Below are 57,671 nucleotides of genomic sequence, written 5' to 3'. Positions count from 1 at the left end.
TCAGGATGCGCACGGTGGCTACCATATTGGGGCGTAGCTGTAGCTGCGACTTGCTATCGAGGCGTAGCTCCGTGGTGAAGGTGCGACTGGTCGGGTCGATAGAGCTGCTGACCACGCGCACGGTAGCCGGAAACTCCTGGTTGCCCAGATCGGGAATGGCAACCACGGCCTTGTCGCCGGCCTTGATGCTGCCCGAGTAGCTTTCCGATACGTCAGCCAGAATTTTGCCCCCCGTACCGCTCACCAGGCGCACTACCGGCGTGCCAGGTGCTACTACTTCGCCCAGCTTCGGCATTACTTCGTCGGCGGTGCCGGCGAAGGGCGCCGTTATATTATAGAGCTCACGCTGACGGCCGAGGGTGCTCAGGTTGCGCTGCAAGGCCTCGTAGTTGTTCTTGGCCTGCAGAAACTGGATTTCGGTGCCAATCTGCTGATCCCACAAGCGCTTCTGCTTTTCGTATACCACGCGGGCCAGGTCCAGGCGCGTGCGCAGCTCGGCAATACTTGCTTCCAATACGCCTGCGTCGATGGTAGCGAGCACCTGGCCTTTACGGACCCGGTCGCCGCGCTGCACGCGCAGGCTGGTAAGCGAGCCACCCGAGCGGGCCGACACAGTAGCATTCTGATCAAAATCGACGCGGCCCTGCACCTCCAGGTAGCTCTTGAAGTCGGCGGGCTTCACGTTCAGTACCGATACCGGTACAGTTTGAGCAGTGGCGGCAGTAGCGGCGCTATCAGTAGGACCGGCTTTGGCTTCCAAAGCCGCAATCTTAGCCTGATTTTCGGCCTGTTCTTTTTTCAGCGCGGCCAACTCAGCCTGCGGATCTTTCTGCCCGCAGGCAGCTAGCAGCATTAGGGCAAGAATAGCGGGAGTGATGCTGTATTTCATGAGGAGAAGCGGTTCACTAACTGAAGGGATGAAAAAGGGGCGGCTGGGGGGCATTTTTTGTGCACTAGTGGAGCAAAAATCCCCCCAGCCGCCGCTATATTTATTTGTTGGCCTGATACAGCGTACCGGCGGCTTTATCGAAATCGACTTTGGCTACCAGCGCGTCGTAGAGCGAAGTGTAATAGTTGGTTTGCGCCTGGCGCAAATCGGTTTCAGCCGTAATTACCTCCAGGTTAGAGCCTACGCCCTCCTGAAACTTGATCTTGGATACCCGCGCTACTTCCGTAGCCAACTCGAGGTTGGCTTTTTGGTTAGCCAGCACGTCAAGCGTGTTTTGCAGGCTGGTCTCGCTCTGGCGGCGCTCTAGGTCGATGCCTTGCTGCAGGGTGGTGAAGCCCTTCTGCACCTGCTCTAGAGCCAGCTTGCCCTGCTGAATAGAGGCACGCTTGCGGAAGCCATCGAATACCGGAATCTGCAATGACAAGCCATAGTTGCCGAAGCCAAACCAGTTCTGATTGAGAAGTTGCCGCCCGCTGGGCGAGGCAATGCGGGCATCAGGGCCACGGAAATCGAGTAGCCCACCCAGGCGTGGGTCAGAGCCGATAAAGCCGTAGGAGCCCGTGAGGCTAAGCGAGGGCAGATAGCCCGCCCGGCGGTTGCGTACGTCGAGGGCAGCTAGGTCGCGCTGGGTTTCCAGCACCTGATACTCTACGCGGCGGCTATAATCGAACTCGTTGCCGGCGCTTTGCAGGCGGTTGCGCTCGGCATCCACCACGGCCGCGTCGAGGCGGTCGGTGAGGTTGACGGCCTGACGCTGGTCGAGGCCCATCTGAAACTTAAGCAGGGCTACGCTCAGATCAATCAGGCGGGTAGCGTTTTGCTGCTCAATGCGCAGGTTATTGAGCTGTACCTGCAAGCGCTGTACGTCCAGCTTTTCCACAAAGCCTTCCTTAAAGGTCTGCTCTGTTTGGTACAGCAGCGTATCGAGACGCTGCACGTTGCGGGCGAGCAGCTGTAGCCGCTCACTAGCCACTAGCGTGCTGTAGTATGCTTTTGATACTTGCTCCACTACATCAATCTCCGTTTGCTGGGTTTGACGCACCGCTAGCTTCTCGTATACTTTGGCCGCTTTCAGCCCCAGAAATACGGAAGCGTTGAACAGTGGCTGCGAGACCTGCACGGCGGCATTACCCTGGTAGCGCAAGCCAAATGCCAGCGGCTGCGGCCCGGCCGATTCTACTTCGGTGTAGGTGGGCGCCAGTACCACACTCTGCCCGCCCTCCACGTTGCGCAGCTGATCGGGCGTGAGGGTGGTACCATCGAGCGTGCCGGGACCGCCCGCGAAAGCACCAAAATCCACGAGCTGACGCTGGAGCTTAAAATTGTCCGTCACGCCGCCCCCGATGTTGATTTGGGGCAAACCGCTAGCCGTTACTTCCTTCACCTGGGCGGAGGCAATCTGCTCGTTGAGGCGCTGCGACTGCAGGGTCGACTTGTTCTGCAAGGCGTAGTTGATGGCCTGCTGTAAGCTCAGCGCCATGGGCGCGCTAGAAGCCGGCGACTGGCCCGTGGAGGGTGTTTGGGCAAGTAGTTGGTGCAGTCCCAGAAAGCTCAGCAGCAAGGCGAGCATTAGAAGGCGAAGCGAGTTTTTCATAATAAGCGGGAAGCAGTAAGCGAAACGTTCTTCTTATTCTTCTTCCGTCACCTGACGGTACGCATTGATCAGCTTATGGCCTTTGAGCGAGGCTACGCCCAGCATAAAATGTTCGAGACAGATAAGGTCGACTTTCTGCGGGTTGAACTTGCGGGTGGGAAATACCGTCGGGTTCAGGGCGAGGTCAATCTGATTCAGGCGCAGACGAGCTAGTACGTCCACATCCAGGTTGGCCCGATAGAGGCCTTCGGCAATGCCGCGGCGCAGATTATCCGTAATGCGGTAGAGAATAAATTCATCTTTATGCGCCAACCATAGATTCCAGGCCTGAGGATAGTATTTCTGCAGATCATAAAAGATAGAGGGGTGAATGTCGGCCATCATTTTCTGGCTCCATTCCATCATCTTGAACAGCTCGTCCAGGGCGTTTTCAGCGCTTTCGGCCATTTGGCAGCACTCCCCTTCCTCCTGGGCCAGGTGGTAGTGCAGCACGCCCAGCACAATTTGATCTTTGTTCTCGAACCACTTGTATAAAGTCTTCTTTGACATGGCCAAGTGCGTTGCGATGTCGTCCATCGATACACTCTTGATACCGTTGCGCATGAATAGCGTCTGGGCTGATTGTAAGATGCGGTCTTTGATTTCCATAATTCCGGCCCAAAGATACGCAGGAAACTTTTATTGAATCCAAAGTTTCCATTACTTTTTTATGATATTTTTTCCTTGGCTATTTATCATATGGAAAGACGCAGGTAACCCTCACTTACTTTACTAAGCGCCAACTTTTTTTCTGGGGGGCAAATTTGCCCCCAGACCTTTGTAGATAAGACTAGTTTGGCTTTAGCCTATCTCATTTAAAATAGCCACTTCACACTTGAGTCTGTTGAGTTTTCATTGTTTCCTGCTCCTGGGCAGCAGCTATAGGTTGAAGTAGCGCCCTCGTACCAAATAATGGGTCTGGATTGGCTAGTACTTGGTACCACGTGAGGGAGCTGGCATAGGTGGCCCAAGCTGCCAGCGGTACCATAGAAAGCAAAATACGACGGTCGTGGGCGCGTGCTAAACCGATACCGGTGTACGACAACCAGACACTACCCAGTGTCCAGATGTGGCTAAGAATCTGACTGCGTAGCTTGAAGATTGAGGAGCAAGCGAGTGCTTTTCGTTCTGGTACATAATAAGTAGTGGTTATTTCAACCAAATTTAATACATTATTGTATAATATGGCTAATTTTTTAATTCATTTATGTATATTATTAGGGGAGGTAACTACTACAGAAAGGATTAATCTGTAAGCGTGAGTGCTGCTTGGCTAAACTGGCAGTAGTATAATGGCAGACATTTGGCGGTTGTATTCTCACAAAACAGTTGGCTTAGTCGGCAAATGACAACGGACAGTGAACTCATGAGCATCATGCCGTAGCTCCACCTCAAGGCAGTATCTAGCTGCTGGCATTGCCTGGATGTATTACCTTGCTGGTCGTTATGCGTGTACTTTCTTTCCTACAAGAGCTGCTGGGGATGGTGGCTGAATACCAAGCTCCCGAGAATTCCAGGAGTCCCAAACCCCTTACCCTGTCGGCGTTTGCCAGCTGGTTATCCGCGCGCGTCGGAGAAGCCTCGGAGGCCGTACCAGCACTGGCCGGCCGGCGCACCCGCCACGCCCACGAAACCGACGAATCAGAAATCGGAACGCTGCTGGCCCTGCTTTACCGCTACACCAAAATGTACGGGCGCCTGGCGCTGGCCGATAGCCCGTTGGTCACGCTCGATGACTTTGCTTACTTGGCCACACTGCATACGCGCGCACCCCTGACCAAAGCGGAGCTAATTACCCAAAACGCCCACGAGCCCACGACCGGCACCCAGATCATCAGGCGGCTCCTCGACCGCGGCCTGGTAGCCGAGCAGCCCAGCGAAACGGACCGGCGCAGTAAGCTGTTGTACATGACCGAAGCTGGTCTGCAGCTCTTATTTCCGATGTATGAGCGCATGGAACAGGTTGCCCGGCTGCTAACCGGCGACCTGACCAAAGTGGAGCAGCTGCTGCTGCTACAGCTGCTGCACAAGCTAGATACATTTCACTACCCCATTTTCAGTGGCTCACGGCCGCAGTCGCTGGCGGACATAACGGGCCGCATCACCCCACCAACTCCGGAGTTGTAACACTGCGTAGCCGCGCTATGGCAACAGATGCTCTAATAGACAGCTCGTTATTAGTATCGATCAACTAGCTAGCATACCAATAACAAATAGAGCAATTCTCATTTTTTACGTTAGGTCGAAGCAGATTTGCCCCCCAGCCTTTTGGCGACGAGCTCCCTTTCGACTTTGGCGTACCTTGCTCATCGTTTCATTTCTTCGACTCTTTTTTTGCTTCCATGAAAATTCGTACCGGCTTCGGCTACGACGTACACCAACTTCGGGAGGGCCTGCCCTTTTGGCTCGGTGGCATCCAGGTGCCGCATACCCACGGCGCCCTGGGCCACTCCGACGCTGATGTGCTCATCCATGTTATCTGTGATGCGCTACTGGGCGCGGCCAACCTGCGCGACATCGGCTTCCATTTCCCCGACACTGACCCGCAGTACAAAGGCATCGACAGCAAGCGCCTGCTGGCCGAGGTAGTACGCCTGCTCCACGAGCGCGGCTACACCATCAGCAACATCGACTCGACTATTTGCCTGGAGCAGCCTAAAGTGAATCCGCACATCTCGGAGATGCAGCGCGTGCTGGCCGAGGTGATGCGCATTGAGGCTGATGACATCTCCATTAAAGCCACCACCACCGAAAAACTGGGCTTTGTGGGCCGAAAAGAGGGCGTGGCGGCTTATGCTTCGGTGCTTATTATTAAGGCTTAATCATTTACCTGGGGTAAAGTTGGCGCTTTGCCTTGCCACCAGGCAATTTTCCCACTATTCCTGCGTCATTCCCTTCCTGATTCATTCACTTTTTCCAACCCATGCAGAAAAATACGTTCTACGCCCTGCTGTTGGCGGCCTGCTGCGCTACCTCCGCCGTAGCCCAGGATGCGCCCACCAAGCGTAAAGTCAAAGTAAAGCGCAAGCAGCGGACGGAAGCCCCGACCAAAGAGGCAGCCGAACCCAGCGCCGCTACTGCCGCCACCACCGATTGGGCCGCTACCTACGGCCCCACCATCACGCAGGCTGATTTGCGTCAGCACCTTACCATTCTGGCCTCCGACGCTTACGAGGGTCGCGAAACCGGGGAGAAAGGTCAGAAAATGGCCGCTGAGTACATCAGCAAGCAGTTTAAGGACCTTGGCCTGACCGGACCCGTGCAAGGCTCCGACAATCCGTACCTGCAACACTTTACCATGGTGCGCTCCACCTGGGCCGATGGTGCTACGCTGAAAGTAGGCGGCCAGACCTATAAGTGGCTGACCGATTTCTACGGGTTTGGCACTTCGCCCTTTCAGCAGGAAACCGCTATTCAGCCCGTATTCGCCGGTTACGGCATCGAGCAGGAAGGCTACTCCGACTACGCCAGCTTGGGCGACGTGAAAGGCAAAGACCTGATCATTCTCTTGGGAGAGCCAATGAATGCGCAGAAGCAGCCCGTGCTGGGCAAAGATGGCGCTCCGAGCAAGTGGGGCACCGACTACCGCGCCAAAGCGGCCATGGCCACGCAAAAGGGTGCCCGCAGCGTCTTCTTTATTGATACGGACCCGAACGGCAACTTTCCGAAGCTGGCCGCTCGCATGGCTCCTTACATCAGTCGGCCAAGCATCACGTTTAAAGAAGCACCCACCTCGGCCAATCCGCGCGTAGCCATGTTCTTCGTGTCGCCGGCCGTGGGGGCAAAATGCTGGGTACAACCGCCGCGGCGCTTACCCAATACCAAACGTCAGTAGGTAAAGCCGGCAAGCCCGTAGCAGCTACGTTCAAGCCGGCGAAGGTCAGCATCAACGCCGCCAAGAAGCTGGAAGACTTCACGACGGAAAACGTGCTGGGCTACCTGGAAGGCACCGATAAGAAGGACGAGCTGCTGGTGGTATCGGCGCACTACGACCACATCGGTATCATCGACGGCGAGGTGAACAACGGTGCCGACGACGACGGCTCGGGCACCGTTTCGGTTATCGAAATGGCGCAGGCCTTTACCCAAGCCAAAAAGGACGGCCACGGTCCGCGCCGCAGCATTTTATTTTTGACCGTAACGGGCGAGGAAAAAGGCCTGCTTGGCTCGGAATACTACACCGATCATCCGGTGTTTCCGCTGGCCCAAACCATTGCTGATCTGAACATTGACATGGTGGGCCGCACCGATAAGGAGCACGAAGGCAAAGGCGACTACGTGTACGTTATCGGCTCCGACAAGCTCTCATCGGAGCTGCACGCCATCAACGAGGCGGCCAATAAGAAGTACACCAACATCGACATGGACTACCGCTTCAACGATCCGGAAGATCCTAACCGCTTTTACTACCGCTCCGACCATTATAACTTTGCCAAGCACAAGATTCCGGTGGCGTTCTACTTCAACGGCGTGCACGACGACTACCACGCCGCCGGCGACGAGGTGGAGAAAATCGAGTTTCCAAAGATGGAAAAGCGCGCTCAGCTGGTGTTTTATACTGCCTGGGAGCTGGCCAACCGCGACAATCGGATCGTTGTCGATTCGAGCAAGCCTTAGTTTTTTAGTTGGTGAAAAAGCCCCCCAGAGTTTCTCTGGGGGGCTTTTTCGTTCAACGAGGGCCTCACCCCCGGCCCCTCTCCAAAGGGAGAGGGGGAGCCTCACGCTCGGCTACCGAAGTAAGTGTATCTGTTTAGTAAAAGCGGTAGAAGTACCAGCCTGAGCTGGTGCTTCGCAGAACGAGTCGTCAGGCTCCCCTCTCCCCTTGGAGAGGGGGCCGGGGGTGAGGCCCTCGTTGAACGACGCAAACCGTAACTTTACTCTACCATCTTAGGTTGTTACTGCCTTACTCTTTTGCCGCCATGACTAAAGTCATTCAATTCCTTGCCGATTCGGAGTCCAAAGCCTTTGATTTAGAGCACCGGCGCAAAATTCGCTTCAACATTGGCAAGTACAACGCGGCCGTCCAGACGGGCCTTACCTGGTACTACGACCATGAGCTGGCGCGGGAGCGGGCGTCGTATCTGAAGGCGAAGGTGATTAACAACCTCGACCAGTATTTGCTGGAATTTGAGCGCAACTTTACCGAGCGCGGCGGCAAGGTTATCTGGGCCCAGAACGCGGAGGAGGCCTTGTATGAGATTGGCAAAATCATGGCCCGCCGCCACGCCCGCACGGTGGTGAAGGCCAAAAGCATGACCACCGAGGAGATTCACCTCAACAAGTTTCTGGAGAAAAACGGTATTGAGTCGGTGGAAACGGACCTGGGCGAGTACATCGTGCAGCTCAACGGCGAGCGGCCTTACCACATTGTGACACCTGCCATGCACCTGAGCAAGGCCGATATTGCTGCCATTTTCGTCAAGCACCTGGGCATCGAGCACACCGACGACGCCCAGAAGCTAGTGCTTACTGCCCGCCATTTGCTGCGCGACAAGTATACATCAGCCGAAGTAGGTATCACGGGGGGCAATTTTCTGATTGCCGATACCGGGGCCGTAGCCGTGACCGAGAACGAAGGCAACGCTCGTTTGTCGGCCACGTTTCCGCGCACGCACATTGCCATCGTCGGCATCGAGAAAGTCATTCCGACCATGCAGGACCTGAACCTGTTCTGGCCCCTACTCAGCACCAGCGGCACCGGCCAGCAGGTCACGGTGTACAATACCATTTACACGGGCCCGCGCCAGCCGCTGGAAAAAGATGGCCCCGATGAGATGTTCGTGGTCCTGCTCGACAACGGCCGCACCAACCTGCTGGCCCAGCCCGACAAGCGCGAGGCTCTGCACTGCATTCGGTGCGGCGCCTGCCTCAATGTGTGCCCGGTCTATAAGAATATCGGCGGCCACACCTACGAGGCCACCTATTCCGGCCCCATTGGCTCGGTCATTACGCCCCACCTCTCGGGCATGGCCGAGAACAAGCACCTGAGCTACGCTTCCAGCTTGTGCGGGGCCTGCACCTCGGTGTGCCCAGTGAAGATTAACATTCACAATATTCTGCTCAAAAACCGCCAGCAGAGCGTGGAGGAAGGCCATACGGAGAAAGAGGAGCGCATTGCTATTCAGCTCTGGATGCGCACCATGAAGAGCCGCCGCTTGTTGAACCTATTACCCGCCAAAGCCAAAAACTGGGTACTGATGCGCATGCTAAGCCAGGTGGGCTGGAACAAGCGCCGCGACGCGCTGGAAGTAGCGCCTAAGTCGTTTAACAAGATGTGGAAGGAGCGGCAGTAGCTGCTCTGCCTGGCTGATAGCCAACCTATTTCATGGCAGATGAGTACAAAGGCGACCCCTAAGGGAGTCGCTTTTTTTGTAGTATGCTCGACTTAACACTGCACGTACTGGCCTTCGCGGTCGGGGTTGTTTTAATTATTACCACCCTATCGGCAGCCATTCGCTCCTTTGTGCTGCCGCGCAACGAAGTGGTGAAGCTCAATGGCTACGTGTTCCGTAGCCTGCGGCTGCTTTTCGATTGGTTGACCTCACTGCGCACCACCTTTGGCGCGCGCGACCAGGTGCAGGCGCACTACGCGCCGGTGGCGCTGGTGGCGTTGCCTATCGTGTGGCTGACCGTTATTTCGGCAGGCTTCACGCTTATCTATTGGGGCCAGGGCGAAGGAGACTTACTGGAATGCTATCAGCTGAGCGGCAGCTCGTTACTTACGCTGGGCACCCACAAGACACGTGGCCCGGTAGTCACCGTTTTCACCTTTGCCGAGGCCACCATTGGCCTGTTGCTCCTAACGCTGCTTATCTCTTATTTACCAACTATCTACCAAGCCTTTTCGCGGCGCGAAATCGTGGTGGCGCGGGTGGAGCTGCGGGCTGGTACGCCGCCCTCAGCCTGCGCCCTGCTCGTGTGGCTGAACCGCACCGGCTCCCTGCACGACGATACGGAGCAATGGGAGCTGTGGGAGGAATGGTTTGTGGAAATCGAGGAAAGTCATACTTCGCTGCCCGTTCTCTCGTTTTTCCGCTCGCCGCAGCCCGGCCGCTCCTGGGTGACGACCGCCACGCTAATCCTAGACACGGCCGCGCTGATGTTCAGCGCGGTTAAGGATTCGCGTGATTCACAGGTTGAGGTAACGTTTAAGGCCGGCTGCCTGTCGATGAACCGGGTGTATCGCTTCTTTAATGAAGACCTACGAACGGAGGCCAACGACATCCTCCCCGACAACGACCCTATCGAAGAAGCCAGCCGCGCTAAGTTTGAGCAAGCCTGCGACCAGCTAGCGGAGCAAGGTCTGGTCCTGCACCCCAACCGCGCCGAGGCCTGGCAGCAGTACAGAGAGTTGCGCGGCCGCTACGCCACAGCCGTAGAATTTATGGGTAAGCTCACGATGGCTCCAGTGTTGAAGTCGCTGTAATGGAATGGAGCGGCCGGCCGGCCGGTGCGCCGCCCCCGATCCTTACTGCGAGACTTCATCGGGCAAGATGTTGATATCCTGCACCAGTACGCGCTGCTCTATTTCGCGGCCGCGTGGTGTATTGGCCAGGCCGCCGAGGGCCGTTTCCTTGTAGCGGGTTTCCATGCTTTGGCCTACTTCGCCCAGGGCCATCACGCACTGGTCGACGGGAATAACCGGATTGACGCCGGCAATGGCAATCTGGGCCGAAGAAAACGCAATGGCCGCCGCCGAGGCGTTGCGCACCACGCACGGCACCTCCACCAGGCCCGCCACCGGGTCGCAGATGAGGCCCAGCATACACTGAATAGTGATGGCGACGGCCGCGAACGTTTGCTCCACGTCGCCGCCCAGACAGTACACAATTGCGCCCGCACCCATAGCCGCCGCGCTGCCTGTTTCGGCCTGACAGCCACCCACCGCCCCCGCCAGCGAGGCATTCTGCTCAATAATGAGCGCAATACCGGCCGCTACCAGCAGCCCTTCGTGAATGGAGCGGTCTTTCAGCTTATGCAAATCCTGAAGCGTGACCAGCACGCCGGGCAGAATACCGGAGGCGCCCGCCGTGGGCGCGGCTACCACCCGACCCATACAGGAGTTTACTTCTTTTGCACCTAAGGCCCTCGTAATAAGCTGCTTAAACTCGGGTGACAACACCGTAACGGGCGAAGCGGCAATCTTTTTGGCCCCATTGTTTACCATGCCTGAGCGCGAGGTCATGTCCTCGGTGAGGCCGGTGTGCACGGCTTCGCGCATCACGTCGTAGGCCCGCTGCACACCGACCCATATTTCTTCTTCCGTGCGGCCTTTCTGCTCGATTTCGTAAGCCAGCACGGGCTGGTAAAGCGGCTCGTCGGTGCGCGCGCAGTGGGCTTCCCAGCTGGCAAAATCAGTGAATAATAAGGACATGGTGGGTGGGGGCAAAAGTGGATGGAATCTCTGTAACTCAACGCGAAACAGCCGAGAGGGGTGCAAAAATCGCGATAATTTCGGCAGCAGCTTCGGTGGCGCAGACGCAAAAAAGCAGCTACCCCAATTTAGGGTAACTGCTTTTCGTTTTAAGCACTATTGCTAATGCCGTACTACGCTTTTTGCGGCTCCTGCACGAGCTGCACGCTGGCCGAATTGATGCACAGACGTAGGCCGCTGGGCGCCGGGCCATCCGGGAATGCGTGGCCCTGGTGGGCGTCGCACACGTTGCAGAGCACTTCCACGCGGGTCATGCCGTAGCTCGTGTCCTTCTTGTATTTGATGGCGTTTTCCTGCACCGGCTGGGTAAAGCTCGGCCAGCCCGTCCCCGATTCGAACTTAGTGCGTGAGTCATAAAGCGGAGTGCCGCAGCACACGCAGGCATAAAGACCTGCCTCGTGGGCCTCGCAGTATTCGCCGCTGAAGGCGCGCTCCGTGCCGTGCTCGCGCGTTACGTGGTACTGCTCGGGGGTGAGTTGGGCCTTCCATTCAGCAGCGGTTTTTTCTACGCGGCGCTCGGGGGCGTATTTCCATTATTGGCAAGGCGAATAACGTCGTTCCAGGTTTGCATGGTCTTGGGGTTGGGTCAGGATATTTCAACCAAAACGCAAACGTTGCGGGGGAAGTTTACTCAATGATAAAGCGACTACTAGAAATATCTTTCGGTTCCTTACAGATCTTCGTGATCATCCATTTTTTCAATACTAAATTTTTGCCAGTGCTGTCGTGCGAATGCTAGAAAAGCGGGTGGCGCTGCCCGAAAATCGGCCTCATTCTGATAATAGCCGGCGGTGTTACCGCTCTCTCGCTGGGCTTTGCTCAAATTCTCAACGCAACAGGGAGGAGCCGGTTGGCGCTGGTCAGCAGGAACCGAATCATACTGTACTACCGTGGAACCCCGCAAAGCATACTTGGCCGCGCCAGCTCGCATGATTAGCTTTAGAGTAGCAGAGCTTACGTCGCTTCGACACGCTAGGGCGTACATGAGGCTGGTCTCGCTCCGGCCATCGCGGTCCAGATCGGTTATAGCCGTGCTGCCGGGTCGCAACCTTAGCGTCATGTCTAATGCACAATCAGTTACGGCATCTTGTACGCTCCATATCTCTGTGTACTTGCCTTGCTGATATAAGTATTGTTTCGCTGTGAGGCGGGCCGTGCGTTCAAAATCTGTCATTTCTTCTATTTCGCTAGAGTCACGGCGCAGAGAAGGGTTAGCTTTTGCTTCTCGTTGCTGTTTGGATAAGGACACCGTACGAAAAACGACAAGCAGATTCTCACCATTAATATCCTGCCAGCGCCATGCTTCAAGAAGCTGCCCTGGCAGACGCAGACTAGTTGGTATCTGAGCTATTACTACCGATTGCGGAGCGATTTCATTCCTAACCTGCACTGAGTCGGCAGCCGGTACTTCAGCAAAAGACGATTCAGTATCTGATGAAGAGGAGTAAGCAGTAGTTTCAGTCCTTTCACCGGAGCATCCGGTCAGTATGATAATCAACAAGCAGATTGCATATTTATGCATAGTCACTATAGCATTTTCACGAACGATGTGCACCTATTTCGGGATGTAATATACTGTGCATCAGCCATTACCACTAGCAAATGTATACACCAGCTGCGAAACTGCTATAAGTGAAATTAACATCAGTTTAGTCATCAGCAAGATAATCTATTTAGGACTTACGCACTTGAAATTAAGCATTCTGGTAATCAAGTAGTTACTGAAGAAGCAAGCGTCGCTTCAGGGACGTAAAAATGCCCCCCAGCGGCGAAAAAAGCCGTTCCTCAACCGCAACTGCGTAAGTCCTACTATTATAACTACATCATGAAAATCCTCACCGCTGCCCAAACCCGCGCCGCCGACCAGGCTACTATTCAAGCCGAAGGCATCAGCTCCGAAGCCCTCATGGAGCGCGCCGCCACTGCCTTCACCGACTGGCTCACCGACCGGCAGTCGCCCGAGGAAGCAGGTGAAGTAGTAATTCTCTGTGGCCCCGGCAATAATGGCGGCGACGGCTTGGTAGTAGCCCGCAAACTTTGCGGACGGGACTATACGGTGCATGTTGGCTTGCTGCCTGCGGATAAACGGTCAGCTGATTTTCAGAAAAACTTTCAAAAATTGCCCCCGAGGTAATTGTTACCGAGCTAGCAGCCACAAATTTGCCCCCCATCCCGGCGGGCGCCCTCGTTGTTGATGCGCTGTTTGGCACCGGCCTGACGCGTCCGCTGGAAGGTGTAGCGGCCGCCGTAGTGCGCCATCTCAATGCCGCTCAGGCCCGCGTAATAGCAGTTGATTTACCATCAGGCCTTTTCTCTGATGCGCCCCAACCAGCCGGTAGCGCCGTAGTGCATGCCCGGCACACGGTGAGCTTCGAGCTGCCAAAGCTGGCTTTCCTGCTACCCCAAAATGCCGAGTATATTGGCCGGTGGCATGTGCTGCCTATTGATCTAGACAAGAAGTTTATTGAGGAAATAGCTGCCCAGTTTCACTTCATTGATGCCGCATTGTTGGCTGGACGGCTACAGAAGCGGGCGCGTTTTGCGCATAAAGGCACCTATGGGCACGCATTGTTGCTGGCTGGCAGCAAGGGTAAGATAGGCGCTGCCGTGCTGGCCGCGCAGGCTTGCTTGCGTAGCGGTGTAGGCTTGCTTACCCTGCGCCTGCCGGCCGTAGGCTACGATGTGGTGCAAACCGCGGTGCCGGAAGCCATGTGTCTTACCGATCCGAATACCGATTTCATAGCCGAGCTGCCTGACCTTACTCCTTACTCCAGTATCGGAATTGGTCCTGGCCTGGGTAAAGAAAAAGCCTCCCAGCAGGTATTACGGCAATTGCTGGAGCAAGCGCAGGTACCGCTTGTGCTCGATGCGGATGCCCTAAATATCCTGGCCGAAAACCGGGAGCTACTCAGCATACTTCCCCCCGATTCACTCCTCACGCCTCATCCCAAGGAGTTTGAACGCCTCACTGACCCCGCCCGCGACGACTATCATCGGCTTGAGCTGCTGCGCGATTTCTGCCAAAAGCATAGCTGCTACACCATCCTGAAAGGGGCAAATACGTGCCTGGGCACTCCCGATGGCATCCTTTATTTCAATAGCACCGGCAACCCCGGCATGGCCACGGGCGGCTCCGGCGATGTACTTACGGGCATTCTCACCGCGCTACGTGCCCAGGCACTTTCCCCTCTCGATGCAGCCCTTATTGGCATCTACGCTCACGGCCGGGCCGGCGATTTGGCGGCTCAAGAAACTGGGGAAGCAGGCTTGGTAGCCGGGGATATAGTGCGGTTTATAGGGCCAGCGTTAGATGGGTTGACGACTAAAGAAACGTTTTAACTCGGCCCCTGCTCCTGAGCTGAGGACCACTCAGGACACCCAGTATACCGCCATAAACTGCACCAGCATCACCCCATCGGCCAGCAAGGCAAAGTAATAGTCAGGGCGGGTTTCGTCGGCGTACCACACTATTAAGGCCGCCAGAGCCGTCGGGATGGTAAGCACTACTAGATAGACCGGCGTAACTCCCTGGGGCACCAGAATGCCCGCTACGGCCAGGGCTAGCAGGGCCAGGATTTTAGTCGCTTTTACCCCAAAAAGGCCCGGAAACGTGCGCGTGCCGCTCAACCGGTCTTTGGTATAGTCACGAATATCAAACACGAAAGCCAGCGCCAGAATAAAGAAAAACCGCCGCGCAAACAGAATTAGCACCACTGGCGCCGTGAAGCTTTTGTGCAAATAAAGAGCTGGAATCCAGACGGTAACGGCGGCCCAGACATAGGCAATCAGGAAAACCTTGAGCAGCGGCAAATCGCGCAGGGCGCGCCAGCGGCCTCGGATACGCACAATGGGCAAGGAGTACAGTAGCGAAATAGCGGCCAGATGCGCCAAGAAGGCAGTCAGCGGTTGCCAGCCATCGAGCCAAAAAAGCCCCCCAGCCACTGCCAGCGCCCCTAAAGCCAGCAGAAACAGCTCGCGGCGGTGCTGAATCATCCAGAGCTTGCGGCCCGAGAGAATAAGCTGCTGCCGGTGCTTGTAGGGTAGTACGCTGTCGATGTTGTACAGAAAGAGCGTAGCGGCAAAAATCATCACTCCCAACCGCACAGGAATGTGGACCCGCCAGAACAGAAAGGTAGCCCACGTGAGCCCCGCCGCCGCTGCCGATACCAGCACGCTACTGTAAAGCAGAGTATCGGTCCACCGCTTGAGGCCGGCGAAGGCAGAAGCAGTGGCAGTGGCCGGCGATTTATCGATACTATCGTGCATGGCAGCGGGTAGGCAAGCGGGGGGCAAAAAGACCCAACGCCCGACCCCAAAGGTACGGTTCCCCGTTATTTACCCGTGTCGCTGTAGCTCGCGTCCACAGGCTTCGATTCAGGGGAGCCTTTCTAGTGCAGAAAAGTGGATAGGACTACAATGGAAACGATGGAAAGGAATTCGCTCTGCCGGTTTTGCAGCGACTCAAACCAAAACCGGGAGGTTTGCATATAGCCCCATACGCTTACTTGCGGCTCGCCCGTGTGCGCCTGCTCAATGTTACACACCTCAGCTCCGCCCGAAGTGTGCAGATATAATGAGCCGATAAACAGCAGGAAAAAGGCTAAGCTCAGCGAATTCTGATACAGCTTCAGCACCCAGCCGCCGCGCTTTACCGCGCTGGGCGCGTCGGGTTTATTGGGGTCGGGGTCCTGGTCTACCTCTTCTTTATTCTACAGCTTTTTCGACTCAGAAGAGCCCCGTTGGCGCAGCCAGACGGTAAGCGACACGTACAGGCCCATTTGCAATATCTCACTTTCCCAGTTCTCAAATGTGGCTTCTATAAAATGCCCCGATTGAAAATACTGACTCAGCGTGAGTGGGGCCAGAGCCGGTTGCTCCAGCTCATCGTTGTAGTCGTACCAGCTCGTAAAAAATTGTCCTGCCAGCGTAACCACAACTAAAGTGGTTACGACCAGCGAAAGACTATTCTCATAGAGCCAGCGCCATACGGGTGATGCAAGTGGGTGGGCATACACGGCCATACGACGGAGCCCCGAAAAAGATAAGCGGTCCGCCGGTGAACCACCAACGGACCGCTTTACAGTACAGAAATATCCTTTTTACAGCTCCACGCCAGCAGGGCGAGGCTTCACAGGCGGCGTAGCGCCCCCTAGTGGGAAGGTATCGTTGTAGAGCTTGATGCTATCGGCGATAATGCGGTAGGCATCTTCGCGACCCATGAAGCGCTCCACCGATACCTGCTTGTTTTCCAGCGCTTTATAATCTTCAAAGAAGCGGCGCATCTCGCGCAAGGTGTGGGGGGGCAAATCGGCGATGTCGTTGAAGTGATTTACCGAAATGTCGTTGGCGGCCACGGCAATAATCTTGTCGTCCTCCTCATTCTGGTCTATCATCTGCATTACGCCAATGACTTTAGCCTCGATGATACACATGGGCACCACGTCGACGGAACAGATAACTAAAATATCGAGCGGGTCTTTGTCGTCGCAGTAAGTCTGCGGAATGAAGCCGTAAGCGGCTGGATAATGCACAGCCGAAAATAATACGCGGTCTAGCTTGAGCAGGCCGCTGGCTTTGTCCAGCTCGTATTTGCCCTTCGAGCCCTTTGGGATTTCGATGATGCCATTCACAACATTAGGAGCGTTATCACCGCGCTCTACGTCGTGCCAGGGATTAAAATGAGTCATTAGAATGAAAAATGTAGGGGTGCGTTGTACGCACCCATCGTTGGTGAGTTGTCTGCAAAAGTTTAAAGTCAGTCATTCCGCAACACCTCCACCAGTGGCTTACCAGTACAGCCATCCGGCTCCTGAATATGAAGCCAGCTGGCCAGCGTCGGTGCAATGTCTATGATAGCCGTGGAGACTCGCGATTCGCCGTGGCGCACATGCCAGCCCCAGAATATCAACGGAATATGTGTATCGTAGTTGCCGGCTGAGCCATGGGTTGTGCCCTTCGTTGCCGGATATGCGTAGGATTCGAGCCAACCAGGCTCCAGCACCACCAGTACATCACCGCTTCGTTTGGGGAAGTAGCCATTTTCCAAAAACATCAGCATCCCACTCTCCCAGTGCGATTTCTGCAAATCATCGGCCGTGATGGCCCGCGTGACGCCCGCAAACGTCAGCATCATATCGGCTACTTCATCCTGAAACTGGCGCAGATTGAACTTGGACTTAGCAATAAGCGGACGGTTTAAATATACTTGCTGGTTGTCGTAAGCCAGCACCCAATTGCCGGCACCGTGCCGGCGTACCAGCTCGCGCTGCAGCGAATCGCGCATAACACGAGGTCCTACCGAGCCAGCCGGAATGCGGTGACTTTTTAAGAAATCGGGGTTGTGCGCCGCGCCGTGGTCAGCCGATAAGAAAACCAAGGCGTTGCCCTTGCCTACTGTTTTATCCAAGTGATCCAGCAACCGTTTGATTTCCAGATCAAGCCGTAGGTAGGTATCCTCGGCTTCAATGGAGTTGGGGCCAAACTGGTGGCCTACATAATCAGGCGAGGAAAAGCTTAGGGCCAAAAAGTCTGTCACGCCGCGCTGGCCTAGCTGCTCGGCGCGAATTGCCTCTAGGGCAAAATCCAGCGAAAATGAGTTACCAAAGGGCGTGGAGCGAATCAGGTCCAGGTTGCGTGCCGTGGCTACGGGGGGCTTTTCACCGGCGGTTTCCAGGGTCGCTTTAGTTTGAGCGGGTGCGGCGGCGCTCAACGTGGGCAAATCGTGCGGAAACACGGGCTTGGTTTCGCCCCGAAAGGCGCTTTCCCAGGGTACATCATCGGCCGTGCTCTCCGTGTACTGGGCTATCGGCAGCAGCGTAGTCCAGGGCTTATCGAGGTATTGAGCCGGCAGGTTGCGGTTATTAAACTGCTTCACCCACTCCGGCAGGGTATTTTGGTAGAAAGTACTGGTAATGAAGGCGCCATTTACGCCATCGTACCAGTAGGCGCCCGTAGCCGAGTGGCCTGCTGGCAGGATAGAGCCCCGGTCTTTCACTGATATGCCAATCACCTTCGCCTGAAAGTTAGTGGCCAGCCGCAGCTCGTCGGTGATGGTGCTCGTCAGCATGTGGCGCGGCGACATTTGGCCCGCTTCCACCGTACCTCCCACCGACTGCACAGTCTTATCCTCCGTCACATAGGTGGCCCGGCCAGCTTCGCGCACATACCAGTTGTTGCCTATAATGCCGTGCACCGAAGGTGTAGTGCCTGTATAAATACTCGCGTGGCCCGGCCCAGTATAGGTAGGGACGTAATTGTAATGGGTGTTTTCGTAACTAAACCCCTCGCCTAGCAAGCGCTTGAAGCCGCCATTACCGTATTTTTCCCAGTAACGGTAGAGATAATCGTAGCGCATCTGGTCTACGACTATGCCCACTACCAATTTGGGGCGCTCAAGGGGCTTACCTTTTTCTGAGCGAAAGCTGGCACTACCAAGATGGAGGACAGCAGCAGTATTAGGCTCTTTTTCAAATCAATAGCGTGTGTAATCGCCTGGCTCTTTGCGGTTGTAAACAGAAGCCAGCGTTTGCGGGCGCAAAGATAGCCGCCCGCGTCCGGAATCTCGGCCCTAGCAGCCTAAATAGCTTACCCGCCGTACACGAAGCAGGTTACCATTTGATTAAGACGCCCTTATAAGGCCTATTCCTGCTTCTATGCCTAACACTTCCGACTACGCCCTGATCTTTGATATGGATGGGGTACTGATTGATAACACCGCCTACCAGGCCCGCGCTTTCCAGTTGCTTTTTCGCGAACATGGCCTCACAACGAATGCCCGTCGCCTGCTGGAGAGGCTGAATGGCATGCCCGCCACTAACATTCTAAAAACCGTTTTCCGCAACCCTCCCTCCGAAAAGGAGCTGAAAAAGTACGCCGATCAGCGCGAATTTCTGTACCGGGTGCTATACTGGAACAAGCGCCGCGAAGTAGCCGGCCTCACTGCTTTTCTACAAGCAGCCCGCACGGCCGGTTTTAAGATTGCCTTAGGCACTGGCTCGCCCCCGAAACCATCGCGTACATCGTCGACCACCTAGGTATACGCCACTTATTTGATGCTATTACGGGCAAAGCAGATGTGGAGCGCGGCAAACCTCACGCCGACACTTTTACCACTGCGGCCCAGCAACTCGGTGTCCCGCCTGAGCGATGCGTTGTCTTTGAGGATGCCTTGCTGGGTGAGCAGTCAGCCTACAAAGCAGGTATGCGCTGTATTTGTCTAAGTACCAGCGTTAAGGCCGACAAGTTTCAGAATCCAATGAAGATCATTAAAGACTTCACCGAAATTGCCCCCCAGGATGTATTGGAGCTTTTAGAACAACATCCTAGTGCCCCCAAGCCTGATAAGCAGATTGCTCAACGTAAGTATGCTAAGATGGAGTAGCTGGTTGAAAGTTCAACCATCACAAAAAAGCCCCCCAGACTGAGTCTGGGGGGCTTTTTTGTGATGCGTTTCTCTTAACGACTCGCGGCCAGTGCTTCAGCACCACCCACGATTTCGAGAATCTCAGTAGTAATAGCGGCCTGACGTGTGCGGTTGTATGTCAATTTCAAGGATTTCAACAGCTCACCGGCATTTTCAGTTGCCTTATCCATAGCCGTCATGCGGGCACCGTGCTCCGAAGCGTTGCTTTCCAGCACAGCCTTGTACAGCTGCACCTTGAGTGACTGGGGAATCAGGGTTTGTACGATTTCCTCTTTTGAGGGCTCGAAGATGTAGTCAACATTGGCAACTGGCGTTGCCGTAACAGGTGCCTCAGCAGGCACCAGCGGCAGCAATTGCTCAGCACGTACGATTTGGGTTGCTACGTTTTTGAACTCGTTGTATACTATCGTTACCTCGTCAAACTGCCCGGAGCGGAAGCCTTGCATCGCTTCTTCAGCCGCAACGCGCACGGTATCAAATGATAAGGCGCCGAATACGTGGTTGTAGTTGCCTAGCATCGGCATACGGCGGCGCACAAAGTACTCGTGCGCCCGCTTACCGATGGCCAGCACTGTTACGTTGCCGGCCGCGGCCTGTGCACTGTAGCGAGTAGCCAACAATTGGTTTACGCCTTTGAAAATATTGCTATTGAAGGCGCCAGCTAAGCCACGATCTGAAGTAATAGCAATAACAAGTACCCGACGCACCTCACGCTGCACGCTGTACTCGCTAGCTACCTCATTCTCCATGGAGCTGGTCAGGTTGCTCAGAATGCTGTTGAGCCGCTGGGCATAAGGGCGCATACGCAGGATATTATCCTGCGCGCGGCGCAGCTTAGCCGCCGCCACCATTTTCATGGCTTTGGTAATTTGCTGCGTGCTCTGCACCGATATGATGCGGCTGCGGACTTCTTTTAAGCTAGCCATTAATCCTTATTTAGTATGTCCAGCAGTGGTAATGCATTTTCCACTCAAGGCATGCCAGAAGTCGTTAACTCCTTCTGCAAAACCTTCGCGATGAACAAATACACTAACAACTGATACCAACAGAACAACTCGATAAAATGAGTTGCCTGAGTTTTTGTTTTTAGGGTAATTGTTCATGAGGACAGGAAAAAGCGACGCTGAAATGCAGTTCTAAAATTATTTCGCGTAAGACGCCGACAAATCTTTGGCTACCTGACGGATAGCGTTGGTGATGCTGTCGTCGAGCTTACCAGCCTTCAGTGACTGTAGAACCTCGGGGTGACGGGTCTGCATTACCTGACGGAACTCCGTTTCGAAGGCGCGAACCTTTTCAACGGGCACGTTATCCAGCAAGCCATTGGTAGAAGCGTAGATGATAGCTACCTGATCTTCCACCTTTACGGGCGAGAACTGGGGCTGCTTCAGGATCTCCAGGTTGCGACGGCCACGCTCGATGGTGAGCTTAGTGGAAGCGTCAAGGTCGGAGCCGAACTTGGCGAAAGCTTCCAGCTCGCGGAACTGCGCCTGGTCCAGCTTCAGTGTACCAGCCACTTTCTTCATCGACTTGATCTGAGCGTTACCACCCACACGCGACACCGAGATACCCACGTTGATAGCAGGACGCACACCGGAGTTGAACAAGTTGGTTTCCAAAAATCTGTCCGTCCGTAATCGAGATTACGTTGGTTGGGATGTAGGCCGACACGTCGCCTGCCTGGGTCTCAATCAGGGGAAGTGCCGTTAGCGAACCACCGCCTTTTACCAAGTGCTTAATGCTCTCGGGCAAGTCGTTCATGTCTTGAGCGATGGAGTCAGAAGCGTTGATCTTCGCGGCCCGCTCCAGCAAGCGACTGTGCAGATAGAACACGTCGCCAGGATACGCTTCGCGGCCTGGAGGACGACGCAACAACAGTGACACCTCACGGTAAGCTACGGCCTGCTTCGATAAGTCATCGTACACGACCAGCGCCGGACGACCGGTATCGCGGAAGAACTCGCCGATAGCGGCACCCGTGAAGGGCGCAAAGAACTGCATCGGCGCGGGGTCAGAAGCCGAAGCGGCCACTACCACTGTGTAATCCATGGCGCCACCACGCTGGAGGGCATTTACTACCTGAGCAACGGTAGAAGCCTTCTGGCCTACGGCTACGTAGATGCAGAATACAGGCTCGCCACGCTCAAAGAACTCGCGCTGGTTCAGGATAGCGTCAAGCGCTACGGTTGATTTACCGGTCTGACGGTCACCGATGATCAACTCGCGCTGGCCACGACCAATAGGAATCATGGCGTCGATAGCCTTAATACCAGTCTGTAGGGGCTCAGTTACCGGCTGACGATAGATTACACCAGGAGCTTTGCGCTCCAAGGGCATCTCGTACACTTCACCAGCAATAGGGCCACGGCCGTCGATGGGCTGGCCGAGCGTATTTACCACGCGGCCAATGATACCTTCACCCACTTTGATGGAGGCAATTTTATTCGTGCGGCGCACCGTGGCTCCCTCGCGAACTTCGCTGTAGTCACCGAGCATTACGGCACCCACATTGTCTTCTTCGAGGTTAAGAACCAAGGCTTGCAGGCCGTTTTCAAATTCTAACAATTCCCCTGCCTGGGCATTGCCCAGACCGTAGATGCGGGCCACACCGTCGCCCACCTGCAGCACCGTACCGACTTCTTCTAGTTCGGCTGCGGTCTTGAAATTGGACAACTGCTCCCGCAGGATGGCGGATACTTCATCCGGACGTACTTCTGCCATGATGCGTTATAGTTGGGGTTGGTAGGGGTTCTTCGTAAACTCGCCGCGCAGCTTGCGCAAGCGGTTGCGCACCGAGTCATCAATCTGCTGGTCGCCTATGCGCAGCACAAAGCCGCCAATGAGTGATTCGTCGATTTTCTCGGTGAGCGTAATGCTCTGGAGGCCGGTTTGACGGCGTACCAGTTGGGTTATTTCCTCGCGCAGGGCTGGAGTTAGGGGTTGGGCCGTTGTGACCTGGGCCACCTGAATACCACGGAGGTGTTCATATTGACTCTGAAACTCAGTAGCTACCCACTCTAGGGCGCTTTCGCGGTTGTGTTGAGTGATGATAGTGAAGAACTTCTCCGTCACCTCCGACACCTTGCCACCGAAAATAGCGCGTAGAATAGCCAGCTTCTTATCGTGCTTCACAATGGGGTTGCGCAGTAAGAGACGGAGGTCACGATTCTGCTCCATAGTTTTGGCCAGCAGATCCATATCTTCCTTCACTTGCGGCAGATTGCCTCGCTCTTGGGCCAAGTCTAGCATGGACTTAGCGTAGCGGGAAGCGGCTCGTTGTTCAGACATTATTTTTACTTAGAAGTGAGAGGTTAGACATGAGAAGTGAGAAACCTGACAGAAGTCGCAACAACCCGGTTGGGTCGTACTTCTCGTGTCTAACCTCTCACTTCTCTATCTAGCTTCTTTAGTTAAGCTTTACGTCCTTCAAGTACGAGTCTACCAATTGCTGTTGGGAGCCAGAGTCGGCTAGCTCGCGGCGTAGAATGCGCTCGGCAATATCGATGGAGAGCTGGGCAGCCGTATTTTTCACTTCGGCCAGCGCGGCATTTTTCTCGTTCTGAATGGCTTCGCGGGCCTGCACAATCATGCGGCCGCCTTCTTCATTCGCTTTGTTCTTGGCTTGCTCGATCAGTTGATTAGCCATTTGGGAGGCTTCCTGCATGATCTTGTCGCGCTCTTGGCGGGCTTCTGTCAACAACTTTTCGTTGCCGGCTTTCAGCTGTTGCATTTCCAGCTTGGCTTGGTCAGCCATGCGTAAAGCACTTTCGATCGAATCTTCCCGCTCCTTGAGAGAAGCGAGAATAGGACGCCAGGCAAACTTGGCCAACAGAAACAGCACCAAGCCAAAAATGACCAACTGCCAGAAAATCAGGCCTAATTCGGGGGTTACTAAGGGAGGCATAAAGCGGTAGTTAGTATGGGGTAGTCAGTAAAAGGTAATTGGTAGTTAGTGCTGCTCGCTAATAAACTGGCAGCACTTCAGATGCAGTGGGTGGATTTTATATTCAGTGCCAACTACCAGCTACTAAATACTCACTACTAAAAAGCCAAGTCAGCCCGCCGCGCCGTGCGCCGAAGCGACGCGCAGCGGGCTGCCCAGGCGGGTGCCCCTATCTCTAGAGGTTGAAGGAAATCAGCAAGCAGACTACGACTGCGAACAAGCCCAGACCTTCGATCAGAGCGGCCACAATCAGCATAGCAGTTTGGATGCGACCTGCAGCTTCGGGCTGACGGCCAATGGCTTCCATGGCGCTACCACCAATGCGGCCGATACCCAGACCAACACCAAGAGCAACCAGACCGGCACCGATACCGGCACCCATTACGGCTAGACCAACCGAATTGGAAACGTCACTGACAGCCTGCAAAAACAGAGAAAGAAGCATAAAACAAAAATTAGAGGGAAGTGAAAAACGAAAAAATCAGGATGAGGAATGTAAATGAAATGGCTTAATGGCCGTGTGCTGGAGTAGCCGAGTTGTCGCCGCCAATCTGCAGGTCAGCATCGTGGTGATGCTCCTCTACGGCGCCGCCGATGTACATGGCGGTGAGCAAGGTGAAGATGTATGCCTGCAAAATGGCAACCAGCAGCTCCAGCATATTGATGAACAAGCCGAAAGCGAGTGTGACAGGACTAATCAATACGCTTTGGAAGATAAAAATTAAGCTGATGAAGCTCAGAATCACGATATGGCCGGCCGTAATGTTGGCAAAGAGACGAACCATTAACGAAAATGGCTTCACCACTACACCAATAAGCTCCACTGGAATCATGATGGGTAACAGCAATTTGGGCACGCCGGGAGTAGCGAAGATGTGAGCCCAGTAATATTTGTTGGAGCTGAACAAGGTGATAAGTAAAGTCAGGACCGCTAAAGTCAACGTCACGGCGATGTTACCGGTGAGGTTGGCGGCACCTGGCAGCAAGCCCAACAGATTGCTAAACCAGATAAAGAAGAAAACGGTGAGCAAATACGGCATGTAGCGCTCGTACTTAGGGCCGATGGCTTTCTTGCCAACTTCATCACGAATGAAGATGATAATTGGCTCAAAGAAGGATTGTACTCCCTTTGGAGCACCACCCTTATTCTTTTTGTAACGACCCGCTACTGTAAAAAAGATACCCAGCAATAGAGCAGCACTCAGCATCAGCGAGGCAACATTCTTAGTTATAGAGAAGTCGTAAACCTTTCCATTGTCTTCTACTACGAGGTGCTCGTGCTCCAGCTTCAGGCCATTATAAGTTTTGCCCTCCGCGAGCTGCGACGAGGAAAATACATTCAGTCCTTTGCCGGGCTGGAAAGCAATAATGGGCAGCGGAATAGTGAAGTGGATACCGTGCTCGTTCTCATCGCCAAGAGTAGCGAAATGCCACTCGTGGGCATCGCCAATGTGGTGCAGAATCATCTCGCCGGGACTGAAGGCTTCCGAGTCGGTAGCTTCTTCAATCGTGGGCGTTGGCTCTTGGGCAAAAACGGGAAGCGAAAGAATGCAAAAGAGAGCTATCAGTAAACGCTTCATTCAGAGTAATTTAGGTGGGAGCAGGATATTAGACTAACCCTGTTTTGAAAACGGGCGCAAGTTACTCAGGACGCTCCAGATTTCAAACCCGGCGAACAGAAAATACAGGATAAAAAAGCCCCCCAGAAACGTCCATAGCCCTGGGCGCTCTTGGGCGCCTCCTTTATATAGAAACACGAGTACCAGCCCTACTGACAATAACAGACGCACGACCATAGATCCAAAATAGGCGCCCATGAAATTATCTGGGTTGGCGCGTATGAGTCGGGAAGTGACCCAGTAGGTAATAAGTGTCAGGAGAGCAAAGAACCCGAATACGTAAATGGTGAGCGGATGAATGACCGCCTCTCCGAATTGACTGAATAAAGCATAAAAAATGCCCCCCAGAAGCAGGCAAAAAAGGAAAAACTGACGCAGGAAAATCATCGGGTGTAGAGTGGTGCCTTATGAGTGGTGCTTAGTTATAGATACTTCACTAGTAATGAACTCGAGAGCATTATGAATCCCGGGTAAGCGAGCGAATAACCTGATACATAGCCACGAATACGCCCAGCAGCATGAATACAATGGTATACCACGGCCGGTCATTTTGAAAACGCTCATCCAGAGCTGTGCCCGCCCAGGCGCTCAAACCAATAATGGCCAGCATCTGAAACCCTAGCCCCGAATACTTGGCAAAGGCGCGCAGGCGGTCAGGATTGGCGTTAGCAGGCTTATCGGGCGGCGGAACAGGGGTAGGCATCACAAATAGTAGGATGGGGGGCAAAAGTATGACTTTTCAACACACAAATGCAGGTAGCAATTCCTTAGTATTGCGTGGGGTTGAAAAGGAGGCAGGGAAAAAGCCGTAATTTTACCCGGAGCCCGACGTTGAGAAGAAAATGCCCCCCAGCTTCGCCGAACGAATCGGCTACAAGGGTGCGTTAAACTGCCAACCCACCGCCTTGATTTGATTTCTATTTTGACTACTACTTCGCTCTTTCGGCTGTTTTCAATTCCGCTGGCTTTGCTGCTACTGGTGGCGGGCATGGGTGCCTGCTCTTCGGAGCGCAAATCAGTAGTCGGCCGCACGTATCAGAATATCGTGGCGCGGGACAATGGCTTTTTTCTCGCCCGTGAAAAGCTGCGCGCTACGGAGGCTACTCTTTATGCAGCTCGCATCAACGACTACAACCGTTTCCTGCCCCTCTTCCCTACCCTCGACGAGGCAACGGTAACCAAAGTAACGGCTGACCTCGACGATATCATCAAAAAAGCTTCTCTGCCTCTTCAGTACCATGCGGGCAGCGCTTGGACGGACGACAGCTACCTTGTTATCGGCAAGGCGCGCTACTATAAAAAGGAGTACGAGGAAGCGGCTAAGACTTTCCGCTATATCAACGGAAGTAGCGAAGACGCCAATGTCAAGCAGGAAGCCTTGATATGGCTCATGCGCACTTACTTAGCCCTGAAAGAGTACGACAATGCTGCGGCTGTGTCGGATGTGCTGGATAAGGAAGAAGGCCGCGAGAGCACCGCGCGCGAGTTGTTTTTGACCCGTGCGGAGTATCATTTGCTCACCGAAAACCCGAAACTGGCCATTGAGAATCTGAATAAGGCCATTCCGTATATCAAGCCCAAAAATGAGCGTTCACGCACCCGTTACATTCTGGCGCAGCTATATCAGGCCCAAGGTCAGGACAAAGAGGCGTATGCTGAATTGAACCAGATTCTGAAGCGCAATCCGCCTTACGAGCTGGATTTCTACTCTAAGCTGCTGCTGGGTCAGGTATCTGATTTGAATACCGACCGGGTGCGGCTGGATAAGTACTTTGCCAAGCTACTCAAGGACCCTAATAATAAGGAGTACCGCGACAAGGTTCTATATGAGATGGCGCGGCTCGACTATCGTCAGCAGCGCTATCCAGAGGCGCTGGCGCTCGTGCAGCAGTCATTACGTATTCCGACGCCCAACCGGGTCCAAAAGTCCTATACCTATCTGCTGGCGGGTCGCATCTACTACGACAACCTTCAGCGGTATCAGCTGGCGGCGGCTTACTACGATAGTGCCGTGCAGAATTTGCCCCCCACGGCGCCTGAGTACGCTGCTACAGCCGAGCGCGCCCAGATTTTACAGGAATTTGCCAGACAAATCACCATTATCGAAACACAGGATAGCCTGCAGGCATTAGCTCGGCTGGATACGGTAGTCCTGCGCACCCGGCTCACGGAGTATGCCAAAGTGGAGGTTGCTTCCCGCCAGCAGCAAGCCGACCGATTAGTAGCCGCCGAAAAGGCGCAGGAAGTTCGTCAGCAACAGGCGCAGGCTTATACTGGCGTCAGCGCGACCCGCGCCGGCAATCCTGACATCGATCCGGTGGCATTCGCCAATACAGGCACCGGCGCCCAATGGTACTTCGACAATCCGGCGGCGCTGAGCACGGCCCGCTCAGAGTTTCTTCGCCGTTGGGGCGACCGGCAGCTACAGGACAACTGGCGGGTGAGCAGCCAGGTTGCTGGTACAATTGCTACTAATCAGGGCGGAAACGTGCCAACTGCCGATCCTGGTACTGCCAGCACCAGTGGAAATGCTGCGAATGGCTCCTCCGCTGCTACTAACGGCGCTGCTGGGTTTGAGCGAGGTTTAGTGGCCCAGTACCGGCAGAATATTCCGCTTACAGCGCCGCAGCTACAAGCCTCGCAGAAGCAAGTGGAAGAGGCTCTATTCGCACTGGGGGGCATTTATAACCAGCAGCTACGGGAGCCCGTTCGCGCCGCCGAGACCTACGATAAGTTGATAGCGGGCTTTCCCAACAGCACGCATTTGCCCGAAGTATACTATAGCCTGTATTTAATTTACAAAGATCAGAATGACCCCAAGGCTGAAGTATATGGCCAGCGGCTACGCCAAGCGTTTCCCAATTCATCCTACGCCCGTTTGGTGGGTGACCCGGAATATTTGCGCCGTACCTCGCAGGCCAACGCACAGGTAGGAGCCTTAGTTGACTCAGCGTTTGTTTTTTATAAAAAGCAGGATTTCCAAAAAGCAGCGGACTTACTTGCCCAAGTGCAACGCCAGTACCCGAAAAACGGGCTGAACGACCGGGTGGCTTTTCTTGGCACGCTACTTACTATCCGGACTCAACCGCCACTATCGGCGCAGGCAGCAGTACAAAAGTTTTACAAGGACTATCCCAGCAGTTCATTGGCCCCCCAAGCAGCCGTTTTGCTCAAGTCGTATGAGGACTATAAAGCGGGTAGCGTTAGTGGCGCCTTAGCCTCGACGGAAAAGCCCCCCGTATCTGCCTTTCGGCCCGGTGAAGTAGACACTCGCCGCCGCGTAGAAATAGCCCCGGCAAACCGGCCAGTGGTGCCCGTTACACAAGTGCCAGCGCCATCGGTTGCGGCTTCAAATGCGGCTCCTGTGAGGCAGCCAGCTATAACGCCTGCGAAATCAGCACCAGCCGAAGTCGTAGCCAAACCTAGTGCAGCTCCAGCAGCAGAACCTGCAAGAATGCCAGCTCAGCCCCAACCCAATGTTTCAGCACCGGTGGGGGGCAATTCTACTCCTCCGGCTGAGCCGAGCGCTACTCCTTACCTGAATAACCCAGCCACAGGGCATGCGGTGGTGCTTATTTTCCCAAAAGGAGCAGCTACTTTAGCTACTCTGCCGCCCGCTTTTGCTACTTATAATAACCGCTTTTACCGCGCCAACAACTTACAAGTGCAGCCCACTGCCCTCGGCGACTCAGTCGAACTGATAGTAGTACAAACATTGCCGGTCCAGAAAGCGGCGCAGAGTTACGCCCTCAAACTGCGCGGGCCGCAGTCGCCGCTAAGCCGATTGCGCGGCGCGGGTTACCAAATCCTGGTTATCGGTATTGATAATCTCCCACTGCTACTCCAAACCAAGGATTTAGCTGAGTACCAACGCTTCTACGAAAGAGAAATTAAGAATTGAAACTAGTTGGGCTCGGGCGAGTCAGCTTTCAACGGCCGCCACAGCACTACACTTTTCATTTTTGATTTCGCGTTCCTGGCTTATAATCTTCTTCAAGAATGGCTATTCCTGCCACTAAAACCAAAACTCAGCCACGTAAGCCCCATCGGTCGGGACGCTTCACGGGCCTCACGCGCACCCTGTGGATGCTTTTTAGCTTCGGGCTAATTGGCTTCTTCGTGTATGTGTTGGCCGTGAGTGTCAACTTCATGAATCTGTTTGGGCGGATGCCCAACCTCAAAACGCTGGAAAACCCCAAGAGCGAGCTGGCCTCCGAAATCTACTCGGCTGATGGAGTGCTGATGGGCAAGTACTTCCGCGAAAACCGTACCCCAGTCGGCTACGACGAGCTGCCCCAAAACCTGATTGATGGCCTGATTGCTACCGAAGACGTCCGCTTCGAAAGCCACTCGGGCATCGACTTAAAGGGCCTGTTTGCCGTTCCGTATTACTATGTAGCGGGGCGCATCCGGCGGGGTTCCAGTACGCTTACCCAGCAAGTAGCGAAGGTGCTGTTCCGTACCCGCGCCGACCTCAATGATGGTACGCTCAGCCATGTGCCCGGCTTGCGCATGCTCATCATCAAGACCAAGGAATGGATAATGGCTATTCGGCTGGAGCGCAATTATACCAAGCGCGAAATCCTGACCATGTACTTGAATATCAATGAGTATGGATCTAATGCATTTGGTATTAACGTAGCAGCTAAGACTTTTTTCAACAAGCAGCCTAAAAACCTCACCCTTGAGGAGTCGGCCCTACTAGTTGGCGTGCTCAATGCGCCCTCTTACTTTAGTCCGGTAGAGCACCCGGAACGAGCCAAAACACGGCGCAACTGGGTACTTAGTCAGATGCGCAAGTATGGTTACATTGATCAGGCATCGTATGAAACGGCCACTGCCAAGCCTGTTGCGCTGACTTACAATGTAGAAAATGCCAACAAAGGTATTGCGCCATACTTCCGTCGGGAGGTAAGTAAAGCGCTTCTGCAGTGGAGCCGCGAAACCGAACACGACCTTTACGCTGATGGCTTGAAGATTTATACTACCATCGACTCGCGGATGCAGAAATATGCGGAATCAGCAGTGGCTGAGCATATGAAGCAGCAGCAGAAGCTGTTTGCGCAGCATTGGAAGGGCCAACAGCCGTGGCGCGATGAAACGGGTCGCCTGATTCCAAACTTCTTACAAAATGCCATTAAGCGCACGGAGCGCTATAAGTCTCTTAATACCCGCTTCGAAGGCAACAAGGACTCTATCAACTACTATCTGAACAAGAAGTATAAGATGATGGTGTTTAGCTGGCAGGGCGAGAAGGAAATGACCATGTCGCCCCTAGACTCCTTGGCGTACTATAAGCGCTACCTGCAGGCTGGTTTTATGGCAATGAACCCCTTGAATGGTCAGATTAAAGCGTGGGTAGGTGGCACCAATTTCAAGTACTTCAAATACGACCACGTAAAGCAGGGCACTCGTCAGCCCGGCTCTACTTTCAAGCCGATTGTATATACAGCCGCTATCGACCAAGGTTATTCCCCTTGTTACCAAGTACAGGATTTAGCCATCACTTTTCCAGCCGAAGCAGGCCGGCCAGCTTACACGCCCCGTAACTTTGAAGGTGGCTATTCAGGCCGCACGTTTACTATCCGCCAGGCGTTGGCGCGGTCTATGAACTCGATTACGGCCTTCCTGGTCCAAAAGCTAGGCCCCGAAACCATTGTTGCGTACGCCAGGCGGTTAGGCATCACCTCCCCTATCGAAGCGGTACCAGCAATCGGCTTTGGCTCCAGCGACGTGAGTATCTATGAGCTATGTGGTGCCTATAGCACTTTCGTAAACAAAGGGGTGTGGACTTCGCCCATGATGGTGACGCGGATTGAGGATAAGAATGGCAACGTATTACGCGAATTTGTTCCCCAGACCCGTGAGGCCCTGAGTGAGGAAACTGCTTACCTGATGACGCATATGCTGCAAGCTTCTACCACCGAGCGCGGCGGCACATCTACCATTCTCAAGACGGGTTTTAAGTTTCCGTATGAGATGGGGGGCAAAACTGGTACTACCTCCAATTACTCCGACGCCTGGTTTATGGGTGTTACTCCTGACTTGGTGTGCGGCATGTGGGTAGGTGGTGAAGACCGCAGCATTCACTTCCGCAATGGCTCCAATGGCCAGGGTGCCCGCGCTGCGCTGCCTATCTATGGCCTGTTTATGCGCAAAGTATACGGCGATAAGGGCCTGGAAGTAAGCAAAGGGCCTTTCCCCAAGCCTGCGCAACCGTTGAGCATCGAAATTGACTGTAGCCGTTATTACGGTGGCCAACGCGACACCATTCCAGTGGATCAGAAGCTAAACCAGACGGATCTTGACATCCTTAATGGACAGGAGATTTAGAGGATTAAGCGTCAAGACACCATTTGGTTTTTAACAGACGTATAGATCGTGGCTGGTATGCTTTACCAGCCACGATTTCGTTTTTATAGCTACTTTGTGGGTTTTGGAAATTCCGCTGTACACCTTCGTGTTACTCATTTGCGTACCTCTACGAGGACTTTCATTCTGCGTCTAATTACCATCTTATGGCTGCCAAAGCCCATCTACAAGAGCAAATTCGTCAGTTGCCCCATCGCCCCGGTGTATACAAGTACTTCGATGATGAGGGGATTATCTACGTTGGCAAAGCTGTGGACCTGCGCAAGCGCGTGAGCAGCTACTTTACCAAGCAGGATCATAACAAGAAGACCCAACAGCTAGTCAAGAACATCAAGCGCATCGAATTCACGATAGTAGACAGCGAATCCGACGCTTTTTTGCTTGAAAACAACCTCATTAAGCAACATCAGCCCAAGTACAATATCCTGCTTAAGGATGGCAAGACCTATCCTTATCTATGTTTAACGAATGAGCGGTTTCCCCGCCTTATTCCTACTCGTAAAAAGATCAACGACGGCTCGCACTACTATGGACCATACGCCAATTTAACGGGCATGAACGTGGTGCTGGAGCTGATTCGAGCCTTGTATCCACTGCGTACGTGCACCTATAATCTCACTCCCGAAAACGTTGCTGCCGGCAAGTTTAAAGTTTGCCTGGAGTACCATTTGGGCAACTGCAAAGGTCCCTGTGAAGCCTTACAGGATGAGGAAACCTACAACCAATATATTCAGCAGATTCGCAGCATTCTGAATGGTAACCTTACGGTTCCGAAGTCTTACTTCCGGGAGCGTATGATGGCCGCTGCCCAGGAGCAGCAATATGAGCTCGCGCATACCCTCAAGAAAAAGCTCGACCGCTTGGACGATTTTCAAGCTAAATCAACAGTCGTGAATGCGTCGCTATCGAACATTGATGTGTTCTCGATTGCCTCTAATGAGAAGAGTTCTTTCATCAACTATTTGAAAGTCATGAATGGCTCTATCATCTTAACGCAGTCGTTGGAGGTGCAGAAAAAGCTCGACGAGACTGACGAAGAAATTTTGCTCCCCCTGATCATGCAGATGCGGCAGGAATTTGAGAGCGATTCAAAAGAGATTCTCACCAACGTTACTTTGCCTCCTCTCCCAATTCCGGGAATTACCGTCTCTACCCCACAAATCGGCGATAAGCGCAAGCTTCTGGAATTGAGCATCAAGAACGTGCTCTATCTGCGCAAAGAGAAGGAAAGCATGAATGACCGCTCCAAAGACCTGAACGAGGTTCGCATAATGGAGACGATAAAAAAAGATTTGCGCTTAACCGAACTGCCTAAACACATTGAATGCTTTGACAACTCGAACTTTCAAGGCGACAACCCAGTGGCCGCAATGGTCTGTTTCCGCAATGCGAAGCCGAGCAAAAAGGATTACCGTCATTACCACATTAAGACGGTTGTTGGCCCGAATGACTTCGACTCAATGTACGAAGTCGTAACGCGCCGCTACCGTCGGCTCGTGGATGAAGGAGCTTCCCTACCTCAACTAGTTATTGTAGATGGTGGTAAAGGCCAGTTGAGCATGGCCGTAAAAGCCTTGAAAGATCTTAGTCTTTGGGGTCAGATTCCAGTCATTGGTATTGCCAAGCGCTTGGAGGAAATCTATGTTCCCAATGACCCTTTACCGCTGTATATCGACAAGAAAAGTGAATCGTTGCGCTTGTTTCAGCGCATGCGCGACGAGGTACACCGCTTTGGGATCACCTTTCACCGTAATCGTCGGGATGCGGCAACGCTCAAAACGGAATTGACTGATGTGAAGGGACTCGGCCCGGCAACTGCTGATAAGCTACTGAGTAGGTTTAAGTCAGTCAAAAAAATCCGTGAGCTGAGCGAGGCGGAGCTGGTCGCTGAAATAGGGAAAGCCAAAGCGCGTGTATTGTTGAACTATTTTGAGCAGCAAGAGCAAGCAACAGAATAGGTTTAGCACTTTCCTAAAGGAGCCAAACGAATAGATACTACAACAAAAAAGCCCCCCAGCCATGTAGCTGGGGGGCTTTTTTGTTGTAGTATCTCAAGCTTAGAAGCTCCACAAGTTGTATTCGTATTCGATAAGGTCAGCAGCAGCTTGTTGCGAGGCTAGAATACCTTGCTGTTGGCTACCATAAATCTCATCCAAACGAGCATCGCTTGGATTAGAAACCTGAACGATGTACGAGTTAAATAACCATAACTCAAATGCATCGGCCAGATTTTTATGCTGGGCGTCATTCTGTGGGTTAAACCAGATAGCCTTGTCCGGGTTGTTGCGGAACATCTTTACCAGATCACTATACTTGAACGTACCAATTGGCTTTTCAATACCTGATGTATTGGAACTAAGGGTAGAAGGTACTAGCAAGGTGATAGTCTTGATGTCATGATACATCCGCGACCGTTTCTTGTCGAAGATCATATCTTCCTTCAACTCCATCTGATACAGATCCTTGGGGCGTAACTCGTAGCTACCTGGCGCACTAGCGGTAGCAGGAGCACTCTTTCCAGCTGCAGGCTTAGCCGCAGGGGCGCCCCAACCATCATCTGCGCTAGCGTCTGCCTCGGTGAAACCCGCTGCCTTTTCTTCTTCGCTCAACTCATTAGCCGACTCTGCAAACGACATGTTGGCCGTAACTTCAGCAGGGGTATAAGTGCTAGTCAACGAGTCGTTACGGTAAGCTTGAATCTCGCCGCGCTTTACTGCGTCCAGAATAACACGGCTAATTTCCTTGCCTTCTGAAAACATCGGTTTATTCTGCTTCTCACGCAAATCAACTGCCCGCCATATCGTCTTGCTGAACATAATGTCCGAGTTCGGAATGGGGCGGTGCGAGCCGTTGCTGCTCGCGGTAGTGGATTGCTCCTGAGCCGAAACTGTCAATGACAGTGTAAGGCTGGCAGCCAGAGCAGTGAATGAAAGGAATTTGTTCATACCGTAATAAGCAATTAAAAGCGACGGTTAGTTCAGGAAAGAGAGGCTAGATGAGCGGGATGTTGAACTGCTTCGACACCTTTACTTCCTCTTGTTGCCCTTGAAAGTTCAAGCGGCGAACTTCTTTTACTTCGATGTACAAGCGGTCGTCTGTACGAGCCGAGTTTACAACGTCATTCAGGTTAGCGTCAGGACCGTTGATGGTACGAGCAGGCATAGCCGGACGCTTACCACGAACCAACGTAATCTCGTACTGTGTTACCCGGTAGCGAGCATCTTCAGGCAGAAACTGAGCAAAGCCTGCATCCGGAATAGCCTTCAAGCTCATGTTACGGACAGCCGTAATTGGCGTACCCTGCTTCTCGTTAGCCTCACGGCCACCAACTACACACTTAATGTCAGGCTTAGGAATTGGACGCACTTCAAAAGTCTGTGAGCCAATTGCGTTACCGCTGCTGCTTACGCTCAAGGTCACTTGCTTAGAGTTCGGTACTAGTGTTACATCGCCTGTTTTGGCACCTGTAATAACTGATGCGCCCGAAGCGGAGAAGCTTGGCTTGTACTGAGCACCTAGAGCTGGTACCTGTACATTCAATTTGTTACCACACTTGAAGTATAAAGCTTGTACTGAAGCAGATTGAATCTGCATTACGGGCTTCGTTACAGTATAAGCTACTGGTACTTTGAAGGTAGTATCGCGGCCATTCTGTTTGAAGCGAACCGTACCGATCCACTGCTTCTTAGCATTACCGGCGGCATCAAACCCACCAGGAGTAGCCGTGAACTCTACTTTGCCTTTTCCATCAGGACCTACCGGAATTGGATTACCATTCATGGTCATAGAGGGTCGCAACGTACTGGCAGAAGCTGTCAGGAACAGTTCAGCTTTGTACTTGGTACCAGCAGCTACCGTATTTGACTCAGCGCTGGCAAATGCACCAACCTTATCAAAAACAATAGTTTGAGCACCAACTTTTGCTCCGAGAGCACTTAGCGCGTCAGCCTCCAGCTTCAATACTTCAGTCTCTTTTTGTGAAAGCACGGCCAAAGCAGCTACCAACGGAGTATTCTCGAAGTTCAGCTCAGCGAAGTTTTTATTCTTCTGCTCTGGATCGATAACCATTGGATCCTCTTTAGCATCGAGGGCCAGTGGTCCAGCGTTAGGAACATACTGCTTGATATAAGCTGAGTACTTGTTCAACTCATCCTTCATCGGATAAGCAGCGCCGTTGCGGTTGCCACCTAGCATAGTGATGGCTACCTTATCCTCAGCACTCATGTTCTTGTACTCGTTCTTGCCTTTGGTATTCTCCGTAGACGTTACGAGTTTGTCGCGAACGTCCCGAAGGTAGGTTACCATCTTGGCCGTTTGCTGGCGTACTTCTTCGCTTTGCTTGAGCACCGCTAAGTCACGCGCCTGGTTCTGGTTTTTCTGTACGGTTGCAGCAATACCTTTTACTGTATTGGCATTAGCGGTGGAAGTCTTTTCATTGACACCCAGCAAGCTATCATCCAGAAATTTAAACTTCAGCAAAATCGCTGAATTGACTTGTAGGGCCAGAAGAGCAGTCAGTACCAGGTACATCATGCCTATCATCTTCTGCCGTGGAGTCTCTTTTGCTCCCGCCATTTTATTTTGCTAATCTATAACTGTGTGGACAGAACCCTTATTGGCTATCGTAGTAAGAATACTAGCTGGTAGCACGCATCGCGTTCAGCATATTGCCGTAAACGCGGTTGAGGGAATGAAGATTGGTAGTGAGGCTAGTAACCTCTTGCTTGAACTGCTCAGTTTCCTTCCCAGCTTCAGTGAGGTTCTCCATAGCCTGGCTCAATGTGCCATAGAACTTGTTCATGGACTTGAGGTGCGTGTTAGCATCCTGAAGCTCCATCTCATAGACTGCATTCAGTGCACCTAAGTTCTTGGTCACGTTCTGAACTTGCAGATGGTATTCTTTTGCATCGGAAGTAGCGTCCGACATAGCAGCCATAGCCTCAGCCGTGTTAGCATAAGAAGCAGTGATACGCTCCAGCGACTGAGTAGCAGTACGAACCTTCGTAGTATATTCTTCCGTCACATTAGTAGCTTCACCCAACGAAGACAATTGCTGCGTAGTATTGCTCAAACGGTTCAGGCCTTCACCCAAAGACGAAATAGCGGCTGGCGTTACGTTGGCATCCTTCAGCATATCGTCCAGCTTGCGAGTCAGGCCCGTGCTGTTGTTATTGGTCGAGAAGCTCGGGTCACCAGTGGAAGGATCATAACCTTCAGCCAACTGAGGGTATACGAGGCCCCAATCAGGCTCCTTGGAAGTTGGTTGGAAAGCGCTAAGGAAGAAAATCAAGGCTTCTGTGCCCAGACCTACCATCAACATCAAATCAGCACCCTTCCAGTGCAGAATTTTAAACAATGCTCCAATGATTACGACCGCTGCCCCGATGCCATAAACTTTGGGCATGACCACATCAAAGAAGAAATTACCGCCTTTTGCTGCCATTTTAAATAAGAATTGAAAAAAGTTGGTTGGAAAGGATGAAGAATGGATGAAAATGTAAAATGTGATAATGTTTAATAAGCTCTAATTCAACCGGCGATTAGTTCCCATACCAATTTGAATCATGGCTGTGCGGAATCCGATATAGGAACGAGCTGAATCTTGATATTCGAAGTTGCGAGTTCCTGTTTCAAGGAAATATGCGATGTCTTTCCACGAACCGCCACGTACTACTTTGCGGGGCTCATTATCATCAGGATTAGTTGGGTTCATGTCCCAAACTACCGGCACAGAAGCTTCCATGTAAGCGTCGTCGCACCACTCGGCTATGTTACCTGACATATCATATAAACCGAAGTCGTTAGGAAAGAAACTTCCTACTGCCGAGGTATAAGCATAGCCATCACTAGCATAGTCGCCCCGACCTGGCTTGAAGTTGGCAAGCATACAGCCTTTTGAGTTTCGCAGATAAGGGCCACCCCAAGGATAAGTTGCTAAATCGCGGCCACCACGAGCGGCGTACTCCCACTCAGCTTCGGAAGGAAGGCGGAAGTTAGGAGTGGGAGCTGAACCAGCTTCCTCATTAGCTGCATTTTTATGCTTGGTGCGCCAGTTGCAGAAGTACTTAGCTGCGAACCAGTCGACACCAACTACTGGATAATCATCAAAAGCCGGGTGGGTATAATAGTACTCCATAAGTGGGTCACCCATATGATAAGTGAAGTCCCGCACCCATACCGTAGTATCCGGGTAAAGCTCCGTCATCACATACTCCTCGCCCAGCACATCAATTGAATCCTGCCGGATGGCATTCATAAACTGCCGATACTGGTTATTCGTAATTTCGGTCTCATCCATGTAAAAGCCGGCTATTGTCACCTGCTTATTCATGTTGACCATAGAAGCTGATATGTCCTGATCAGTTTGCCCCATATGGAATGTGCCACCTGGGCAAGGAACCATTCCGAAAGGAACTTCCTGCGGGTTGAAATCTGGACGATCCTCCGCTCCAACCAGGTCACCCTGCGGTCCTTTGCCAAAACCACAGCCTCCCATTAACAGAGCCGAAAAGGCTACAAGAGGCAATTTGAGAAACTTATTCATGTGAAGTTTAAAAAGACTGTTGGGCGGCGATACCAAAAGATTACAATTTTTACAATTGGTAAACTTAGCAACTACTGTGACAATAAGCAAGGTTCGTGCCCGAGCTGAAGGCAACATTTAAATAGCTAATAAAGCTCCTACTCATATCATAAAAATAGCGCCAAAACAGGCAACTATTCTATAAAGTTGCTTTAATAAGTGGAGTACAAACAAAAGCTACAGTCAGTTAGAAGCTATATCGGGGTGTGCGGATTGCAGGGCGGGTAGCCGGCCCCATTTTAGGCAATCGATAGGACAACATTATTTCGTGTGAACTAAATGCCCTTGCATCTTGATTAAATGCAATTAAGTCAAATGCATAACCAAGACGAAACGAGTTGCTTTCCGCAAAACTCATGCCTAGTTGACCAGTGAAAGACTCTCCATAACGATACCCTACGCCCGCCCAATATTTTTCCTGCAAAGTTGCCCGTGCACCCACTTCAAAAGAGTTGTTGTCGAAAGTAAACTTATCATCATCGCCAAACTCCCCTGGTAGGACCAACTTACCAATGACAGTGGGCGTTACAACAACGGAAGAACTAATCTCAATATTGTAGCCCGCTGTTAAGTAAGCGTGATTCTCTCCTATATATGATGCTGTTCGCTGGCCGCTTTCTGTTTGAAACTGGTAACGAGACCTTAATAAATTATTAATACTCAAGCCCGCATAAAATTTAGGAGCCTCATACCAAATACCCGCGCCCGCATCAATCTTGCTGTCGGAACTTTCAAAAGGCACACTCGGATCATCAGCATCATTTGCCCGGTATGTGCCTTTACCCAGATTATTAAATATCCCTTGAGCTCCGATACCTAATAGCCCTTCCCCAATCTTGAAATGTTTTGAGTAAGACAGAGCAGCAGTCGTAACACTAGCTTCGCCTAATGTATTACGATAAATATTTACTCCTACGCCACCGCCCAGAATCCGGACAGGAATAGAAGCAGATAATAAAAATGTACGATCGTTACCGCCTGGATCGAAGGTTCCGCCATAATTAAAGTACTGCTCCCGTACTATAGTCAGAACTTCCCCCTGGCCTTTGATACCTGCATAAGCGGGGTTCAAAAACATACCATTAAACCCGTAATGACTGAATTGCGGCTGCTGTTGGGCAACGACGGTGCTGGTGGCTGCCAGTAGCAGAACCATAGCAGCCAGTATAGATCTCTTCATAAAGGCACCCAATTTTAGCACAGATTTTAAGTAGGACATACTACCCTACGTAACTGATTCCAAATCTATGGAAAAAAGTCTGCGCATCAAATGAGCCGGTTGGAGGGTTCAGCCCATGAAAATGCCTCTGTTATACTGATTTAAGCGTTTTGTTTGTCAGATCGGCTCTTCTCTTTACCTGCGTCAGGCCCATAGTGATAACGGATATACTGCTCAATGGCACCCGTCATAGAAGGGGCATTGGGATGGGGAGCCTCAATATCCAGCTGTAAGCCAGCATCTATCACAGCTTTGGCCGTAGTAGGGCCAAAGGCGGCGATGCGGGTACCATCTTGCTCAAAATCAGGAAAGTTGACAAACAGTGAACTGATTCCAGACGGGCTGAAGAAAGCAATACAATCGTACTTTACGTCTGTCAGATCTGAGAGGTCGCTGGCTACAGTCCGGTAAATTACTGCTTCCGTGAACTTGAAGTTATTAGCCCGCATAAACTCCGGGAGATCATCCTTGCGGATATCGGAGCAGGGATATAAGAACTTTTCGCTTTTATGCTTTTTGATAACATCAAACAGATCAGTGGCGGTCCGTTGACCCACAAAAAGCTTACGCTTACGCAGTACAATGTACTTCTGCAGATAATTGGCAGTTTGCTCGGAAATGCAGAAATACTTCATTTCGGCGGGCATTTCCAGCTTTGCCTCCTGGCAGGTGCGAAAGAAATGGTCTACTGCGTTGCGGCTGGTAAAGATGATTGCCGTATGCTCTGCAATATTGATTTTATCTTTGCGGAAATCCTTGTAGGAGACTGGCTCAACCTGGATAAACTCCCGGAAATCGACCTTGATGCCATATCTATCAGCAATTGCGAAGTAGGGTGATACGTCGCCCGTAGGTTTCGGCTGGGTGACAAGAATGCTGGAGATACGCTTGGCGTGTCGGCCCGTCCCCGGTTTGTCTTTGCTCTCGGCCATAGAGGGTGGGTAAATGGGTAGTTTTGGAGCGATAGGAAAGTGGGCAAAACGTGGCAGTGAAGCCAGCGTTTGAAGATATTAGTACGTAAAAACGATCAGCTTAAGTAATATGGTAAGGGGTATTACTTCGGTGGCGCAAAGGTACGAAAACAAATGTAGATTCAGGAGTGATGTTCGACTATGCAGGGTACGTGTAACTCGCACCATTGTCCCAACCAACATCAAGGAAACTACCCCATTGGATATCCATAAAACCGTTTCGGGTAGGGTCTGATTGAGGGATAGATAAAACAGCATTACGATGGGTAGAAACAAGCCCATAAATAAAATGGTGCGCACGAACTCCCGATACTGCACCATTACCAAAGGAGTGACGTCGAAGATGTAGCCCATCAGCTCCAGGAACAGGTATTTGCCTAGTACAAACCCGGCCACCAAAGCCGCATAAAGCAATACCCGAACAACAATGGCTGACTCTGGCACATCGAATAGCCGCCGCAGAATGACGATACTCTGAATGTTAGTGTGAATAGCAACCAGCAGCAGGGCGAAGGAAAGAGAGAACACGAATACCAGCAGCAGATTCAGCCAAGTAATAGTGGGCTTAGTCAAAAAGGCCTCGTCGCTATTTGATTTACCCAGAAGCCGGTCGAACTGGTAGATGCGTGCAAAACCGGGTTGATAAGCCGCTCGGATACCACCGTACAGCAGCCCGATTAGCAAGAGAAAGCACAGAAACACATTTTGTCCTTGGTGGCCTCGTACCCGAAGCTGAGCTTGATAAGGGCTTGGCTCTACTTTTCCTGTTACTACTACCGGCACAGCGGGCGCATTGGTGAAGGAAGAAAAGTCGGGAGATATGGTAGGATGCCATATACACAGCAAATGCATGCCAGCGGGGGTGCCGGGGGGCAAAAGTCTCTCTAAATCAAGGGAGTAAGAGGCTGGTGTGGCGGCAGTGAAGACAAGCCGATTATCCAGAAAAATGCTCAGGTCCTTGCGAGCAGTGAAGGTAATGGGCAGCTTTTGGCCGGGCCGAATACTTACCCATTGATAATAAGCAGTAGCAGGCGTATGATACTCAGGCAGATAAAGAATTAACTGGTTGCGAGGAGCATCGAAGATTAGCCAGTCGGGGGAAAGGCCGAAACGCAGGGCGGGTGGTAAGGGCTTATACTCAGCACCAGTGGCACTTAAAGATAAAAATAGCAGAACCAGCGGCAGAAAAGCCCCCCAGCCGCTGTTTTTTACTCTATGTGTACTTCTGGCTGCCACCGGTTTAAGAAGCTACTCGCTGTTGAGCAGTACGGCTACGATATACGCCCAAAAAAATGCTTATCAGCACTGAAAAGGCCACTAATGCAGCAATTAGAATCGTATTGCCCAGCTCGGCGAAGTTGACAACGAATAAGATAACCACCAAATTCAATAAGCCCAACAACATCACGGTGCTGATTTGCTGAAAGCCCATAGCCAGGATGCGGTGATGCACATGGTTTTTATCCGGCGAGAATGGTGAGCGGCCTGCCATCATTCGAATCAGGAATACCCTAAGCGTATCGAAGAGGGGCACGAACAAGATTCCGACGGCCACTGAAGGGGCTGACGCCCCAAATGGCTGACCTAGCTGGGCACCCATCTCAATAAACTGAATGGTTAGGATGGAAACGATAAAGCCGCACACCAACGACCCGGTATCGCCCATAAAAATGGTGGCCCGATGAAAGTTGTAACGCAGGAAGCCTAAAGTGCCCCCAGCACGCAAATCGACACATACACGTAATTACCAAAGTCAGATCCTCCATACTGGTAGAAAAAGTAACCAAGCGTAATAACGATAATGCTGACAATGGTACCCGCCAATCCATCCAGGCCATCAATGAGGTTGATGGCGTTAGTGATACCCACTATTACTAAGAAAGTGAATGAGTAGCTGATGCCAATGGGTAACTCATGAACGCCAAGGATACCCTGAAAACTAGTGATGCGTATATCAGCCATCACCATCACAATACCGGTAGCGAGAAGCTGGCCCACGAATTTCTTGGTAACTGAAATGGACACCAAATCATCTTTTAGCCCCACGAAAAACAGGACAATACAGCCTGCCAGCAATTGTTGAACGCCATTGGTGAGGTCAGCAAAGATGGTCAGGGCCGACATAAAGCCGGCAAATACGGCCACACCGCCCAGGCGTGGGGTAAGCGACTCATGCACGGTACGCACGTTGGGCGTATCGAGCATGTTCTTGAGGTGGGCAATGTAGATGATGGAGGGCACCGCAAACAGCGCCACTAAAAAGGACCACAAAAACGACAACCCCAGCGTAATTCCAATAGCATTCATCACGTATCAGCTCGAAGATGAAGCAAACGACAGGACAGGCCCTTAGTCGTCTGCACGTAAACTTTTACCCGTGCAGCACGCCTTCACGGCCTAGCAGAGCAATAGGAATCAGATTGGCAGGCACAATAGAGTCGGGCACGAAGATGAACTTCTTATCGAAGATCTGCGGGCCGCGGTAGTAGCTTACCCAGTACTGATTATTAAGGTGAAACAAATCAGGGTCGATAGGCTCAACGGGCACCGTGCTACGAGGCTCCACTTCTGCGAATACATGCCGCAGGGTGGAGGTTCGCACCTTTTCACCGTCTTCGAGCGTGCCGTAGCCATTGGAGCTGATGATAACGTTGCTCAACGGATAATCATTGTGGTTGAGCAGATATACTTGCCAACCGGGCTTGCCCTCCTCCGTAGCGGCATCGTTATCGGGTACGATGGCTATGGAAACTCCTTCTACCGGATCAAAAACAATATCTTCTTTCATTCGATAATCAAACAGATAGCTCAGCCTCCAGCAAAGCTGCCAGGTGAGGAAGCAAACGATTTTCTACTTCGGTGATCGGTACTGCGTAACCCAGCTCCTGTTGCAGGGAGGTAACCGCTTTGTCGGTAATGCCGCAGGGCACGATATGGCCGAAATACGTGAGATCGGTGTTTACGTTAAGCGCGAAGCCGTGCATGGTTACCCAACGGCTGCATTTCACGCCCATCGCGCAGATTTTACGCGGCTGGGGGGCATTTTCTTCGTAGTCCAGCCACACGCCGGTTAAGCCAGCAATGCGACCCGCCGTTAAGCCATATTCGGCCAAAACACGAATTACAGCTTCTTCTAATACGCGCAGGTAGCGGTGGATATCAGTGAAGAAGTTGTCGAGGTCAAGAATGGGGTAGCCAACCAGCTGGCCGGGACCATGATAGGTAATATCGCCTCCCCGATTGATGCGGTGAAACGTTGCGCCGTGCGCTGCCAGCTCCGACTCACTCAACAACAGATTTTCCGCTTTACCACTTTTGCCCAAGGTGTATACGTGCGGATGCTGGCAGAGCAGCAGGTAGTTGGGAGTCGGCTCGGGGGGCAAATTTGCTTCCGCGGCCTGCCGGTTTTGCGTCTTGGTTGCTACTGTAGCAGCCAGCAATTGCTCCTGATACGCCCAGGCAGACTCATACTCAGTCAGCCCAAGCCGCTCTACGATGACGCGCCGATTCTGCCCCCCAGCAGGTGCCGCAGGTAAAAACTCAGCCGTCGTTATAGAAACAGGATTGGTATTCATCGGTAAACGCTCAAATAAAGGCACAAAGGTACTATATTAAGCGCCAAAGCCAACCCCAACCATCTTGCCATGCCCGGCTCCGGCCACCTGCTCGGCCACGCCGGCGAAGCGGCCGCCGCCGATTTTTTTCTGAAGCAAGGTTATACCGTTGTCTGCCGCAACTACCGCCACCGGCGCGCTGAGGTAGATCTTATTGTGCAGCGCGGCAACGCGCTGCTGGTTTTTGTGGAAGTAAAGGCGCGTTCTTCCAGTCGCTACGGTCACCCCGAAGAATTCGTAACGGAGCGAAAGCGGCGGCTTTTTCGTTTAGCCGCTGATCAGTATCAGGAAGACGTAGACTGGCACGGCGACATCCGCTTCGATATTCTGGCGCTTACTCAGCTTGCCGATGGCTTCTGCATCGAGCACTTCGAGGACGCTTTTTATTAGTTCGTACGCTATACTGTAGTGCGTTCGTAAAATGGACCTCTTAATTCCGCTTTGAACCCGGCCGATCCGTAACGGCGTCCCGCTTGTCGAGCTTATCTTTCTCGTATACCAGCACTCCGTTTCGGTTATACTCCTTATGTAGCACTGGTTCCTTCACCTCCGGGTCGTAGCCCGTTTCCCCGTAGAGGTATTGATAGTGACGGCGGTTGCGGAAACCCCAGTACTTCGACCAGTCCCCTACTTTCTTGCCGTTTTCAAACTGTCCATCCCAGTCCTTCTGACCGTTTTCCAGAAAACGGGCGTATTCGCCTTCCAGCTTACCGTTGTAATAAGGAATTATCTCCTTGATTTTGGTACGCTCCGCATCGTAGTACGTGATTTCAGCGTCGCGCGGAAAGCCTTTCTCGTAGTGAATCTTGGTTAGTAGAATGCCTTCCCGATTGAACCGCTCCCAACGCAAGTGCTTCGCTCCTACCGCGAAATAGCCCGTTTCTACTATTTTGCCACCCTGCATTTTCTTGTAGGGCCCATGCAGCACTTTATTGTCGCCGGGGTCTACGCCGGCTCTGTCCTGCACAATCCGACCCTTGCGCGCATCGAAATAGTAGCGCGTAGGCACATACGGATCAATAGGTTTGGGTGTGCGCATGTAATAAAACTGCTCCGTAATCTGATTGCGCCCCTTCGCCCCCGACTTCACGTAGGCCTTCTTGATGGGCTCCCCGAGAAAGATGTTCTTCTTCTTTTTTGGCTTGCGCTCGGCGGCTTTTTCCTTCGCGCGGGCAGCCCGCGCCTCCTCTTTAGTGAGCGTTACCTGCTTGGCAATCTTCCCACCGGTCGTATCGCTATTCTGAACCAGGGAATCGGACAGCGCACTCAGCGCCGGGTCATCGGCTTTGCTGTTAAAGGAAACGGTTTTGCGAGTGCAGGCACCGGCAGCCAGCCAAAGCAAAACCAACAGAACAAGTGAAAAGCAGGAAAAGCGCATCAATGAAACAGGCAGTATTCAGAGCCTCGAACGTAAAGATAACCTGATTTGGTGCCCGGCTTAAATTTGCCCCCCGAGGCTGCCGGAAAGTAGCCCTTTCACTGTAGCAGACTCCACCAAAAACAAAACCCGCTGACCAGTAAAGGCAGCGGGTTTTGTACTACTTAAAACTACGTGTGCTATTTAGTACTACTCGGTGGCCAACAGGTCGGTGCTACGCTTCACAAAGGCAGTTAGCGCTTCACCCTTCAACATATTCTGCGATAGCAAAGCCAGATCGAATGCCTGGCGCACCAGCTTGCGGCCGGCTTCTTCGTCGGCCTGCAGCACCCGCTGCGTAATGGCATGGTTGGCGTTGACGCTCACGGTGTAGCTATCCGGCAACGAGCCAAACATAGCCATTCCGCCCCCGCCGCCCGTGCGCTGCATATCCTTCATACGGCGCATAAACTCGGGCATCGTAATAATTACGGGCGCTTCCTGCGGCGACAAAGCATCTACCTGCACATGCATCTGCTCGTTGCTGATGGCTTTGGCAAACAGCTCCTGCAAGCGTGTTTTGTCGTCGTCGCTGAGTACGCTTTCGGTCGTTTCATCCTTCTCGATGAGCTTACCGATGGTATCAGCATCCACGCGCTTGAACGTAGTTTTTTCAAGCTTCTGCTCCAGCTGACCGATAAAGTGCGGATCGAGCACAGCTTCCAGCTGCAGCACATCGTAGCCACGGTCTTGAGCGGCAACTACGTAGCCATGCTGGGCTTCGGCATCAGTCGTATAGAGAATAACGAGCTGGTCGTTCTTGTCCTTCTGATTAGCCTGTACAAACTCCTGGTATTCGGTAAGGGTGAAGAATTTGCCCCCCACGTTCTGCACCAAGGCAAAATCCTTGGCTTTGTCGTAGAACTTCTCATCCGACAGCATCCCATACTTCACGAACATGCCAATGTCCGACCACTTCTGCTCATAGCCAGCGCGGTCTTTCCGGAACAGCTCGCCCAGCTTATCAGCCACCTTCTTGGTGATGTAGGTATTGATTTTGCGCACGGCCGCGTCGGCCTGCAGGAAGCTACGCGACACGTTCAGCGGAATATCCGGCGAGTCGATCACGCCGTGCAAGAGCATCAGGAATTCGGGCACCACGTCTTTTACCTCATCGGTAATAAACACCTGCCGCGAGTACAGTTGAATCTTGTTGCGCTGGAATTGCAGCTCGTCCTTCACCTTCGGGAAGTAAAGAATGCCCGTCAGATTAAAGGGGTAATCAACGTTGAGGTGAATCCAGAACAGCGGCGCCTCCGAGAACGGGTACAGCTCCTGATAGAACTTGGTGTAGTCCTCATCGGTCAGTTCGGCCGGCTGCTTGGTCCAGATGGGCTGCGTTTGGTTGATTACCGTGCCCTCAAACTCTATTTCGATGGGCAGAAACTTGCAGTACTTCGTCAGGATGGTGCGCAGGCGGGCCTCTTCCAAAAACTCGTCGGAGTCGGCGGCTACGTGCAGCACTACATCGGTGCCGCGCTCGGCTTTCTCGTGCTCACCGCTTAGCTCTTCGAGCGTAAACTCCGTGCTGCCATCACAGGTCCAGTGAGCTGTCAGCGCGCCTTCCTTGTAGCTCTTCGACCAGATTTCTACTTGCTCCGCCACCATGAAAGCTGAGTAGAAGCCCAAGCCAAACTGACCGATAATCTGGTCTTTGGCGGCGGCATCCTTCTCCTTGTACTTCTCTACAAACTCAGTAGCGCCGGAGAAAGCAATCTGGTTGATGTACTTCTTGATTTCGTCGCCCGTCATGCCGAGGCCACGGTCCGAGATGGTGATTTTGCGCGCTTCTTTATCTACCGTTACGCGCACTTTCAACTCGCCCAGCTCGCCCTTAAACTCTCCGAGCTGTCCCAGGCTTTTCAGCTTTTGGGTGGCGTCCACGGCGTTGGATACCAGCTCCCGCAGAAAAATCTCATGGTCGGAGTAGAGAAACTTCTTGATGATGGGGAAGATGTTCTCGGTGTGAATCGAGATACTACCTGTCTCTTGCATAGCGCCTTAATAAATGGGTCTTAAAATGAAAACTAGACAGAATTGCAGGACTTGTAGGCCTGATTCCGTAAAGCAGCGAATTTCAAAACCTGTTCCACGCTCGTCGCGGCTGCCAGTTTGACACACCTATTACTGCTAACTTCAGGAGCGATGGCACAGTAAAAAGGGCAACTGAATTCAGCCGCCCTTTTCTTATATTCTTAAAAGCTGAGAAGCTCCAATTACGGATCAGCTACACAAATAGCGCATCAGCATGGGCTGAAGCTGGTTTTTTAGAGGCGGGACGAAGGGCAGCCACAACGCGGCGCAGTAGTCGTGCGGACAATGTTTTCATAGCGTGGGTGGTAAGAAGCTGGGGTGTATATCTTTATACTACAAAGGTCGGCAGTTGTTGTGCCCTGAATGTTCTCGAACTATTACGTTTGTATTGTGCCGGTGCCGGGAGTAGCAGCTGGGGGGCTTTTTAGGAGGCTGATTGCCATTCAGCCATCAAGGCCAGCATATGAATGGGCGAGCTGGTTAGCCAATCCAGCGCCGAGCCCGAGTCGGCAAAAAACTGCACATCGAAGCGGGTAATATGATGGCCAAGCCCTAGCAGGCTTTCTACTACCATCTGATTATAAGTCGCGGAAGGAGGAACCACCACGGCTACCTGCTGCACCGATTGAGCCGCTACCCGCGGAAACCAATTCACGCCCACCCACATCTGCTCTTTCATGCTCAGATCGGGCAAGCCGTTCATATCCACGAGTACGCGCTTGATCTGGTGGGTTTGTATCAGGTCAGCCAGGTAGTTCATGGCTTGGGCAAAACTGTGCAAAGGGTTTCCACCGTACCACTGGTAGCGCAGCAGGCACAAGGATTCATCATACTGCACGCGCAGACAATCGATTTGAGCAAGTATCATCTTGAATGTAAAAGCGAGAGGCTTTCTAAAATGCTAAAAGTAAAGCAAGGATTACAAGTAGCGAATTGCTTGCCAGTAATTTACAGTTTGCAACCTCATATCTTATTTAATTCTGCATTCGGAAAAAACAGCAAGTCTATACATACCGATAAGATCATGGATTTACCTTTTTAAGCAAAATTTAAATATTTCCCTTCTTCAATTAATCTAATAAGCTGAACTGATATAAATCCTGAGCGCCTGGTGATCAACCCCTGTGTTTATTCAGTCTATCTTACCTTGTTTTGTAGCGTTTGTAGTTGTCTGACAGTAATTAAAAATGTGTCTTATCAACTACTTATCGTTTTTCACGTACTTTTGCCTCACTGTTTCTGACACATTGTTGCAAATGCGGACCTTGCGCTCCCGTCTGGCTCTATTGCTGCTGCTCTGCTTTACGCGGGTGCTACTGCCCGACGCGTGGGTATTAGCCTTGCACCAACACGAGCACACGCAAGAGGAACCCGCCCGGGCCACCCGCCTCGATAAGGCCCAGGCTAAAGCCTTGCTCACGGCCCAGCACCAGCATTGCCAGATCGACCATTTTTACCACGTTCCCTTCTACTCAGCACCGCCCCTAGAGCTGCCCATTGCAGTATCTTTTGCGGACAGTGAAGTATTGGGGGGCATTTTTAGCGAAGCGCACCGCGCTTCCCAAACCGCACACCTGCGCGGGCCGCCTAGCCGGGCTTAACCACGTTTACCAGCCGCACTCTTGTTGAATTTGCCCTCCATGGGGCAAATCTGTCCCTATACTTTCCCCGCCAAGCGGGTTGATAGAGGCGCGGCTGCCGGTTCAGTTAATCCCGGTTTCCCTTTTTATGTCTTCTCTTTTGCCAAGCCGCTTCCGGCTCCTGGCGCTGCTGTGGCTACTCAGCGGCCCGCAGGCTGGGTGGGCGCAATCGGCCTGCACGCTTTCTCTGAGCGGCCGCCTGACCGACCACGAGTCGCGCCAGCCGCTGCCCGGAGCTACCGTCCGCTTGCTCGATACCGAGGAAGTAGTGGCGTCCGATGCCAGCGGCAACTACCATTTGCACGTGTGCCCCGGCGTTTACCGGCTGCAAGTCACGTTTTTGGGCTACGAGCCCGAGACGCTGGAAGTGCGGGTGAACAGTGCCGTGATTCGGGATTTTAAACTGCATCCGTCGGCCGTGGCTCTGCGCGGGGCACTGGTGCAGGGCACCCGCGTAGCCGAGCAAGTACCCCAGGCCACGGGCACTATTACGGGCCGCGAGCTGCAGCAAACGCGTGGACAAAGCCTCGGCGAAGCGCTGCAAAAGATCAGCGGTGTGACGGCCATCCAGACCGGCCCCAGCATTTTCAAGCCCCTGATTCATGGCTTACACTCCAACCGCGTGACCATTCTCAACAACGGCGTGCGCCAGGAAGGCCAGCAGTGGGGCCAGGAGCACGGCCCCGAAATTGACCCATTTATTGCTTCCCAGCTCACGGTGATAAAAGGCGCGGCCAGCGTGCGCTACGGCTCCGATGCCATCGGGGGCGTGGTGCTGGTGCAGCCCAAGCCCCTGCGCGACTCGGTGGGCACGGGAGCTGAGCTGAATTTGGTGGGCATGAGCAACAATGGCATGGGAGCCGTTTCGGGATTGGTAGAAGGCAACGTGCGCCAGCTGCCAGCCCTGAGCTGGCGGGTGCAGGGCACGGCCAAACGCGCCGGCACAGCGCGCACGCCCGATTATGTTATTCCGAATTCAGCTTTTGCGGAGTATGATTTTTCGGGCGCTGTGGGCTGGCGCAAAAGTGGCTATGGGGTAGAGGTTTTCTTCAGTCAGTTCAACACCAAGCTGGGCATTTTACCGGATTCGCACCTGGGCAACCAAGCCGATTTTGACCTGGCCGTGGGACGCGGCCGCCCGCTGGTGCCGCAGGATTTCAGCTACGCTATTGAGCGGCCCTACCAGCAGGTGCGCCATGATTTGCTCAAGCTCTCGGGCTTCGTGCGCACGGGCACGGCGGGTCGGCTCACAACTACGCTAGCCCACCAAACCGACGTGCGCGACGAGTATGACCGCTACCGCCCGCGCAACGACAACCGCGCCCGCCTCAGCCGCCCCGAACTCAGCTACACCAATCGCACCACTACCGCCGATTTAGTGTGGGAGCACAGGCCTCTGGGCAACTTCGCGGGCAGCGTGGGGCTAAGCGGCACCTACCAAAGCAACCGCTACGATGGTCGGCCCTTCATCCCTTTCTATACTAATAAGGTGGGGGGCATTTTTCTGATCGAGCGCTGGCGCAACAAGCAATGGCAGCTCGAAGCCGGCCTGCGCCTCGACCGCCGCGACCTGGAAACTCAGCGGGCCATTGGCAACTCCGGCAACTTCTTCGTGGCTACCGACCGCTTTCAGTACACCACGCCGGCGGCCTCGCTGGGGGGCATTTTTGATGCTGATCCGCACCTCACGCTGAGCGCCACTGGCAGCCTCACGCGTCGGGCCCCCGCCGCTAATGAGCGCTTCAGCAATGGCGTACACAACGGCCGCTTTGATATTGGCTACGACGTAGAGCGGCCCGACGGCGTGTCGCCGCTGGGCCCCGAAACCGCCTGGCACGCTGGCCTGACCGCTACCTGGCACGACAACCCACGCTTCAACGGGGAAGTGAGCGTGTACCAAACTTACATTCAGAACTATATCTACCAGGTGCCGGTGCTGCCGCCCCACTCAATATTCGGGGCGTGGTAGCCACGTTTCTGTTTCAGCAAACCGATGCGCTCTATCGGGGCATAGATGCGTCGGGCAGCTACGCGCTTACGCCGCAATGGCAGCTGGCGGGCAAAGCCGCCGTGGTCCGGGCCCGCGACCAGCGCTTGAATGATTATCTCATCTTCACGCCCGCCGACCGGGCCGAGCTAAGCCTGCGCCACGATTGGCGTGAGCAGACGGGTAGCCGCTTCAGCCAGCGCTTCGCGCAACTTGGCGCCTACGGTGTGGCCCGCCAGACTCGCATCCCAACCGAAGTGCTTGACTACGCGTTGCCGCCCGCGGGCTACGTGTTGCTGGGAGCCGAAATCGGGGCGACGGTGCGACTGGGCCGCTTGCCCCTGGATGTGAGCCTAGCCGGCTCTAACCTACTTAACCAAACCTACCGCGACTACCTCAACCGCTTCCGCTATTTCACCGCCGAAATGGGCCGCAACGTGACCCTGCGCCTGCGCGTGCCGCTGAACATTTAATAGTGGCCATTTACCATTTAACAACTCTGGCATTGCCTGTCTCACTTCTCATCTCTCACTTCTTAATTTCTAAAAACATGAAAAATCACCTGTTCAACAAGTCGCTGATTGGCCTGCTAGTGGCCGCTCCTTTCTTTGTTTCCTGCGACGACGATGGCGACGGCCCAACGCCCGACGAAAGCAACGAGCAAATCACAACCGTGCGCTACGTGCTGACGCCTACTACCGGCGGCAATACCGTGACCGTAGAATACCGCGACCCGGACGGCGACGGCGGCACTGCCCCCACCATCGGCAACCTGACATTGGCCCCGAATACGACCTACACCGGCCGCCTTACCTTACTCGACGAGACAAAAAGCCCCGCCGAGGACATCACCAAAGAAATTCAAGACGAAAGCGACGAGCACCTGTTCGTGTTCACACCCACGGGCACCAATGTCGCCGTCACCATCACCGATCGTGACGCCAAAAACCTGCCTATCGGCCTGCAAACCCAGGTGGTAACAGGCGCCGCTAATGCAACGGGCACCACCGGCAGTCTGCGTATTGTGTTGCGCCATCAGCCTGGCACTAAAGACGGTACACCGACATCCGGCGATACCGATGTGGAAGTGAATTTTCCAACGGCCGTGCGCTAAGAATATTTCAGGCATAGGGTGGCCGGCTGCAAACGGTCATCCGCTCTTTTCTCCTGGTTTGGTTTTGGAGAATCTGGGGAAGACACCGGTCATTGGCCGGTGTTTTCTTTTCATATACCAACCGTAGCACAGCAAGTCCGTATTTTGCTCTCTGAATTCCTTCTTATGACGCGTATACTTCTGACCGCGGGGCTGTTATTGCTATCGGGGGGCATTTTTGCCCAAACTTCGGCCCCTACTCCTGCGTCAACCGCTGGCCGCGCTTTAGCCGCTCCGCTCATTGGGCGCGTGGTAGACCAGGCCAGCGGCGAGCCGCTCCCATCGGCCACCGTACTTTTTCCTGATCTACGCCGGGTTACGACAACGGGCCTGGATGGCAATTTCCGCTTCACCAACTTGCCCAAAGGGCGTTTTCTGATGCAAGTGCGCAGCTTAGGCTACACTACCATCGTGCGCACCGTCGATACCGGCACTGGTCAGTCGCTTGATGTTGCGCTCGTGCCGGCGGCTACCGAAATTGGGCAGGTCGTGGTTACGGGCGTATCGGCGAGCACGGAGATGCGCCGTTCCCCGATTCCTACCACCGTCGTGAGCCGCAGCCAGCTGAATCAGGCGGCGGCCACTAACGTTATTGATGCCATAGCGCACACGCCCGGCCTCTCTCAAATCACGACCGGCGTAGGCATCAGCAAGCCCATTATCCGGGGTTTGGGGGCCAATCGGGTGATAACCCTGAACAATGGCGCCCGCCAGGAAGGTCAGCAATGGGGCGACGAGCACGGCATCGAAATCGACGAAGCGGGCATCGACCGCGCCGAGGTTATTAAGGGTCCTGGCAGCCTGCTCTACGGCTCCGACGGCCTGGCCGGCGTGGTAAACTTTGTAGCTCCTGATCCGGTGGAAGAAGGCAAGATCATCGGCTCGGTAGCCACTAACTATCAGACCAACAACAGCTTATTGAGCTACTCGGCAATGAATGCCGGCAACCTGAACGGCCTGAACTGGCTGGTCCGCAATAGCGGCAAAATAGCCAGCAACTACCGCAACCCCTACGACGGCCGCGTGTTCAATTCCGGCTTCCGCGAGCTGAATGGCAACGGCCACATTGGCCTGAATAGAAGCTGGGGCTACTCGCACCTCACGCTCAGCACGTTCAATCAGATTGTTGGCTTAGTGGAAGGCGACCGGGACACCACTACGGGGCAGTTTCTGAAGCCCGTCGCTCGCGGCGTCGATAACATCATAGGTGAGCCTCAAAACGACGCCGCCCTGCGCACCTACACGTTGCAGGTGCCGCGCCAGCAGATCAATCATCTGCGCATCGGCACCGAGAATAATTTTATTTTCAACCAAAGCCGCTTGACGCTCAACGTAGGCTGGCAGCAAAACCTACGCCGCGAGTTTGGCAACCCAGCCGACTACTACGAGGAGTCGCTGTTCTTTCAGCTCCGCACCATAGACTACAGTTTGCGCTATTTTTTGCCCGAAATGAACGGCTGGAACACCACCATTGGTACCAGCGGCATGCAGCAGCAAAACATGAATAAAGGCGTCGAATTTCTCATCCCAGCCTATCAGCTTTTCGATGCCGGGGCATTCGCTGTCACCAAGAAGACCTTTGGCAAGCTCGATCTGAGCGGCGGCTTGCGCTATGATTGGCGCCGCATCGAGGCTGACAACCTTTACCTCAATGAGCAGGAGCAGCCCGTACCCGCACCAACCGGCGAAATGAAGTTTCCGGGCTTCGTGAGCACTTTTCGGAATGTATCGGGTAGCGTGGGGGGCTCTTTTGCGGCCACCGAAAAGCTTGTACTAAAAGCCAACGCGGCCCGTGGCTTTCGGGCTCCCAATATTGCTGAGCTAGGCTCTAATGGCATTCACGAAGGCACTATTCGCTACGAAATCGGCAACCCCGGACTGAAGGCCGAAACCAGCTTTCAGCTCGACGCGGGCGCCAGCTACGAAACCGAGCACGTCGGCCTGCGGGTCGATGCCTTCCGCAACCAGATTCAGAACTACATATTTCCCCGCCGCCTGCCCAGCGCAACTGGTATCGATTCGCTTTCGGCCGACGGTGACCCCGTTTTCGTGTATGGTCAGGGCGATGCCCGCCTGCTGGGGGGCGAAATCACCCTCGACATTCACCCCCACCCGCTCGACTGGCTGCACTTTGAAAACAGCTTCTCCGTGGTGCGCGCCCGGGAGCGGAACCAGCCCGACAGTCTGCGCTATCTGCCCTTCATCCCCGCCGACCGGCTCCAATCGGAGGTGCGCGTAAACTTCAATAAAGCGGGCACTCACTTGGCAAATTTCTACGCCCGCGCCGGCATTGAGCACACATTTGCCCAAAACCGCTTCTTCTCCGCTTTTGGCACCGAAACCCGCACGCCCAGCTACACGCTGACCAACGCCGGAATCGGGGCTGATGTGGTGAACCAGCAAGCCAAAACGCTGTTTTCTATTTACTTAACGGGCACCAACCTCTTCAACGTAGGATACCAAAGCCACCTGAGCCGGTTGAAATACGCAGCCTTCAATCCAGCAAACGGCCGCTCGGGCGTGTTTAATATGGGTCGGAATGTGAGCGTGAAGCTGGTAGTTCCGCTGATATTTAAGTAGACTATACAAGCAGTAAATGGCCCATCACCACCACGATCATACGCACGGTCATAGCCACGACCACCATCACCACGGCCCCACCGACGGCAACTTCGGACGGGCATTCGGGATAGGTATTGGGCTGAATCTGGCCTTTGTAGTGGTGGAGGCAGCCGGTGGACTGTGGGCAAATTCTTCGGCGTTGCTCTCCGATGCGGGCCACAACCTGAGCGATGTGCTGAGTTTGGCGCTGGCCTGGGGTGCTACTCGTCTGGCCCAAAAGCCGGCCTCGGAGCGCTACACCTACGGCTTGAAAAGCGCCACTATTCAGGCGGCGCTGCTCAATGCGGCCTTGTTGTACGCCGCGCTGGGCATTATCCTTTGGGACGCCATCGACCACCTGCTCCACCCCACCCCCGTCGATGGGCGCGTGGTGATGGTGCTGGCGGGTATCGGCATTCTGGTTAATGGCTTCACCGCCTGGCTGTTTCGGAGCGGACAAAAGGGCGACGTGAACGTGCGCGGCGCTTACCTCCACATGCTCACCGACGCGCTGGTGTCGGCCGGGGTTGTCGTGGGGGGCGGATTGGTGCTCTGGACGGGTTGGCTACGGCTGGATGCGCTGATTAGCTTCGGTATTCTGGGCCTGATTGCGTACAGCTCGTGGGGCTTGCTGCGCGAAACCGTGCAGCTCAGCCTGCAAGCCGTGCCGCCCGGCATCGACATAGCCGCAGTGCGTCAGTTTTTGCTCGCCCGCCCCGGCGTTACGCAGGTCCACGACCTGCATGTATGGCCCCTGAGTACCCGCGATACCGCGCTTAGTGCCCACCTCGTGCGCCCAGGCGGTGCTAACAATGCTTTCTTAAAGGAGTTGCAGGCGACATTGCAGGCTCAGTTTGGTATCAGCCATTGCACCGTGCAGGTAGAGGATACGGTGCCGGTGGTAGGTAGCCACGGCGGCTGCGAGGAGTAGCGCGCAAGGAATCATAGCTGTAACGCGAAGCGGTGCTTCGCCTCGCGTTGCTTAGCTGCATAGCTCACTGAAAAGCCCCCTGCGTTAGTCGTTCAACAAGCGAAGCACCGCTTCGCGTTACAGCCAAGATTTCCCAGCGCGGAACCGCTCAATACAGCTGGGGGCTTTTTCCCAAAAAATATTCACCTTCACCAAACCTTAACCTCACTTTCGCCCTCATGAGCAAGCTTGCTGCCCCGGCTCCACTTTTGCCCCCCAATACTAAACCCGCTTCTGTGTTTAGCGCGGTGGTAATTGTGGCGGCCTTGGGCTACTTCGTGGATATCTACGACCTGATTCTGTTCAGCATCGTGCGCGTCCAAAGCCTGAATGCGTTGGGCGTAACGGATAAAGCCGCCGTCACCAGCCAAGGGCTTTATCTGATCAACATGCAGATGGGCGGCATGCTGCTGGGGGGAATTTTGTGGGGAATATTGGGTGACAAGCGAGGCCGGATTTCGGTGCTGTTTGGCTCTATACTACTTTATTCCTTGGCCAACATTGCCAACGGCTTCGTGCAAACCATCGATCAATATGCCTGGCTGCGGCTTATTGCGGGCATCGGCCTAGCCGGAGAATTAGGCGCTGGCATTACGCTGGTGGCCGAAAGCCTGCCCAAAGAAAAGCGCGGCTACGGCACCATGATAGTGGCTACGGTCGGCGTATCGGGGGCGATGCTGGCGTACTGGGTGGGCGAGCGGTTTGGCTGGCGCAACGCTTACTTTATCGGCGGCGGGCTCGGACTTGCTTTGCTGTTATTGCGCGTAAGCGTCTACGAATCAGGCATGTTTGAGCAAGCTAAGCGTAGTGAGGCCGTACGCGGCAGGTTCCTGGACTTATTCACCAACGGCCCGCGCCTGGCCAAATACATTAAGTGCCTGCTAATTGGGGTGCCGCTGTGGTTTGTAGTCGGCATTCTGATAACGCTGGCCCCGGAGTTTGGTCGGGAGCTGGGGGTGCAGGGTGAAGTAACGGCCGGCCTGGCGGTATTCTGGTGCTATTTCGGACTGGTATTCGGCGATTTTGCCAGCGGCGGCCTCAGTCAGATGTGGCGTAGCCGCAATCGGGCACTTCAGGTGTTTCTGGTATTCTGCGGGCTTATGGTAGCCGCCTACTTGTTTGGCTTGCGCGGGGCCAGCACTACCACTTTCTATACGGTGTGCTTCGTGTTGGGCTTTTCTGTGGGCTTTTGGGCTTTATTTGTGACCGTCGCGGCTGAGCAGTTTGGCACCAATCTGCGCGCCACGGTAGCTACTACAGCCCCCAATTTCGCCCGCGGCTCCGTGATAATTCTTGCCCCTACGTTTCAGTTACTCACTGGGCCACTGGGTCTTATCGGGAGCGCGGCCGTGCTGGGAGTTATATCGCTGCTGATAGCTTTCTGGAGTGTGAGCACCCTGCCCGAGAGTTATGGCAAAGACCTTGATTATCTGGAAGTTTCCTAAACAACCAGTAACTTTCTAGGATAGGGCAGCGTTTGAGGGCTATACAATTGTTTCCTCCTCTAGCATGAAAAAATTAGCGAGTATCCTCACTTTAGTTGGTATAGCCTTTCTAAGCCAGTCGGTGCAGGCGCAGGCCCAAACCACGGCCGACACGGCACAGCTGCGGATTCAGCAGCAGCAGGAAGCGCTCAAAACCAATGAGCAAGCCCTGAAAGAGCAGCGCAAGGAGCGCGAAAAAACGTCCGACGCGCTAGATGATCAGCGCGACGATATGCGCGAGCAGAAGAAAGAAATGGACCGGCAGAAAGCGGAGATGAACGCCACCCGCCGGGAACAGAAACGGCAGATTTCGGCTCAGGAAAGCCAGCTGAAAGCCACCAAGCAAAGCGAAAAAGCCCGCCAGGCCGAGTTGAAGGCCGAGAAGCTCCGTATGAAAGCGGAGCGGCAGCGCTCAAAAGCAAACTAGTAGTGCTGCAGCCCTGCTTCTTTCCGTAGGAAATAGCTTACAATTTTAAAAACTCCAGCCCGCAGGCTGGAGTTTTTTATGCTTACACATTCACCTTTCATTTACGCTTTATGGCCGACCTGCCTACCAAAAACACCGCTCGCTATTACCCGCTGCATCACTTTATATTGTTGCCGGCTGCCCTCGTTATGGCCTTCTA

The 57,671-nt window shown here is 53.5% G+C and carries 49 protein-coding genes and 4 pseudogenes (2 of these 53 cut by a window edge); 22 read left to right on the top strand and 31 right to left on the bottom strand.

All coding sequences use genetic code 11. From position 1 onward, the window contains the following. From MKZ35_RS18445 to MKZ35_RS18435, 3 genes are all read right to left on the bottom strand, one after another. A protein-coding gene (locus MKZ35_RS18445; protein ID WP_482514644.1) for an efflux RND transporter periplasmic adaptor subunit crosses the window boundary here: on the bottom strand, positions 1-889 show its 5' portion. The gene continues 239 nt to the left of window position 1, outside the view; 889 of the gene's 1,128 nt are visible here — the first part of the coding sequence; its start codon is at positions 887-889; the stop codon falls past the left edge of the window. Positions 890-989: 100 nt separating this feature from the next. Then, positions 990-2,543: a TolC family protein gene (locus tag MKZ35_RS18440; protein ID WP_482514643.1), complete on the bottom strand. Its 1,554-nt coding sequence runs from the start codon at positions 2,541-2,543 to the stop codon at positions 990-992. 33 nt (positions 2,544-2,576) lie between these two features. Then, positions 2,577-3,191, bottom strand: coding sequence for a TetR/AcrR family transcriptional regulator (locus MKZ35_RS18435; protein ID WP_482514642.1), 615 nt, complete (start codon positions 3,189-3,191; stop codon positions 2,577-2,579). An 837-nt stretch (positions 3,192-4,028) separates the two neighbouring features. On the opposite strand from MKZ35_RS18435, the gene MKZ35_RS18430 reads away from it, so the two are divergent. From MKZ35_RS18430 to MKZ35_RS18405, 6 genes are all read left to right on the top strand, one after another. Next, entirely contained in the window at positions 4,029-4,709 is a 681-nt protein-coding gene (locus MKZ35_RS18430; protein WP_482514641.1) for a MarR family winged helix-turn-helix transcriptional regulator, read from the top strand. Positions 4,710-4,924: 215 nt separating this feature from the next. Further along, positions 4,925-5,404, top strand: a complete 480-nt coding sequence (ispF, locus tag MKZ35_RS18425; RefSeq protein WP_482514640.1) for a 2-C-methyl-D-erythritol 2,4-cyclodiphosphate synthase — start codon at positions 4,925-4,927, stop codon at positions 5,402-5,404. 101 nt (positions 5,405-5,505) lie between these two features. Further along, on the top strand, positions 5,506-6,417 hold the full coding sequence (locus MKZ35_RS18420; RefSeq protein WP_482514639.1) for a protease-associated domain-containing protein: 912 nt from the start codon (positions 5,506-5,508) through the stop codon (positions 6,415-6,417). After that, entirely contained in the window at positions 6,369-7,199 is an 831-nt protein-coding gene (locus tag MKZ35_RS18415) for a M28 family peptidase (RefSeq protein WP_482514638.1), read from the top strand. Before MKZ35_RS18420 ends, MKZ35_RS18415 begins: the two co-directional genes overlap by 49 nt. A gap of 302 nt (positions 7,200-7,501) precedes the next feature. After that, positions 7,502-8,875 carry a LutB/LldF family L-lactate oxidation iron-sulfur protein gene (locus MKZ35_RS18410; RefSeq protein ID WP_482514637.1) on the top strand — a complete coding sequence of 458 codons (1,374 nt, stop codon included), beginning with the start codon at positions 7,502-7,504 and terminating at the stop codon, positions 8,873-8,875. Between the two features lie 83 nt (positions 8,876-8,958). Then, entirely contained in the window at positions 8,959-10,008 is a 1,050-nt protein-coding gene (locus MKZ35_RS18405) for a hypothetical protein (protein ID WP_482514636.1), read from the top strand. 42 nt (positions 10,009-10,050) lie between these two features. On the opposite strand, the gene sdaAA is transcribed toward MKZ35_RS18405, so the two are convergent. The 3 genes and pseudogenes from sdaAA to MKZ35_RS18390 form a co-directional block, all read right to left on the bottom strand. Then, a complete protein-coding gene (sdaAA, locus tag MKZ35_RS18400; protein WP_482514635.1) occupies positions 10,051-10,956 on the bottom strand; it encodes an L-serine ammonia-lyase, iron-sulfur-dependent, subunit alpha in 906 nt (301 codons plus the stop codon). A gap of 173 nt (positions 10,957-11,129) precedes the next feature. After that, positions 11,130-11,587 (bottom strand): annotated as a pseudogene (gene msrB / locus MKZ35_RS18395) (peptide-methionine (R)-S-oxide reductase MsrB). A gap of 99 nt (positions 11,588-11,686) precedes the next feature. Further along, positions 11,687-12,538, bottom strand: coding sequence for a M949_RS01915 family surface polysaccharide biosynthesis protein (locus tag MKZ35_RS18390; protein ID WP_482514794.1), 852 nt, complete (start codon positions 12,536-12,538; stop codon positions 11,687-11,689). Positions 12,539-12,841: 303 nt separating this feature from the next. On the opposite strand from MKZ35_RS18390, the gene MKZ35_RS18385 reads away from it, so the two are divergent. Together MKZ35_RS18385 and MKZ35_RS18380 are read left to right on the top strand one after the other, a co-directional pair. Next, positions 12,842-13,150 (top strand): NAD(P)H-hydrate epimerase, encoded by a 309-nt coding sequence (locus tag MKZ35_RS18385; protein WP_482514634.1) that lies wholly within the window; start codon positions 12,842-12,844, stop codon positions 13,148-13,150. A gap of 26 nt (positions 13,151-13,176) precedes the next feature. After that, entirely contained in the window at positions 13,177-14,355 is a 1,179-nt protein-coding gene (locus tag MKZ35_RS18380; RefSeq protein WP_482514633.1) for an NAD(P)H-hydrate dehydratase, read from the top strand. A 30-nt stretch (positions 14,356-14,385) separates the two neighbouring features. Here MKZ35_RS18380 and MKZ35_RS18375 read toward each other — a convergent pair whose 3' ends face one another. The 4 genes and pseudogenes from MKZ35_RS18375 to pafA all read right to left on the bottom strand — a co-directional run bounded on the left by MKZ35_RS18375 (position 14,386) and on the right by pafA (position 18,391). After that, the gene (locus MKZ35_RS18375) at positions 14,386-15,282 is read right to left on the bottom strand and encodes a UbiA family prenyltransferase (protein WP_482514632.1); all 897 of its coding nucleotides are present in this window, start codon (positions 15,280-15,282) and stop codon (positions 14,386-14,388) included. 122 nt (positions 15,283-15,404) lie between these two features. After that, positions 15,405-16,037: pseudogene (locus tag MKZ35_RS18370) on the bottom strand (DUF6766 family protein). Between the two features lie 78 nt (positions 16,038-16,115). Continuing rightward, positions 16,116-16,703: an inorganic diphosphatase gene (locus MKZ35_RS18365; protein ID WP_133274276.1), complete on the bottom strand. Its 588-nt coding sequence runs from the start codon at positions 16,701-16,703 to the stop codon at positions 16,116-16,118. A 68-nt stretch (positions 16,704-16,771) separates the two neighbouring features. Then, positions 16,772-18,391, bottom strand: coding sequence for an alkaline phosphatase PafA (gene pafA / locus MKZ35_RS18360; RefSeq protein WP_482514631.1), 1,620 nt, complete (start codon positions 18,389-18,391; stop codon positions 16,772-16,774). Positions 18,392-18,668: 277 nt separating this feature from the next. Between pafA and MKZ35_RS18355 the strand changes: the two are divergent. Then, positions 18,669-19,325, top strand: a pseudogene (locus MKZ35_RS18355) (HAD family hydrolase); the annotation flags it as partial. A 145-nt stretch (positions 19,326-19,470) separates the two neighbouring features. Here MKZ35_RS18355 and atpG read toward each other — a convergent pair. From atpG to MKZ35_RS18320, 7 genes and pseudogenes are all read right to left on the bottom strand, one after another. Then, positions 19,471-20,364, bottom strand: a complete 894-nt coding sequence (atpG, locus tag MKZ35_RS18350; protein WP_482514630.1) for an ATP synthase F1 subunit gamma — start codon at positions 20,362-20,364, stop codon at positions 19,471-19,473. Positions 20,365-20,580: 216 nt separating this feature from the next. Continuing rightward, positions 20,581-22,159, bottom strand: a pseudogene (atpA, locus tag MKZ35_RS18345) (F0F1 ATP synthase subunit alpha). 6 nt (positions 22,160-22,165) lie between these two features. Then, positions 22,166-22,726 carry an ATP synthase F1 subunit delta gene (atpH, locus tag MKZ35_RS18340; RefSeq protein ID WP_482514629.1) on the bottom strand — a complete coding sequence of 187 codons (561 nt, stop codon included), beginning with the start codon at positions 22,724-22,726 and terminating at the stop codon, positions 22,166-22,168. Positions 22,727-22,844: 118 nt separating this feature from the next. Then, entirely contained in the window at positions 22,845-23,342 is a 498-nt protein-coding gene (locus tag MKZ35_RS18335; protein ID WP_482514628.1) for a F0F1 ATP synthase subunit B, read from the bottom strand. A gap of 214 nt (positions 23,343-23,556) precedes the next feature. Then, positions 23,557-23,826: an ATP synthase F0 subunit C gene (gene atpE / locus MKZ35_RS18330; protein WP_084443863.1), complete on the bottom strand. Its 270-nt coding sequence runs from the start codon at positions 23,824-23,826 to the stop codon at positions 23,557-23,559. 64 nt (positions 23,827-23,890) lie between these two features. Further along, a complete protein-coding gene (gene atpB, locus MKZ35_RS18325) occupies positions 23,891-24,961 on the bottom strand; it encodes a F0F1 ATP synthase subunit A (RefSeq protein WP_482514627.1) in 1,071 nt (356 codons plus the stop codon). 496 nt (positions 24,962-25,457) lie between these two features. Beyond that, a complete protein-coding gene (locus MKZ35_RS18320) occupies positions 25,458-25,703 on the bottom strand; it encodes an AtpZ/AtpI family protein (protein WP_482514626.1) in 246 nt (81 codons plus the stop codon). Positions 25,704-25,910: 207 nt separating this feature from the next. On the opposite strand from MKZ35_RS18320, the gene porW reads away from it, so the two are divergent. From porW to uvrC, 3 genes are all read left to right on the top strand, one after another. Then, complete coding sequence (gene porW, locus MKZ35_RS18315) at positions 25,911-28,901, top strand: type IX secretion system periplasmic lipoprotein PorW/SprE (RefSeq protein ID WP_482514625.1); 2,991 nt, start codon at positions 25,911-25,913, stop codon at positions 28,899-28,901. Between the two features lie 98 nt (positions 28,902-28,999). Next, positions 29,000-31,333, top strand: a complete 2,334-nt coding sequence (locus MKZ35_RS18310) for a penicillin-binding protein 1A (protein WP_482514624.1) — start codon at positions 29,000-29,002, stop codon at positions 31,331-31,333. A 185-nt stretch (positions 31,334-31,518) separates the two neighbouring features. Next, positions 31,519-33,330 (top strand): excinuclease ABC subunit UvrC, encoded by a 1,812-nt coding sequence (gene uvrC / locus MKZ35_RS18305; protein ID WP_482514623.1) that lies wholly within the window; start codon positions 31,519-31,521, stop codon positions 33,328-33,330. 99 nt (positions 33,331-33,429) lie between these two features. Here the strand turns inward: uvrC and porN are convergent, their stop codons facing one another. The 11 genes from porN to lipB form a co-directional block, all read right to left on the bottom strand. Further along, positions 33,430-34,317 carry a type IX secretion system ring subunit PorN/GldN gene (porN, locus tag MKZ35_RS18300; protein ID WP_482514622.1) on the bottom strand — a complete coding sequence of 296 codons (888 nt, stop codon included), beginning with the start codon at positions 34,315-34,317 and terminating at the stop codon, positions 33,430-33,432. Between the two features lie 46 nt (positions 34,318-34,363). Continuing rightward, a complete protein-coding gene (gene porM, locus MKZ35_RS18295; protein ID WP_482514621.1) occupies positions 34,364-35,947 on the bottom strand; it encodes a type IX secretion system motor protein PorM/GldM in 1,584 nt (527 codons plus the stop codon). A gap of 61 nt (positions 35,948-36,008) precedes the next feature. Continuing rightward, entirely contained in the window at positions 36,009-36,776 is a 768-nt protein-coding gene (gene porL / locus MKZ35_RS18290) for a type IX secretion system motor protein PorL/GldL (protein WP_482514620.1), read from the bottom strand. 120 nt (positions 36,777-36,896) lie between these two features. Then, on the bottom strand, positions 36,897-37,916 hold the full coding sequence (porK, locus tag MKZ35_RS18285; protein ID WP_482514619.1) for a T9SS ring complex lipoprotein PorK/GldK: 1,020 nt from the start codon (positions 37,914-37,916) through the stop codon (positions 36,897-36,899). 226 nt (positions 37,917-38,142) lie between these two features. Beyond that, positions 38,143-39,135 (bottom strand): PorP/SprF family type IX secretion system membrane protein, encoded by a 993-nt coding sequence (locus MKZ35_RS18280; RefSeq protein WP_482514793.1) that lies wholly within the window; start codon positions 39,133-39,135, stop codon positions 38,143-38,145. Positions 39,136-39,275: 140 nt separating this feature from the next. Then, a complete protein-coding gene (locus tag MKZ35_RS18275; protein WP_482514618.1) occupies positions 39,276-40,106 on the bottom strand; it encodes a uroporphyrinogen-III synthase in 831 nt (276 codons plus the stop codon). Between the two features lie 78 nt (positions 40,107-40,184). Next, the gene (locus tag MKZ35_RS18270; RefSeq protein WP_482514617.1) at positions 40,185-41,381 is read right to left on the bottom strand and encodes a DUF4271 domain-containing protein; all 1,197 of its coding nucleotides are present in this window, start codon (positions 41,379-41,381) and stop codon (positions 40,185-40,187) included. Positions 41,382-41,385: 4 nt separating this feature from the next. Next, the gene (locus tag MKZ35_RS18265; protein ID WP_482514616.1) at positions 41,386-41,811 is read right to left on the bottom strand and encodes a hypothetical protein; all 426 of its coding nucleotides are present in this window, start codon (positions 41,809-41,811) and stop codon (positions 41,386-41,388) included. A gap of 38 nt (positions 41,812-41,849) precedes the next feature. Continuing rightward, on the bottom strand, positions 41,850-42,452 hold the full coding sequence (locus MKZ35_RS18260) for a glycosyltransferase family 4 protein (protein WP_482514792.1): 603 nt from the start codon (positions 42,450-42,452) through the stop codon (positions 41,850-41,852). A 64-nt stretch (positions 42,453-42,516) separates the two neighbouring features. Then, positions 42,517-42,933: a hypothetical protein gene (locus MKZ35_RS18255; RefSeq protein ID WP_482514615.1), complete on the bottom strand. Its 417-nt coding sequence runs from the start codon at positions 42,931-42,933 to the stop codon at positions 42,517-42,519. A gap of 7 nt (positions 42,934-42,940) precedes the next feature. Beyond that, a complete protein-coding gene (gene lipB, locus MKZ35_RS18250) occupies positions 42,941-43,720 on the bottom strand; it encodes a lipoyl(octanoyl) transferase LipB (RefSeq protein WP_482514614.1) in 780 nt (259 codons plus the stop codon). 69 nt (positions 43,721-43,789) lie between these two features. Between lipB and MKZ35_RS18245 the strand changes: the two genes are divergently transcribed. Continuing rightward, entirely contained in the window at positions 43,790-44,149 is a 360-nt protein-coding gene (locus MKZ35_RS18245; RefSeq protein ID WP_482514613.1) for a YraN family protein, read from the top strand. A 40-nt stretch (positions 44,150-44,189) separates the two neighbouring features. On the opposite strand, the gene MKZ35_RS18240 is transcribed toward MKZ35_RS18245, so the two are convergent. The 3 genes from MKZ35_RS18240 to MKZ35_RS18230 all read right to left on the bottom strand — a co-directional run bounded on the left by MKZ35_RS18240 (position 44,190) and on the right by MKZ35_RS18230 (position 48,078). Next, a complete protein-coding gene (locus MKZ35_RS18240) occupies positions 44,190-45,101 on the bottom strand; it encodes a toxin-antitoxin system YwqK family antitoxin (RefSeq protein WP_482514612.1) in 912 nt (303 codons plus the stop codon). 225 nt (positions 45,102-45,326) lie between these two features. Then, complete coding sequence (gene htpG / locus MKZ35_RS18235) at positions 45,327-47,171, bottom strand: molecular chaperone HtpG (RefSeq protein WP_482514611.1); 1,845 nt, start codon at positions 47,169-47,171, stop codon at positions 45,327-45,329. A 463-nt stretch (positions 47,172-47,634) separates the two neighbouring features. After that, positions 47,635-48,078, bottom strand: a complete 444-nt coding sequence (locus MKZ35_RS18230) for a hypothetical protein (protein ID WP_482514610.1) — start codon at positions 48,076-48,078, stop codon at positions 47,635-47,637. 388 nt (positions 48,079-48,466) lie between these two features. On the opposite strand from MKZ35_RS18230, the gene MKZ35_RS18225 reads away from it, so the two are divergent. The 9 genes from MKZ35_RS18225 to MKZ35_RS18185 all read left to right on the top strand — a co-directional run. Next, positions 48,467-48,811: a hypothetical protein gene (locus MKZ35_RS18225; protein ID WP_482514609.1), complete on the top strand. Its 345-nt coding sequence runs from the start codon at positions 48,467-48,469 to the stop codon at positions 48,809-48,811. Positions 48,812-48,938: 127 nt separating this feature from the next. After that, positions 48,939-50,819: a TonB-dependent receptor gene (locus MKZ35_RS18220; RefSeq protein WP_482514608.1), complete on the top strand. Its 1,881-nt coding sequence runs from the start codon at positions 48,939-48,941 to the stop codon at positions 50,817-50,819. Next, positions 50,813-51,310, top strand: coding sequence for a hypothetical protein (locus tag MKZ35_RS18215; RefSeq protein WP_482514607.1), 498 nt, complete (start codon positions 50,813-50,815; stop codon positions 51,308-51,310). Before MKZ35_RS18220 ends, MKZ35_RS18215 begins: the two co-directional genes overlap by 7 nt. Positions 51,311-51,387: 77 nt before the next feature. After that, complete coding sequence (locus MKZ35_RS18210) at positions 51,388-51,951, top strand: hypothetical protein (RefSeq protein WP_482514606.1); 564 nt, start codon at positions 51,388-51,390, stop codon at positions 51,949-51,951. 165 nt (positions 51,952-52,116) lie between these two features. Further along, on the top strand, positions 52,117-54,570 hold the full coding sequence (locus MKZ35_RS18205) for a TonB-dependent receptor (RefSeq protein WP_482514605.1): 2,454 nt from the start codon (positions 52,117-52,119) through the stop codon (positions 54,568-54,570). A gap of 16 nt (positions 54,571-54,586) precedes the next feature. Beyond that, complete coding sequence (locus tag MKZ35_RS18200; protein ID WP_482514604.1) at positions 54,587-55,522, top strand: cation diffusion facilitator family transporter; 936 nt, start codon at positions 54,587-54,589, stop codon at positions 55,520-55,522. A gap of 218 nt (positions 55,523-55,740) precedes the next feature. Beyond that, positions 55,741-57,006: an MFS transporter gene (locus tag MKZ35_RS18195; RefSeq protein WP_482514603.1), complete on the top strand. Its 1,266-nt coding sequence runs from the start codon at positions 55,741-55,743 to the stop codon at positions 57,004-57,006. A gap of 64 nt (positions 57,007-57,070) precedes the next feature. Continuing rightward, positions 57,071-57,472: a hypothetical protein gene (locus MKZ35_RS18190; RefSeq protein WP_482514602.1), complete on the top strand. Its 402-nt coding sequence runs from the start codon at positions 57,071-57,073 to the stop codon at positions 57,470-57,472. Positions 57,473-57,582: 110 nt separating this feature from the next. Further along, positions 57,583-57,671, top strand: the start of a protein-coding gene (locus MKZ35_RS18185) for a DUF6526 family protein (RefSeq protein ID WP_482514601.1). 361 nt of this gene lie beyond the right edge of the window; 89 of the gene's 450 nt are visible here — the first part of the coding sequence; it begins with the start codon at positions 57,583-57,585; its stop codon lies off the right edge, out of view.

The organism is Hymenobacter sp. R533113 (assembly GCF_056835965.1).
Note: the sequence above shows the minus strand (reverse complement) of the source record. Positions and strands in the feature narration are given on the sequence as shown.

Excerpts from the sequence above, each read along its gene's own strand:
- atpG (WP_482514630.1), bottom strand. The coding sequence starts at position 20,364 with ATGGCTAGCTTAAAAGAAGTCCGCAGCCGCATCATATCGGTGCAGAGC.
- sdaAA (WP_482514635.1), bottom strand. The coding sequence starts at position 10,956 with ATGTCCTTATTATTCACTGATTTTGCCAGCTGGGAAGCCCACTGCGCG.
- htpG (WP_482514611.1), bottom strand. The coding sequence starts at position 47,171 with ATGCAAGAGACAGGTAGTATCTCGATTCACACCGAGAACATCTTCCCC.
- MKZ35_RS18245 (WP_482514613.1), top strand. The coding sequence starts at position 43,790 with ATGCCCGGCTCCGGCCACCTGCTCGGCCACGCCGGCGAAGCGGCCGCC.
- atpH (WP_482514629.1), bottom strand. The coding sequence starts at position 22,726 with ATGTCTGAACAACGAGCCGCTTCCCGCTACGCTAAGTCCATGCTAGAC.
- MKZ35_RS18335 (WP_482514628.1), bottom strand. The coding sequence starts at position 23,342 with ATGCCTCCCTTAGTAACCCCCGAATTAGGCCTGATTTTCTGGCAGTTG.
- MKZ35_RS18435 (WP_482514642.1), bottom strand. The coding sequence starts at position 3,191 with ATGGAAATCAAAGACCGCATCTTACAATCAGCCCAGACGCTATTCATG.
- porN (WP_482514622.1), bottom strand. The coding sequence starts at position 34,317 with ATGAACAAATTCCTTTCATTCACTGCTCTGGCTGCCAGCCTTACACTG.
- uvrC (WP_482514623.1), top strand. The coding sequence starts at position 31,519 with ATGGCTGCCAAAGCCCATCTACAAGAGCAAATTCGTCAGTTGCCCCAT.
- MKZ35_RS18375 (WP_482514632.1), bottom strand. The coding sequence starts at position 15,282 with ATGCACGATAGTATCGATAAATCGCCGGCCACTGCCACTGCTTCTGCC.
- porL (WP_482514620.1), bottom strand. The coding sequence starts at position 36,776 with ATGCCCAAAGTTTATGGCATCGGGGCAGCGGTCGTAATCATTGGAGCA.
- lipB (WP_482514614.1), bottom strand. The coding sequence starts at position 43,720 with ATGAATACCAATCCTGTTTCTATAACGACGGCTGAGTTTTTACCTGCG.
- atpE (WP_084443863.1), bottom strand. The coding sequence starts at position 23,826 with ATGCTTCTTTCTCTGTTTTTGCAGGCTGTCAGTGACGTTTCCAATTCG.
- MKZ35_RS18190 (WP_482514602.1), top strand. The coding sequence starts at position 57,071 with ATGAAAAAATTAGCGAGTATCCTCACTTTAGTTGGTATAGCCTTTCTA.
- MKZ35_RS18410 (WP_482514637.1), top strand. The coding sequence starts at position 7,502 with ATGACTAAAGTCATTCAATTCCTTGCCGATTCGGAGTCCAAAGCCTTT.
- ispF (WP_482514640.1), top strand. The coding sequence starts at position 4,925 with ATGAAAATTCGTACCGGCTTCGGCTACGACGTACACCAACTTCGGGAG.
- MKZ35_RS18310 (WP_482514624.1), top strand. The coding sequence starts at position 29,000 with ATGGCTATTCCTGCCACTAAAACCAAAACTCAGCCACGTAAGCCCCAT.
- MKZ35_RS18230 (WP_482514610.1), bottom strand. The coding sequence starts at position 48,078 with ATGATACTTGCTCAAATCGATTGTCTGCGCGTGCAGTATGATGAATCC.
- MKZ35_RS18385 (WP_482514634.1), top strand. The coding sequence starts at position 12,842 with ATGAAAATCCTCACCGCTGCCCAAACCCGCGCCGCCGACCAGGCTACT.
- MKZ35_RS18225 (WP_482514609.1), top strand. The coding sequence starts at position 48,467 with ATGCGGACCTTGCGCTCCCGTCTGGCTCTATTGCTGCTGCTCTGCTTT.
- MKZ35_RS18440 (WP_482514643.1), bottom strand. The coding sequence starts at position 2,543 with ATGAAAAACTCGCTTCGCCTTCTAATGCTCGCCTTGCTGCTGAGCTTT.
- porM (WP_482514621.1), bottom strand. The coding sequence starts at position 35,947 with ATGGCGGGAGCAAAAGAGACTCCACGGCAGAAGATGATAGGCATGATG.
- MKZ35_RS18205 (WP_482514605.1), top strand. The coding sequence starts at position 52,117 with ATGACGCGTATACTTCTGACCGCGGGGCTGTTATTGCTATCGGGGGGC.
- MKZ35_RS18365 (WP_133274276.1), bottom strand. The coding sequence starts at position 16,703 with ATGACTCATTTTAATCCCTGGCACGACGTAGAGCGCGGTGATAACGCT.
- MKZ35_RS18220 (WP_482514608.1), top strand. The coding sequence starts at position 48,939 with ATGTCTTCTCTTTTGCCAAGCCGCTTCCGGCTCCTGGCGCTGCTGTGG.
- MKZ35_RS18415 (WP_482514638.1), top strand. The coding sequence starts at position 6,369 with ATGCTGGGTACAACCGCCGCGGCGCTTACCCAATACCAAACGTCAGTA.
- MKZ35_RS18280 (WP_482514793.1), bottom strand. The coding sequence starts at position 39,135 with ATGAAGAGATCTATACTGGCTGCTATGGTTCTGCTACTGGCAGCCACC.
- MKZ35_RS18200 (WP_482514604.1), top strand. The coding sequence starts at position 54,587 with ATGGCCCATCACCACCACGATCATACGCACGGTCATAGCCACGACCAC.
- MKZ35_RS18265 (WP_482514616.1), bottom strand. The coding sequence starts at position 41,811 with ATGGGCGATACCGGGTCGTTGGTGTGCGGCTTTATCGTTTCCATCCTA.
- MKZ35_RS18260 (WP_482514792.1), bottom strand. The coding sequence starts at position 42,452 with ATGAATGCTATTGGAATTACGCTGGGGTTGTCGTTTTTGTGGTCCTTT.
- MKZ35_RS18255 (WP_482514615.1), bottom strand. The coding sequence starts at position 42,933 with ATGAAAGAAGATATTGTTTTTGATCCGGTAGAAGGAGTTTCCATAGCC.
- MKZ35_RS18275 (WP_482514618.1), bottom strand. The coding sequence starts at position 40,106 with ATGGCCGAGAGCAAAGACAAACCGGGGACGGGCCGACACGCCAAGCGT.
- porK (WP_482514619.1), bottom strand. The coding sequence starts at position 37,916 with ATGAATAAGTTTCTCAAATTGCCTCTTGTAGCCTTTTCGGCTCTGTTA.
- MKZ35_RS18405 (WP_482514636.1), top strand. The coding sequence starts at position 8,959 with ATGCTCGACTTAACACTGCACGTACTGGCCTTCGCGGTCGGGGTTGTT.
- MKZ35_RS18420 (WP_482514639.1), top strand. The coding sequence starts at position 5,506 with ATGCAGAAAAATACGTTCTACGCCCTGCTGTTGGCGGCCTGCTGCGCT.
- MKZ35_RS18430 (WP_482514641.1), top strand. The coding sequence starts at position 4,029 with ATGCGTGTACTTTCTTTCCTACAAGAGCTGCTGGGGATGGTGGCTGAA.
- MKZ35_RS18195 (WP_482514603.1), top strand. The coding sequence starts at position 55,741 with ATGAGCAAGCTTGCTGCCCCGGCTCCACTTTTGCCCCCCAATACTAAA.
- MKZ35_RS18320 (WP_482514626.1), bottom strand. The coding sequence starts at position 25,703 with ATGCCTACCCCTGTTCCGCCGCCCGATAAGCCTGCTAACGCCAATCCT.
- MKZ35_RS18390 (WP_482514794.1), bottom strand. The coding sequence starts at position 12,538 with ATGCATAAATATGCAATCTGCTTGTTGATTATCATACTGACCGGATGC.
- atpB (WP_482514627.1), bottom strand. The coding sequence starts at position 24,961 with ATGAAGCGTTTACTGATAGCTCTCTTTTGCATTCTTTCGCTTCCCGTT.
- MKZ35_RS18210 (WP_482514606.1), top strand. The coding sequence starts at position 51,388 with ATGAAAAATCACCTGTTCAACAAGTCGCTGATTGGCCTGCTAGTGGCC.